The sequence below is a fragment of the Xanthomonas bromi genome (assembly GCF_900092025.1).
GTDB classification, from domain to species: Bacteria; Pseudomonadota; Gammaproteobacteria; order Xanthomonadales; family Xanthomonadaceae; genus Xanthomonas; species Xanthomonas bromi.
Genome location: NZ_FLTX01000037.1, coordinates 55,735 through 110,550, shown reverse-complemented (window position 1 = coordinate 110,550; position 54,816 = coordinate 55,735). Strand labels below are relative to the sequence as shown.

45 protein-coding genes, 1 tRNA gene and 4 pseudogenes (1 of these 50 only partly in view) are annotated in these 54,816 nt (G+C 64.2%); 27 read left to right on the top strand and 23 right to left on the bottom strand.

Going from position 1 to position 54,816, the window contains the following annotated elements:
* Positions 1 to 476: 476 nt before the first annotated feature.
* Positions 477 to 1,757, top strand: a complete 1,281-nt coding sequence (locus XBLMG947_RS12265) for an MFS transporter (protein WP_065468958.1) — start codon at positions 477 to 479, stop codon at positions 1,755 to 1,757.
* A gap of 308 nt (positions 1,758 to 2,065) precedes the next feature.
* Here the strand turns inward: XBLMG947_RS12265 and XBLMG947_RS12260 are convergent, their stop codons facing one another.
* The 3 genes from XBLMG947_RS12260 to XBLMG947_RS12250 form a co-directional block, all read right to left on the bottom strand.
* Positions 2,066 to 3,364, bottom strand: coding sequence for a diguanylate cyclase (locus XBLMG947_RS12260; protein WP_065468957.1), 1,299 nt, complete (start codon positions 3,362 to 3,364; stop codon positions 2,066 to 2,068).
* A gap of 84 nt (positions 3,365 to 3,448) precedes the next feature.
* Positions 3,449 to 4,768, bottom strand: coding sequence for an NAD(P)/FAD-dependent oxidoreductase (locus XBLMG947_RS12255; protein ID WP_181093237.1), 1,320 nt, complete (start codon positions 4,766 to 4,768; stop codon positions 3,449 to 3,451).
* Positions 4,765 to 6,144, bottom strand: a complete 1,380-nt coding sequence (locus tag XBLMG947_RS12250) for a glutamine synthetase family protein (RefSeq protein ID WP_065468955.1) — start codon at positions 6,142 to 6,144, stop codon at positions 4,765 to 4,767. Before XBLMG947_RS12250 ends, XBLMG947_RS12255 begins: the two co-directional genes overlap by 4 nt.
* Before the next feature lie 142 nt (positions 6,145 to 6,286).
* Between XBLMG947_RS12250 and XBLMG947_RS12245 the strand changes: the two genes are divergently transcribed.
* From XBLMG947_RS12245 to XBLMG947_RS12200, 10 genes are all read left to right on the top strand, one after another.
* Positions 6,287 to 7,042, top strand: a complete 756-nt coding sequence (locus XBLMG947_RS12245) for a gamma-glutamyl-gamma-aminobutyrate hydrolase family protein (RefSeq protein WP_065468967.1) — start codon at positions 6,287 to 6,289, stop codon at positions 7,040 to 7,042.
* Between the two features lie 6 nt (positions 7,043 to 7,048).
* Positions 7,049 to 8,434: a glutamine synthetase family protein gene (locus tag XBLMG947_RS12240; protein ID WP_065468954.1), complete on the top strand. Its 1,386-nt coding sequence runs from the start codon at positions 7,049 to 7,051 to the stop codon at positions 8,432 to 8,434.
* Positions 8,435 to 8,648: 214 nt separating this feature from the next.
* A complete protein-coding gene (locus XBLMG947_RS12235; protein ID WP_065468953.1) occupies positions 8,649 to 10,016 on the top strand; it encodes an aspartate aminotransferase family protein in 1,368 nt (455 codons plus the stop codon).
* 214 nt (positions 10,017 to 10,230) lie between these two features.
* Positions 10,231 to 11,346, top strand: a complete 1,116-nt coding sequence (locus tag XBLMG947_RS12230) for a polyamine ABC transporter substrate-binding protein (protein ID WP_065468952.1) — start codon at positions 10,231 to 10,233, stop codon at positions 11,344 to 11,346.
* Positions 11,347 to 11,785: 439 nt separating this feature from the next.
* Entirely contained in the window at positions 11,786 to 12,979 is a 1,194-nt protein-coding gene (locus tag XBLMG947_RS12225) for an HlyD family secretion protein (protein WP_065468951.1), read from the top strand.
* Complete coding sequence (locus XBLMG947_RS12220) at positions 12,976 to 14,562, top strand: MDR family MFS transporter (protein ID WP_065468950.1); 1,587 nt, start codon at positions 12,976 to 12,978, stop codon at positions 14,560 to 14,562. The genes XBLMG947_RS12225 and XBLMG947_RS12220 overlap by 4 nt, the downstream gene beginning before the upstream one ends.
* A 4-nt stretch (positions 14,563 to 14,566) precedes the next feature.
* A complete protein-coding gene (locus XBLMG947_RS12215; RefSeq protein WP_065468949.1) occupies positions 14,567 to 16,057 on the top strand; it encodes an efflux transporter outer membrane subunit in 1,491 nt (496 codons plus the stop codon).
* A gap of 145 nt (positions 16,058 to 16,202) precedes the next feature.
* Entirely contained in the window at positions 16,203 to 17,336 is a 1,134-nt protein-coding gene (locus XBLMG947_RS12210) for an ABC transporter ATP-binding protein (protein ID WP_065468948.1), read from the top strand.
* Complete coding sequence (locus tag XBLMG947_RS12205; RefSeq protein WP_065468966.1) at positions 17,336 to 18,247, top strand: ABC transporter permease subunit; 912 nt, start codon at positions 17,336 to 17,338, stop codon at positions 18,245 to 18,247. The genes XBLMG947_RS12210 and XBLMG947_RS12205 overlap by 1 nt, the downstream gene beginning before the upstream one ends.
* Entirely contained in the window at positions 18,244 to 19,092 is an 849-nt protein-coding gene (locus tag XBLMG947_RS12200; RefSeq protein WP_065468947.1) for an ABC transporter permease subunit, read from the top strand. Before XBLMG947_RS12205 ends, XBLMG947_RS12200 begins: the two co-directional genes overlap by 4 nt.
* A gap of 152 nt (positions 19,093 to 19,244) precedes the next feature.
* Here XBLMG947_RS12200 and XBLMG947_RS12195 read toward each other — a convergent pair whose 3' ends face one another.
* Positions 19,245 to 19,655, bottom strand: coding sequence for a hypothetical protein (locus XBLMG947_RS12195; protein WP_065468946.1), 411 nt, complete (start codon positions 19,653 to 19,655; stop codon positions 19,245 to 19,247).
* A gap of 267 nt (positions 19,656 to 19,922) precedes the next feature.
* On the opposite strand from XBLMG947_RS12195, the gene XBLMG947_RS12190 reads away from it, so the two are divergent.
* Entirely contained in the window at positions 19,923 to 21,287 is a 1,365-nt protein-coding gene (locus XBLMG947_RS12190; protein WP_065468965.1) for an NAD-dependent succinate-semialdehyde dehydrogenase, read from the top strand.
* A gap of 182 nt (positions 21,288 to 21,469) precedes the next feature.
* On the opposite strand, the gene XBLMG947_RS12185 is transcribed toward XBLMG947_RS12190, so the two are convergent.
* The 9 genes from XBLMG947_RS12185 to XBLMG947_RS12145 form a co-directional block, all read right to left on the bottom strand.
* Positions 21,470 to 22,471, bottom strand: a complete 1,002-nt coding sequence (locus XBLMG947_RS12185; RefSeq protein WP_065468945.1) for a magnesium and cobalt transport protein CorA — start codon at positions 22,469 to 22,471, stop codon at positions 21,470 to 21,472.
* A gap of 15 nt (positions 22,472 to 22,486) precedes the next feature.
* Entirely contained in the window at positions 22,487 to 23,740 is a 1,254-nt protein-coding gene (locus XBLMG947_RS12180) for a lipoprotein N-acyltransferase Lnb domain-containing protein (RefSeq protein ID WP_083993062.1), read from the bottom strand.
* A gap of 14 nt (positions 23,741 to 23,754) precedes the next feature.
* The gene (locus XBLMG947_RS12175; RefSeq protein ID WP_065468943.1) at positions 23,755 to 24,633 is read right to left on the bottom strand and encodes a CorC family transporter; all 879 of its coding nucleotides are present in this window, start codon (positions 24,631 to 24,633) and stop codon (positions 23,755 to 23,757) included.
* Between the two features lie 93 nt (positions 24,634 to 24,726).
* Positions 24,727 to 25,245 carry a hypothetical protein gene (locus XBLMG947_RS12170; protein WP_065468942.1) on the bottom strand — a complete coding sequence of 173 codons (519 nt, stop codon included), beginning with the start codon at positions 25,243 to 25,245 and terminating at the stop codon, positions 24,727 to 24,729.
* Positions 25,245 to 25,730, bottom strand: a complete 486-nt coding sequence (gene ybeY / locus XBLMG947_RS12165) for an rRNA maturation RNase YbeY (RefSeq protein ID WP_065468941.1) — start codon at positions 25,728 to 25,730, stop codon at positions 25,245 to 25,247. The genes XBLMG947_RS12170 and ybeY overlap by 1 nt, the downstream gene beginning before the upstream one ends.
* A 100-nt stretch (positions 25,731 to 25,830) precedes the next feature.
* Positions 25,831 to 26,379, bottom strand: coding sequence for a hypothetical protein (locus XBLMG947_RS12160; RefSeq protein WP_065468940.1), 549 nt, complete (start codon positions 26,377 to 26,379; stop codon positions 25,831 to 25,833).
* Between the two features lie 2 nt (positions 26,380 to 26,381).
* Entirely contained in the window at positions 26,382 to 27,365 is a 984-nt protein-coding gene (locus XBLMG947_RS12155; protein ID WP_065468939.1) for a PhoH family protein, read from the bottom strand.
* Between the two features lie 423 nt (positions 27,366 to 27,788).
* The gene (gene miaB / locus XBLMG947_RS12150) at positions 27,789 to 29,243 is read right to left on the bottom strand and encodes a tRNA (N6-isopentenyl adenosine(37)-C2)-methylthiotransferase MiaB (protein WP_065468938.1); all 1,455 of its coding nucleotides are present in this window, start codon (positions 29,241 to 29,243) and stop codon (positions 27,789 to 27,791) included.
* Positions 29,244 to 29,280: 37 nt separating this feature from the next.
* Positions 29,281 to 29,925, bottom strand: coding sequence for a glutathione S-transferase family protein (locus XBLMG947_RS12145; protein ID WP_065468964.1), 645 nt, complete (start codon positions 29,923 to 29,925; stop codon positions 29,281 to 29,283).
* A 104-nt stretch (positions 29,926 to 30,029) separates the two neighbouring features.
* Between XBLMG947_RS12145 and XBLMG947_RS12140 the strand changes: the two are divergent.
* The 8 genes and pseudogenes from XBLMG947_RS12140 to XBLMG947_RS23650 all read left to right on the top strand — a co-directional run.
* Positions 30,030 to 30,976: pseudogene (locus XBLMG947_RS12140) on the top strand (helix-turn-helix transcriptional regulator).
* 49 nt (positions 30,977 to 31,025) lie between these two features.
* Positions 31,026 to 32,009 carry a lytic transglycosylase domain-containing protein gene (locus XBLMG947_RS12135; protein WP_065468937.1) on the top strand — a complete coding sequence of 328 codons (984 nt, stop codon included), beginning with the start codon at positions 31,026 to 31,028 and terminating at the stop codon, positions 32,007 to 32,009.
* Between the two features lie 509 nt (positions 32,010 to 32,518).
* Entirely contained in the window at positions 32,519 to 33,163 is a 645-nt protein-coding gene (gene petA, locus XBLMG947_RS12130) for a ubiquinol-cytochrome c reductase iron-sulfur subunit (protein ID WP_065468936.1), read from the top strand.
* Positions 33,163 to 34,422 carry a cytochrome b gene (locus XBLMG947_RS12125; RefSeq protein WP_065468935.1) on the top strand — a complete coding sequence of 420 codons (1,260 nt, stop codon included), beginning with the start codon at positions 33,163 to 33,165 and terminating at the stop codon, positions 34,420 to 34,422. The genes petA and XBLMG947_RS12125 overlap by 1 nt, the downstream gene beginning before the upstream one ends.
* Positions 34,415 to 35,173, top strand: a complete 759-nt coding sequence (locus XBLMG947_RS12120) for a cytochrome c1 (protein ID WP_065468934.1) — start codon at positions 34,415 to 34,417, stop codon at positions 35,171 to 35,173. Before XBLMG947_RS12125 ends, XBLMG947_RS12120 begins: the two co-directional genes overlap by 8 nt.
* Before the next feature lie 397 nt (positions 35,174 to 35,570).
* A complete protein-coding gene (locus XBLMG947_RS12115) occupies positions 35,571 to 36,206 on the top strand; it encodes a glutathione S-transferase N-terminal domain-containing protein (protein ID WP_065468933.1) in 636 nt (211 codons plus the stop codon).
* 78 nt (positions 36,207 to 36,284) lie between these two features.
* Positions 36,285 to 36,725, top strand: a complete 441-nt coding sequence (locus tag XBLMG947_RS12110; RefSeq protein ID WP_065468932.1) for a ClpXP protease specificity-enhancing factor — start codon at positions 36,285 to 36,287, stop codon at positions 36,723 to 36,725.
* 188 nt (positions 36,726 to 36,913) lie between these two features.
* Positions 36,914 to 37,154: pseudogene (locus XBLMG947_RS23650) on the top strand (hypothetical protein); the annotation flags it as partial.
* Between the two features lie 40 nt (positions 37,155 to 37,194).
* Here the strand turns inward: XBLMG947_RS23650 and XBLMG947_RS12105 are convergent.
* Entirely contained in the window at positions 37,195 to 37,575 is a 381-nt protein-coding gene (locus XBLMG947_RS12105; protein WP_065468931.1) for a DUF3301 domain-containing protein, read from the bottom strand.
* A gap of 198 nt (positions 37,576 to 37,773) precedes the next feature.
* Here XBLMG947_RS12105 and XBLMG947_RS12100 point away from each other — a divergent pair, with 198 nt between their 5' ends.
* Entirely contained in the window at positions 37,774 to 42,168 is a 4,395-nt protein-coding gene (locus XBLMG947_RS12100) for a DEAD/DEAH box helicase (protein WP_065468930.1), read from the top strand.
* On the opposite strand, the pseudogene XBLMG947_RS12095 reads toward XBLMG947_RS12100, so the two are convergent.
* Positions 42,108 to 42,720, bottom strand: a pseudogene (locus tag XBLMG947_RS12095) (DNA-3-methyladenine glycosylase). The gene XBLMG947_RS12100 and the pseudogene XBLMG947_RS12095 sit on opposite strands and share 61 nt — an antisense overlap.
* 305 nt (positions 42,721 to 43,025) lie before the next feature.
* Here XBLMG947_RS12095 and XBLMG947_RS12090 point away from each other — a divergent pair.
* Together XBLMG947_RS12090 and XBLMG947_RS12085 are read left to right on the top strand one after the other, a co-directional pair.
* Positions 43,026 to 44,684, top strand: a complete 1,659-nt coding sequence (locus XBLMG947_RS12090; RefSeq protein WP_065468929.1) for a methyl-accepting chemotaxis protein — start codon at positions 43,026 to 43,028, stop codon at positions 44,682 to 44,684.
* Between the two features lie 11 nt (positions 44,685 to 44,695).
* Positions 44,696 to 45,205 carry a chemotaxis protein CheW gene (locus XBLMG947_RS12085; protein WP_065468928.1) on the top strand — a complete coding sequence of 170 codons (510 nt, stop codon included), beginning with the start codon at positions 44,696 to 44,698 and terminating at the stop codon, positions 45,203 to 45,205.
* Between the two features lie 42 nt (positions 45,206 to 45,247).
* Here the strand turns inward: XBLMG947_RS12085 and XBLMG947_RS12080 are convergent, their stop codons facing one another.
* The 5 genes from XBLMG947_RS12080 to XBLMG947_RS12060 form a co-directional block, all read right to left on the bottom strand.
* Complete coding sequence (locus XBLMG947_RS12080) at positions 45,248 to 46,333, bottom strand: sensor domain-containing diguanylate cyclase (RefSeq protein WP_065468963.1); 1,086 nt, start codon at positions 46,331 to 46,333, stop codon at positions 45,248 to 45,250.
* A 333-nt stretch (positions 46,334 to 46,666) separates the two neighbouring features.
* A complete protein-coding gene (locus XBLMG947_RS12075) occupies positions 46,667 to 46,846 on the bottom strand; it encodes a hypothetical protein (RefSeq protein ID WP_065468927.1) in 180 nt (59 codons plus the stop codon).
* Between the two features lie 268 nt (positions 46,847 to 47,114).
* Positions 47,115 to 47,450 (bottom strand): helix-turn-helix transcriptional regulator, encoded by a 336-nt coding sequence (locus tag XBLMG947_RS23645; protein ID WP_245228170.1) that lies wholly within the window; start codon positions 47,448 to 47,450, stop codon positions 47,115 to 47,117.
* A gap of 105 nt (positions 47,451 to 47,555) precedes the next feature.
* On the bottom strand, positions 47,556 to 48,464 hold the full coding sequence (locus tag XBLMG947_RS12065; protein ID WP_245228165.1) for a ParB/RepB/Spo0J family partition protein: 909 nt from the start codon (positions 48,462 to 48,464) through the stop codon (positions 47,556 to 47,558).
* A gap of 194 nt (positions 48,465 to 48,658) precedes the next feature.
* On the bottom strand, positions 48,659 to 48,898 hold the full coding sequence (locus tag XBLMG947_RS12060; RefSeq protein WP_065468962.1) for a helix-turn-helix domain-containing protein: 240 nt from the start codon (positions 48,896 to 48,898) through the stop codon (positions 48,659 to 48,661).
* A 177-nt stretch (positions 48,899 to 49,075) separates the two neighbouring features.
* Between XBLMG947_RS12060 and yecR the strand changes: the two genes are divergently transcribed.
* Positions 49,076 to 49,402, top strand: coding sequence for a YecR family lipoprotein (gene yecR, locus XBLMG947_RS21565; RefSeq protein ID WP_012438125.1), 327 nt, complete (start codon positions 49,076 to 49,078; stop codon positions 49,400 to 49,402).
* 40 nt (positions 49,403 to 49,442) lie between these two features.
* A complete protein-coding gene (locus XBLMG947_RS12055) occupies positions 49,443 to 49,865 on the top strand; it encodes a hypothetical protein (RefSeq protein ID WP_065468924.1) in 423 nt (140 codons plus the stop codon).
* A gap of 66 nt (positions 49,866 to 49,931) precedes the next feature.
* On the opposite strand, the gene XBLMG947_RS12050 is transcribed toward XBLMG947_RS12055, so the two are convergent.
* The 3 genes from XBLMG947_RS12050 to XBLMG947_RS12040 all read right to left on the bottom strand — a co-directional run bounded on the left by XBLMG947_RS12050 (position 49,932) and on the right by XBLMG947_RS12040 (position 51,906).
* A complete protein-coding gene (locus tag XBLMG947_RS12050) occupies positions 49,932 to 51,161 on the bottom strand; it encodes a tyrosine-type recombinase/integrase (protein WP_065468923.1) in 1,230 nt (409 codons plus the stop codon).
* A gap of 175 nt (positions 51,162 to 51,336) precedes the next feature.
* Positions 51,337 to 51,412 (bottom strand) — tRNA-Ala (locus XBLMG947_RS12045).
* Positions 51,413 to 51,504: 92 nt separating this feature from the next.
* On the bottom strand, positions 51,505 to 51,906 hold the full coding sequence (locus tag XBLMG947_RS12040; RefSeq protein ID WP_065468922.1) for an H-NS histone family protein: 402 nt from the start codon (positions 51,904 to 51,906) through the stop codon (positions 51,505 to 51,507).
* Positions 51,907 to 52,125: 219 nt separating this feature from the next.
* Here XBLMG947_RS12040 and XBLMG947_RS12035 point away from each other — a divergent pair.
* Positions 52,126 to 52,307 (top strand): annotated as a pseudogene (locus tag XBLMG947_RS12035) (DUF3606 domain-containing protein).
* 15 nt (positions 52,308 to 52,322) lie between these two features.
* A protein-coding gene (ligD, locus tag XBLMG947_RS12030; protein WP_065468921.1) for a DNA ligase D crosses the window boundary here: on the top strand, positions 52,323 to 54,816 show its 5' portion. The gene runs 134 nt beyond the window's last position; only the first 2,494 of its 2,628 coding nucleotides appear in the window; its start codon is at positions 52,323 to 52,325; its stop codon lies beyond the right edge, outside the window.

The following is a 54,816-nucleotide window of genomic DNA, read 5'->3' as shown; positions in this document are numbered from 1 at the left end:
GGCCGCTCTAAATCCATCGCTGGAGCTCGATGGCGGCATCCAAGCCGCCAACGGTCCAGCAATCGGTGAGCACACCGCACCAGACATGCTGCCGATAACTTTTTTGAAGAACCAAGGCAGCGCATCAGATCGTTGATGATGGTTCTGTGGAGAGTTCTGTGTACCGACTTTCCCAACTGATCCTTGCTCGCTCACCGTCGCGAGACCCCAAGCGGCAGTGATGCCGCGTAAAAGCTCCAGCGCTACTTGCCGCGTGTCCTGCGATGTGGGCGGTCAAGCGATCCGCAGCGAAGCCAAACGACAGCGGGTTACGCGTCGTCGGACACGCGTGCGAATGCATCTGCTTCAAAGCGAAGAGGACGTGTCCCGCATCGGTGTCGGTCACGTGTGTAACTTTTTGTAGACTGGCTAGCCTGCGCAAAGCGTCGCCGCGATCTGCCAGAATCGGACGTCTTGTTCCTGGATGCCGATCAACGATGACTGCCGCCGCGCCGCTCGCCACGCCCACCAATTCACCCGCGCGCGTGCTGTTCGCCAGCCTGATCGGCACCACCATCGAGTTCTTCGACTTTTACATCTATGCCACTGCTGCAGTGCTGGTGTTTCCGACGCTGTTCTTTCCCGCCGGCGATGGCAGTGCGGCGATGCTGCAATCGTTGGCCACCTTTGCAGTGGCGTTTGTGGCGCGGCCGGTGGGCTCGGCAGTGTTCGGGCACTTCGGCGACCGGGTTGGGCGCAAGGCCACGCTGGTGGCCGCGCTGTTGACGATGGGCCTGTCCACGGTGGCGATCGGGCTGTTGCCCAGCTACGCGCAGATTGGCGTGTTTGCGCCTGCGTTGCTGGCGTTATGTCGCTTCGGCCAGGGGCTCGGCCTGGGCGGCGAATGGGGCGGGGCGGTGCTGCTGGCTACCGAGAATGCGCCGCCCGGCAAGCGCGTCTGGTACGGCATGTTTCCGCAGCTGGGTGCGCCGCTGGGTTTCCTCTTGTCCACCGGCACCTTTTTGGGCATGGGTGCAGTGCTGGACGATGCGCAGTTCATGCAGTGGGGATGGCGTGTGCCGTTTCTGGCCAGTGCGTTGCTGGTGCTGACGGGCTTGTGGGTGCGCCTGAGCATTACCGAGACGCCGGATTTCCAGAACACGCTGGACCGCAAGGCGCGCGTCAAGCTACCGCTGGGCACGGTGGTCTCGCAGCATTGGCCGGCACTGCTCATCGGTACGTTCGGCGCATTCGCCACCTTCGTGCTGTTTTATTTGATGACGGTGTTTGCGCTCGGCTACGGCACCAAGACGCTGGGCTACGACAAGGAACAATTCCTCTTGTTGCAGATGGCCGGCATCGTGTTTTTCGCGCTGGGCATTCCGCTGTCGGCCAAGTTCGGCGACCGCCACGGCGCGCCGCTGGCGATGATGCTGGCCAGCATCGCCATCGTGGCCTTCGGCCTGGCATTCGCGCCGTTGTTTCAGGCCAGCCACCTCTTGCAGGTGCTGGCATTTCTGTCGCTGGGATTTTTCTTAATAGGGCTGACCTACGGCCCCTGCGGCACGCTGCTGGCCGAGTTGTATCCCACCGAGGTGCGCTACACCGGCGCATCGCTGTCATTCAATCTGGCCGGCATTCTGGGCGCGGCACCGGCGCCCTACGTGGCCACGCAACTGGCGGCCAGCTACGGCGTGCAATCGGTGGGGTATTACCTGGGCGGTGCCGCGGTGCTGAGCCTGGTCGCGCTGGCGGTGGCGCGGCGGTGGCGCCGTTGATCGCAGATCGCCGCAGGTCTGATTGATCGTGCGGATCGTGCAGCGACGCCTCGGCGCGCAATGAGGCCAGGCCGATCGCGCATGCGGGTGCGGCTGCAGGGCGGTGATCATGTCCACGATGCGCCGGTGTCGATGGTCTGACCTTCGAGGTCGTCCCCCCCAGACCGGCAGTGCCAGCGAACCAGCGTGTTCACTGCGATGGGCATACGGTGAGTCGCGCGCGTCGTGTGCGCGTTGATCTGGATCAGTGTGCGTTGTGAAAACGCGTCATCTGCGAGGGGCCGCCCGGGCCAGCAGAGGATGCAGGATCAGCTTGCCAGACGCACCTGGTTACGGCCGCCGGCCTTGGCCAGATACAGGTACTTGTCTGCTTCGTTCAACAGATGATGCAGCGATTGCTCGCCTTCGCTGGCGATGCACACGCCGATGCTCACCGTCATGCTCAGCGTCTCTTCGCCTATACGGACCCGCAGGGCGCTGATGCGTTCGCGCAGGGTTTCGAAATAGCTGCTTGCGTTGGCGAGATCCAGCCCCGGCACCAACAGGCAGAATTCTTCGCCGCCGAAACGCGCGACCAGATCCTGCGGCCGCGCATGGCCGGACACCGACGCGGCCACCGCACGCAGCGCCTGGTCGCCGGCTTCGTGGCCCCAGGTGTCGTTGATGTGTTTGAAGTGGTCGATATCCACCATCGCCGCGGTCACCGTCTGGTCCTGTGACAACAGTGTGGGAATGACCCGCTGGCTCTGTTCCAGGAAATAGCGTCGATTGGGCAGGCCGGTGAGGAAGTCGCGGGTCGCCAGATCCTGCAGCGTGCCGATCAGTTCCAGCTGGTCCACGTTTTGCGAAACGCGACAGAAGAATTCTTCGCGCGAGAAGGGCTTGCGCAGGAAATCGTTGGCGCCGTTCTTCAGGAAACGCGGGATCAGCGACGAATCGCTGTTACCGGAAATGCCGATCACCGCCACCTTGTCGCGCGAGCGGATCGCACGCAGCCGGCGGGTGAATTCCACGCCATCGATCCCAGGCATTTCCTGGTCGACGATGGTCAGGCGGATGCCCGGGTCGCGTTCGATCGCTTCCAGCCCGGCAGCGCCGTCGGCGGCCAGCACCACGCGGTAGCCGTACATCGACAACAGCGCGCCAGCATAGGTGCGTGCCGACAGCGAATCGTCCACGACCAGGGCGGCGATCCGGCGATTGCGCTCCAGGCGCTGCACCAGCCATGCCAGGTATTCGATGCTGCCCGGCGCATTTTTCAACACGTAATCGATGATCTGCTGCTGCAGCACGCGCTGGCGCAGATCTTCGTCGTACACGCCGCTGACCACCACGGTGGGCAATTTGCGCGAGAGAAAGAATTCCACCACCTTGTCGCGGTCGCCGTCGACCAGTACCAGTCCGGTCAGGACCAGAAACCAGCCGTCCTCTTCGTCCAGCACGCGTGCGGCTTCGGCCAGGGTCGAGACGACCGTGACCGCAAGTTCCACGCGTTGCTCGATGGCTTCGCGCAGCATGCTGGTGAACGTGCGCGAGTTCTCCACCAACAGCACGCGCTGTGGCAGGACTGCGCTTTCACTATTGCGATGTAGGGTACCTGGAGACATCGGCTGGCCGTCTGGATCGAACCGTCAGGTCAACTAACGGCCCTGCGCGTCAAAACTTGAGCACGTGGCTCCGAAGCGTGCCGTTTACCACAGCGCATCGCGCAGCCGATACCAGCTCATCGCCGCCACCAACAGTGGGGTGCGCAGCCGTTGCCCGCCCGGAAACGGACGATGCGGGATGCGTTCGAACACGTCCAGGCGCTGGCTCTGGCCGGTGATGGCCTCGGCGATGATTTGGCCGGCCATGCCGGTGGCAGCCACGCCGTGCCCGGAGAAGCCCTGCGCGAAGTAGAGGTTGGGCGCCAGCCGGCCCCAGTGCGGCGCACGATTGCGCGAAATGTCCACGTAGCCGCCCCACAGTGTTTCCAGCGGTACATCGTGCAGTTGCGGAAACACCGTGTGCATGCGCCGGGTCATCAGCGCCTGCAGGCCGGCGGGCGGACGCGAGGAGTAACTGGCACGCCCGCCGAACAGCAGGCGGTGGTCGGCACTGAGCCGGTAGTAATCCAGTGCCCAGTTGGTATCGGCTACCGCCATGTCGTTGGCGATCAGGGCGCGTGCGCGCGCTCCGCCCAGCGGCGGCGTGGCGCCGACATAAGTGCCCACCGGCATGATGCGCTGCTCTAGCGGCGCGGCGATGCCGTGCAGCAGGGCATTGCCGGCGATCACGCCGAAGTCGGCGCTGACGCTGCCATGGGCGGTGTGCATGACCACGCGCGTGCCGGGTTGCTGCTTCGTCACGCCCGAGTCTTCGTAGATGCGTACCCCGGCCGCCAGCGCGGCACGTGCCAGGCCCAGTGCATAAGCCAGCGGATGCAGATGACCGCTGGCGGGGTCGAACATGGCGCCCAGATACAGCGGGCTGTCCAGCACCTGGCGGGTGCGTGCGCGGTCCCACCATTCCAGCGGGTAGTCGTAGCGTTCGGCCATGCGCACGATGCCGTGCTGCAGCGCGCGTACCTGACGTGGCTTCAGCGGGACATGCGCATGGCCGTCGCGCCAGTCGCAGGCGATGGCATGGCGTGCGATGCGTGCGCGTAGCAAACGCATGCCCTCGCGCGAGAAGTCGAACAGCAGGCGCGCATCGTCGTTGCCGACCAGCGCTTCCAGCGTGTCCTGCTCGCAGCCGTAACCGACGATGGCCTGGCCGCCGTTGCGCCCCGACGCGCCCCAGCCCACGCGCCGGGCTTCCAGCACGATGACCGTGTATCCGGCTTCGGCCAGGGCCAGCGCGGCGGTCAGGCCGGTGTAGCCGCCGCCGAGGATGCAGACATCGGCATGCTCGGCGCCTTGCAGGCGCGGCTGCTGGGGCAGGGCCGGCGTGCTGCGTGCGTACCAGCTGTCCGGATAGCCAGTGTCCGGCGAATCGCGTTGCGGCAGGGACGTATGCGGGTTGGCCATCACACGGTGCGCAGGTACCGCGTGTAATCCAGGTCGGGCACCAGCGCCTGGTAGTCGAGCAGCTCGCGTTGTTTTTGCTGGCCGAACACATGCTGGAATTGCGTGCCGAACTGCTCGCCGACGAAGTCGCTGCCAACAAACGCATCCACCGCGCCTTGCCAGGTGCGCGGCGTGAACACCGACTGCGCATACGCGTTGCCGGTGATCGGCGCCGTGGGTTCGGCCGGCGTGCGCAGGCCGTCCAGCATGGCAGCCAGCACGGCTGCGGCGGCCAGATACGGGTTGGCATCGGCGCCGGCAATGCGGTGCTCGATGCGGGTGTTGTGCGTATCGCTGTGCGGGATGCGCAGCGCCACGGTGCGGTTGTTGAAGCCCCAGCTCGCATCCAGTGGAACGAAGGCATTGCTGACAAAGCGCCGATAGCTGTTGGCGTGCGGGGCAAACAGCAACAGCGAGGCATCCGCATGCCGCTGCAGCCCGGCGATGGCGTGGCGTAGCGGGTCTGCAGGCGCGTCGGCAACGCTGGCCAGTACGTTGTGGCCGGCGCCATCGAGCAGGCTCACATGCAGATGCAGCCCGCTACCGGCCTGGCCGGGGAACGGCTTGGCCATGAAACTGGCAAGCTTGCCCTGTTGTTGCGCAATGGCTTTGATGGTCCGCTTGAGCAGGATCGCCTCATCGCAGGCCGCCACCGCATCGGCGCGATGCTGCAGATTGATTTCAAACTGGCCGGGCGCGTATTCGGCCACGGCGGTGTCGGCCGGAATCCCTTGCTTCTTGCACGCTGCGGTGACGGCATCGGTAAAGCCGCGCTGGTCGTCCAGGTCCTGTAGCGAATACACCTGGGTGCTGTCGCTGCGTTCGCCGGTGAGCGGGTCGCGTGGGGTCTGCGGCCGCCCCTGCGCATCGGCCACCGCGTCGAACAAATAGAACTCAAGCTCCACTGCGATGACCGGGGTCAGGCCGAGCGCGCGAAATCCCTGCAGCACGCGCTGCAACACCGCGCGTGGGGCGACTTCGAACAGACCGCCTTCGGGAGTATGCATCGCCAGCAGCAACTGCGCCATCGGCCGGGGTGCCCAGGGCACCGGGCGCAATGAGCCTTCGATCGGCCGACAGATGCGGTCGGCATCGCCGATGGCGTAGCCAAGCCCGGTTTCTTCCACGGTGTTGCCGGTGATGTCGGTGGCGATCAGCGACATCGGCAGGCACACGCCATCGCGATAGACCTTGCGCAGCGCGTCGGCGGTCACGCGCTTGCCGCGCAGCACGCCGTTGGTGTCGGGCAATAACAGATCGACGGACTCGCAACCTGCGATGCGAGACAGGGTGTCGGCATCGGAAGCGGGCAGGGACGCGATCGAGTGTTCGGAAGCCATGGGCAACACCTGCGGAGTCGGTGCGCAGAGTAGCAAAGCGCACGTGAGCAATCGCAAGCGCAGCGGCGCGCTTGGCAATGCCGGCGATGGCGCGGTAAGTTCGTCCGTATGGCCGTTCAACCCAACGCATCGGATTCTGCGCATGGCTGTCGTTCCGCTGGTCGGCCTGCCGACCGATCGCATCCTGCACGGGGCGCACCCGTTCCTGGCCGCCGGCGAGAAGTACGTCCGCGCGGTGGCAGAGGCTGCCGGTGCGATGCCGGTGCTGTTGCCCAGCCTGCAGCCTCCACTGGATGCAGGCGTGTGGCTGGAGCGCCTGGACGGGCTATTGCTGACCGGTGCGGTCAGCAATGTCGAGCCGCATCACTACAGCGATGAGCCCAGCTGGGAAGGCAATCCACACGACCCGGCGCGCGATGCCACCACCCTGGGGCTGATTCCGCAGGCGCTTGCGCGTGGCCTGCCGGTGCTGGCGATCTGCCGCGGCTTGCAGGAGGTCAATGTGGCGCTGGGCGGGCGTCTGCATCAACGGGTGCATGAGGTGCCGCGCCTGGCCGACCACCGCGAAGACCGCAGCGCTCCGTTGGACACGCAGTACGGCCCGGCGCACATGGTGCAGTTGCATCCTGGTGGCTGGCTGGCCGGGATGAGCGACAGCGCGCAGGTCTGGGTGAATTCGCTGCATGGGCAAGGCATCGCCACGCTGGCCGAAGGACTGTTGATCGAAGCCACCGCGCCGGATGGTGTGATCGAAGCGTTCCGCGGCCCCGGTCCAGGGTTTCTGCTGGCGGTGCAGTGGCATCCGGAGTGGCGTGTCACACAGCATCCGTTCTACCGTGCCATCTTTCAGGCCTTCGGCGAGGCCTGTCGCCAATACGCCGCACAACGCGGCAAGTGAGGTTGCATGTCCATCCGCACACGTTCGCGCAAAACCACGCCCAAGCAGCCGGAGAGTGCGCTGCGCCGCTGGCTCAAGGAGCGCAGCATCACCGAGGTGGAATGCCTGGTGCCGGATATCACCGGCAATGCGCGCGGCAAGATCATTCCTGCCGACAAGTTTTCGCACGATTACGGCACGCGCCTGCCCGAAGGCATCTTCGCCACCACCGTGACCGGCGATTTCCCTGATGACTATTACGAACTGACCTCGCCCTCGGACTCGGACATGCATCTGCGCCCGGATGCCAGCACCGTGCGCATGGTGCCGTGGGCGGCAGACCCCACCGCGCAGGTCATCCACGATTGCTATACCAAGGATGGCCAGCCGCACGAACTTGCCCCGCGCAACGTGCTGCGCCGCGTGCTGGAGGCCTATGCGCAGGTCAAGCTGCAACCGGTGGTGGCGCCGGAACTGGAATTCTTTCTGGTACAGAAGAACACCGACCCGGATTTCCCGTTATTGCCGCCGGCCGGGCGCTCCGGACGCCCGGAAACCGCGCGGCAGTCGTATTCGATCGATGCGGTCAACGAATTCGACCCGATCCTGGATCTGATGTACGACTACTGCGATGCGATGGAGCTGGACGTGGATACGTTGATCCACGAATCCGGCGCCGCGCAGCTGGAAGTCAACTTCACCCATGCCGATCCGCTGTCGCGTGCGGACCAGGTCTTCCTGTTCAAGCGCACGATGCGCGAGGCCGCGCTGCGGCATGGCGTGTACGCTACATTTCTGGCAAAGCCAATGGAAACCGAGCCCGGCAGTGCGATGCATATCCATCAGAGCCTGCTGCATGCCGGTACCGACAAAAACGTATTCAGCGGTAAGCGCCAGGGTGGCTTCAGCGATACCTTCGCGCATTACTTGGGCGGCCTGCAGAAGTACATTCCGATGGCGATGGGGCTGCTGGCGCCCAACGTCAATTCGTACCGGCGGCTGATGTTCGGCGAGGTGTCGCCAAGCAATGTGCTGTGGGGTTTCGACAACCGCACCTGCGGGCTGCGGGTGCCCATCGATGCGCCGCAGAACATGCGGGTGGAAAGCCGCTTCGCCGGCTCCGACGCCAACCCATATCTGGCGATGGCCGCGACGCTGGCGTGCGGATTATTGGGTATTCGCGAAAAGCTCGAACCGACCGCGCCGATCAGCAGCAACGGCAAGGAGCAGGGCTACGATTTACCGCGCTCGCTGGGGGAGGCGCTTGATGAACTCGAAGGCTGCGATGCGTTGCAGGAGATGTTGGGGCGGCGTTTCGTGCGCGCCTATATCTCGGTGAAGCGGAAGGAGTACGAGACGTTCTTTCGGGTGATCAGTTCGTGGGAGCGCGAGTTTTTATTGCTGAATGTGTGAGGTGTTTTCGCACCTTGCCGCGCGCTGCATTCCTTCTCCCATCGGGAGAAGGTGCCCGCAGGGCGGATGAGGGCGAGATCGGTGGCAAGGCTGGCTTCTTGCACATTACCCGCGGGTCGGGAGCGCAGCGAATCACGGTGTCACGCGTCATGCCATCCACGAAGCGGCAACACGGCCCGGGTATGCTGTCGGTTCATCATGCGCGGAGCAGGTCGTGGATCCTTCTATGCTCAAGTCGTTGCAGCAGCTGGATGCGGCGCATCATCTGCATCCGTTCAACGACAACGCGGCGTTGGCGCAGAAGGGCACCCGCATTCTGACGCGCGGTGAGGGCGTGTATGTGTGGGATGCCGATGGCAACCAGTTACTCGATGCGTTCGGCGGGTTGTGGTGCGTCAATGTGGGCTATGGACGCAAGGAACTGGCGCAGGCGGCAGCGCGGCAGATGGAGCAGTTGGCCTACTACAACAGCTTTTTCCAGTGCACCACCGAGCCCACCATCCAACTGGCGGCCAAGTTGGCGGAGTTGGCGCCCGGCGATTTGAACCATGCCTTCTTCGCCAACTCCGGATCGGAGGCCAACGACACCATTCTGCGCTTGGTGCGGCATTTCTGGGCGGTGCAGGGGCAGCCGCAAAAACGCGTCTTCATCGGCCGCCACGATGGCTATCATGGCACCACCATGGCCGGGGCCAGCCTGGGTGGCATGAAGGGCATGCACAAGCAGGGTGGGTTGCCGATTGCCGATATCCACCACATCGCGCCGCCGTATCACTTTGGCGACGGCGGTGAGATGGATCTGAAGGAATACGGGTTGCTTGCGGCGCGTCGTCTGGAGGACAAGATTCTTGAACTCGGGCCGGGAAACGTCGCTGCATTCATCGGGGAGCCGATCATGGGCGCGATCGGGGTGTACATCCCGCCGCGCAGCTATTGGCCGGAAATCCAGCGCATTTGCCGGCACTACGATGTGCTGCTGGTGGCCGACGAAGTGATCTGCGGGTTCGGACGCACGGGCGAATGGTTCGGCGCGGAGTATTTCGGTTTCCAGCCCGACGTGATGACGTTGGCCAAAGGCATCACCTCCGGTTACATCCCGCTGGCGGCAGCGATGTTCAACGATCGCGTGGCCGGTGTGCTCAAAACGCAGGGTGGCGAACTGGCGCACGGTGGCACCTATTCCGGGCACCCGGTGTGTGCGGCGGTGGCGTTGGAGAACCTGCGCCTGCTGCAGGACGAAGGCATTGTCGAGACCGCATGCACGCAGATTGCGCCGTATCTGGCGCAGCGCTGGGCCGCGCTCGGCGAGCATCGGTTGATAGGCGAGGCACGCATTGCCGGGCTGGTGGGGGCCTTGGAGCTGGTGCCGGACAAGCAGCGTCGCGGGGCCTATTTCCCGGGGCGCGGGCGGGTGGGGGCACTGTGCCGCGATTTCGCACTGCGGCGCGGGCTGATCCTGCGCGCGACCTACGACGCCATGCTGCTGTCGCCACCGTTGATCATCACCCGCGAGCAGGTAGACGAGTTGTTCGACAAGGCTTGGGCTGCGCTCGAGGACACCGCGCAAGCACTGGGCAGGTAGCCCCGTACCCAACCACAACCCACCCGCTGCACGGCGGCAGGCAGAGAAGGCGTTGCTGACGATTGCCATCCCGGTGCCTGCCGCGCTCGCAAACTGGTGATGTCCACCTGTGCGCAAGCCCCGCTGCGCTGGGCAAACCCGGGCGCGGTGCGTAGGCTGGGGGCCAGACCGGGCGTCGACTCCGGCCCCCCATCGCGTTGCCCTGGAGACCCACATGACGCTGCGCCTGCTCGCCCTGACGCTGTCCATCACCCTGTTGTCCGGCTGTGGCGGTGCTGGCGCGCCCGGCAAGACCGATGCGCAGGCCAAGGTGCTCAACGTCTACAACTATTCCGATTACATCGCCGAAGACACCATTCCCGCGTTCGAAAAGAGCACCGGCATCAAGGTCACCTACGATGTGTTCGACAGCGACGAGATGGTGGAAACCAAGCTGCTGGCCGGCGGCAGCGATTACGACGTGGTGGTGCCCACGCTGAACTTCTTCGGCCGGCAGATTCAGGCCGGCGTGTTCCTGCCGCTGGACAAGAGCAAGATCCCCAACCTGGTCAATCTGGATCCGGACGTGATGCGCCGCATCGCCGCGCAAGATCCCAACAACGCCTATGGCGTGCCGTACATGATCGGCACCACCGGCATCGGCTACAACGTCGACAAGCTCAAGGCGATCTTCGGCAGCACCGAGGTGGCCAACAGTTGGGATCTGGTGTTCAAGCCGGAGAACCTGTCCAAGCTCAAGGACTGCGGCGTGACCATTCTGGACACGCCGTCGGACATGATTCCGATCGCGCTGAATTATCTCGGGCTGGATCCGCACAGCACCGCGCCGGCCGAGATCGAAAAGGCCGCCGCGCTGATCAAGACCATTCGCCCGTACGTGCAGAACTTCCATTCCAGCCAGTACGTGACCTCGCTGGCCAACGGCACTACCTGCCTGGCGGTGGGCTGGTCGGGCGACATCATCCAGGCGCGCGACCGTGCATTGGAAGCCGCCAACAACATCAAGGTGGCCTACGCGATTCCGAAGGAAGGCGCGCCGCAGTGGTTCGACATGCTGGCCATTCCGAAGGACGCCAAGCATCCGGACAACGCCTATGCCTTCATCAACTACCTGTTGAAGCCCGAGGTGGCCGCGGCCAATACCAACTTCATCCATTACGCCAACCCGGTGCGTACCGCCACGCCATTGGTGGCTGCGGCGATCCGCAACGATCCCACCATCTATCCGCCGCCGGAGGTGACCGCCAAGATGTTCACCTATGCGATCAATCCGCCGGAGGTGGACCGCCTGTACACGCGGCTGTGGACCGAGATCAAGACTGGGCGCTGACAGCAGCTCATACCTGTGCGGCGGCCGAGCGGGCGAGGCCGCTGTTCGGGCGCCTTGGCCAGGTTGTTGCGCGCCGTCCACATTCACCTGACCGCCGCTCGCGACGGGTTGCTGGCCGCTCACAGGTGCACGCGCAGGTATCGACACGGCACAGGCCGCCACGTCCTCATAAAAACCGGCGTGGTCGCGAACACTGCAACCCTGATCGCAGATGTGTGTGGCTGGTATGTGGACGTCTCGTGGTCGCAAGTCCGCCGGGGCGTCGCGCGTAGCCAACCGGCTCGGCGCCAAGGTCTGCGCACACCCGGCGGTACTCGACCAGGCTCATCACGCAATCTGTACTGATGGGTTTAAATAATTGTATGGTGTTGCGGCGTTCGCTGGCGCCACTGTGGCAGCACGCCGTCGCACGCTTTGCCCACGACACAGGACGCCTCCTTTGAGCAACCAAGACCACCCGTCCAATGATGGCCGCGGCTCGTCCGCCGATGCACACGGCGCTGAGGCCCAAGAGCCGCCCAAGCCGTCGCCGCTGAAGAATCCCAAGGTCAAGTGGGCCCTGCTCCTGGTGGGCGTGCTGGTGCTGATCCTGCTCGTGGTGTGGCTGGCCTATTACCTGATCAAGGGCCGCTATATGCAGAACACCAATAACGCCTATCTGCAGGCCGATTCGGTGGCCGTGGCGCCGCGTGTCAGCGGTTACGTGACCAAGGTGCTGGTAAGCGACAACCAGATCGTGGAGGCCGGCCAGCCGCTGCTGCAGATCGACGACCGTACCTATCAGGCCACCCTGCAGCAGGCCGAAGCCGCCATTGCCGCACGCCAGGCCGATATCGTCGCTGCCACCGCCAATGTCTCCGCGCAGGAATCGGCGCTGTTGCAGGCGCGCACCCAGGTGACCGCCGCCGCCGCCAGCCTGAAGTTCGCCCAGGCCGAAGTGAAACGCTTCGCGCCGTTGGCCGCCTCCGGCGCCGACACCCACGAACATCAGGAAAGCCTGCAGCACGACCTGGCCCGCGCACGTGCCCAGTACGATGCCGCGCAGGCGCAGGCCAAGGCCGGCCAGAGCCAGATCCAGGCCAGCCGTGCACAGCTGGAACAGGCGCAGGCCGGCGTCAAGCAGGCCACCGCCGATGCCGACCAGGCGCGCGTGGCGGTGGAGGACACCGGGTTGACCAGCCGCATCCACGGCCGTGTCGGCGACAAGACCGTGCAGGTCGGCCAGTTCCTCGGTGCCGGCACCCGCACCATGACCATCGTGCCGCAGGAATCGCTGTACCTGGTCGCCAACTTCAAGGAAACCCAGGTCGGCCTGATGCGTCCCGGCCAGCCGGCCGAGATCGAGGTCGATGCGCTGTCCGGAGTGAAGCTGCACGGCAAGGTGGAAAGCCTGTCGCCGGGCACCGGCTCGCAGTTCGCGTTGCTGCCGCCGGAAAACGCCACCGGCAACTTCACCAAGGTGGTCCAGCGCGTTCCTGTGCGCATCCGCGTGCTGGCCGGTGACGAGGCGCGCAAGGTGCTGGTGCCGGGCATGTCGGTGGAAGTCACCGTGGATACCCGCTCGGCCAAGGACGCCAAGCAGCGTGCCGAAGAAGAATCCGACCGCGTGCAGGAGCAGGAGCGCGCGCGATGAGTGCAGCGGCCGCCACCGGCCCGCGTGCCGGCGGTAGCGCCCAGCGCGAGAAGGCCGAGCCGGGCGCGTGGTTGGCGGTGCTGGCCGGCACCATCGGCTCGTTCATGGCGACGCTGGATATTTCCATCGTCAACGCCGCATTGCCCACCATCCAGGGCGAAGTCGGCGCCAGCGGCACCGAAGGCACCTGGATCTCCACCGCCTACCTGGTGGCCGAGATCATCATGATCCCGCTGACCGGCTGGTTCGTGCGGACGCTGGGCTTGCGCAACTTCCTGCTGATCTGCGCGGTGATGTTCACCGCGTTCTCGGTGGTGTGCGGGCTGTCGACGTCGCTCACGATGATGATCATCGGCCGCGTCGGCCAGGGTCTGGCCGGCGGCGCCTTGATCCCGACCGCGCTGACCATCGTGGCCACGCGGCTGCCGCCCAGCCAGCAGACCATGGGCACCGCCCTGTTCGGCATGACCGTGATCATGGGCCCGGTGATCGGCCCGCTACTCGGCGGCTGGCTGACCGAAAACGTCAGCTGGCACTACGCGTTTTTCATCAACGTGCCGATCTGCGTCGGATTGGTGGCGCTGCTGCTGCTCGGCCTCAAGCATGAAAAAGGCGACTGGGCGGGCCTGCTCAACGCCGACTGGCTGGGCATCTACGGGCTGACTGCCGGCCTGGGCGGGCTGACCGTGGTGCTGGAAGAAGGTCAGCGCGAGCGCTGGTTCGAATCCAGCGAGATCAACACGCTGAGCCTGATCGCATTGAGCGGATTCATCGCCTTGGTGATCAGCCAGTTCCGGCGCCGCCCGCCGGTGATTCGTCTGTCGCTGCTCGTGCACCGCAGCTTCGGCGCGGTCTTCATCATGGTGATGGCGGTGGGCATGATCCTGTTCGGTGTCATGTACATGATTCCGCAGTTCCTGGCGGTGATCTCTGGCTACAACACCGAGCAGGCCGGGTATGTGCTGCTGCTGTCCGGGCTACCGACCGTGCTGCTGATGCCGATGATGCCCAAGCTGCTGGAAACGGTGGACGTGCGCATTCTGGTGATTGCCGGGCTGATCTGTTTTGCCGCTGCCTGCTTCGTCAATCTGTCGCTGACCGCCGACACCGTGGGCACGCATTTCGTCGCCGGGCAGTTGCTGCAGGGCTGTGGCCTGGCGCTGGCGATGATGTCGCTCAACCAGGCGGCGATTTCGTCGGTGCCGCCGGAACTGGCAGGCGATGCCTCGGGGCTGTTCAACGCCGGCCGCAACCTGGGCGGCTCGGTCGGTCTGGCGCTGATCTCCACCTTTCAGGAGCGCCGCATGACCTTCCACACCGAAACCATCGGCAGCGCCGTCACGGCCAATTCGTCGCGTGCGCAGGATTTTCTGGCTGGGCTTAGTGCGCAACTGCAGGCTAGCGCCGGCGGCGAGGCCGCGATGCGCTCGGTCGCGCAGCTGGCCCGGCTGGTGCAGCAGCAGGCTCTGGTGATGACCTATAGCGACCTGTTCTGGATCTTCGGCGTGATCGTGGTCTGCACGATTCCGCTGGCCTTTTTGCTCAAGCCGTTACCCAAGGGGGCACACCTTGCAATGCACTGATTCCATGCGCCTGCTCCGCACGCCCCTGGCCGCGGCGTTGAGCACGTTGATGCTCGGTGGCTGCATGCTCGGCCCCAACTACACCAAGCCGCCGGCCGTGGCCGATGCGGCGATGCAGGCGCCGGCCTTGCATCGCGCCAGTGGGGCGGATGTCGTGGCCGCCGCCCCGTTGAACCACTGGTGGGAGGAACTGCACGACCCGACCCTCACCCAGCTGGTCACCCAGGCATTGGCCGACAGTCCCAACCTGCGCGCCGCGCAGGCGCGGTTGCGCGCCAACCGCGCGCTGGCACAGCAACGCCGCGCCGAGCGCCTGCCCAAGCTCAATGCCAGCGCGCTGTATGCCTACGCCGAGCCGCCGCAGACCATCGTCGATACGCTGGGCGGGCTGCGGCAGGGCCAGCCCGGTCAACCGCCGGCCACAGGCGATCAGGCGCTGGACCTGGACAAGACCCAGATCTACAGCGCCGGCTTCGATGCTAGTTGGGAGCTGGATTTCTTCGGCCGCCGCCGTCGCGCCGCCGAAGGCGCATTGGCACAGGCACAGGCCTCCGAGGCCGAGCTGGCCGATGCGCAGGTGCAGCTGGCCGCCGAAGTCGGGCAGGTCTACCTCAATTACCGCGGCTTGCAGGCGCGCCTGGGCATCGCCGATGCCAACTTGGACAAGATCCGCCAGAAATTGCAGTTGGTACAGCAACGTCGTGGGCAGGGCGCCGCGTCGGACCTGCAGGTCGAGCAGATCGCCACCCAGGTGCAGCAGCAGCAAGCACAGCGCCTGCCGTTGGACATGCAGTCGCAGGAAGCGCTGGACCAGCTGGCGCTGATGGTTGGACGCGAGCCCGGCGCGCTGGATGCGCAGCTGAGCACGCCGCAGCCGTTGCCGATGCTGCCGACGCAAGTGCGCGTGGACGATGCGGGTGCGTTGATCCGCCGACGCCCGGACGTGCGTAAGGCCGAGCGCGAGCTGGCCGCGTCCAGTGCGCAGATCGGCGAGGCGCTGAACGGTTATTTCCCGCAGGTGAGTCTGCTGGGCGGGTTGAGTTGGGTCGCCGGCTCGCCGAGCGATTTCAACTCCGATGCGCTGACGAAATTGGCCGTGCCGATGCTGCGCTGGTCGATCTTCGATTTCGGCAAGACCCGCGCACAGGTGGAACAGGCACGCGCCGGCAACGCCGGTCGCGAGGCGGCGTACGAAGGGACGGTGTTGGCTGCGTTGCAGGACGCCAACTCGGCATTGGCGCGCTTCGGCTCGGCGCGCAAGCAACTGGTGGTCGCGCGCCAGGCCGAAGCCTCGGCCACGCGCTCGGCCGGGCTGATGCAGCGACGTCGCGATGCCGGCGTCACCTCATCCATCGATCTGCTGGATGTGCAGCGTCAGCAGCTGTCGGCGCAGGACGCCGCCGCACAGGCGCAGGTGCAATTGCTGGTGAACTACGTCGCGCTGCAGAAGAGCCTGGGGCTGGGGTGGAGCGAACAGGCGCAGGACGCGCGCTGAGCGCGGTCGCCAACGCGACTGCGCAGCGGCCAGGCGGGCATGGCGCGGGCGCTGCGGCGGCAAACGCGCCCCAGCGCGCAGGTTTTGCCATCATGGTCAGCCGTCGCCGTTGTGGCGGCAGGTACTGGGAACAGTGAGAGGGTCCATGGCATCCCCCGAGACCACGCCGCAGCCGCATGCTGTCCCTGACCACAGCGGCTACCTGAGCATCAACGAGGTCCGCAAGGAGTTCGACGGCGTTGTCGCGGTCGACGATGTCAGCCTGCAGATCCGCAAGGGCGAAATCTTTGCCCTGCTGGGTGGCTCGGGCAGCGGCAAATCCACCTTGCTGCGCTGTCTGGCCGGTTTCGAGCGGCCCACCAAGGGGCGCATCGTGCTGGATGCTCAACCCATCGACGCGCTGCCGCCGTACGAGCGTCCGATCAACATGATGTTCCAGTCCTACGCGTTGTTTCCGCATATGAGCGTGGAGCAGAACATCGCCTTCGGTCTGAAGCAGGAAGGCTTGTCCAAGGCCGCCATCGCCGCCCGCGTCGGCGAGATGCTGGAGCTGGTGCAGCTGGGTGCGTTGGCCAAGCGCAAGCCGCATCAGCTCTCCGGCGGGCAGCAGCAGCGTGTTGCGCTGGCGCGCTCGTTGGCCAAGCGGCCCAAGCTGCTGTTGCTGGACGAGCCGATGGGCGCGCTGGACAAGAAGCTGCGTTCGCAGATGCAGCTGGAACTGGTCAACATCATCAAAACCTCCGGCGTCACCTGCGTGATGGTCACCCACGATCAGGAAGAGGCGATGACCATGGCCACGCGCATCGCGCTGATGGACCAGGGATGGATCCAGCAGGTCGGCACACCCGACGAAATATACGAACAACCGGCGAACCGCTTTGCGGCCGAGTTCATCGGCTCGGTCAATTTGATCGATGCGGTCATCGCCGACGACGCGCCCGATTACGTCACCTTGAAGACGCCTGCCTTCGACACGCCGATCCGTATCGGCCACCGCATCACCGGCTTCGCAGGGCAGGCGGTGGCGTTTGCGTTGCGACCGGAAACGCTCGCTATCGGCAAGGACGAGCCGGCGCAGGCCTGCAACAAGGCGCAAGGGGTCATCGAAGACATCGCCTATTTCGGCAGCCACTCTGTGTATCACGTGCGCTTGCCCAGCGGGGTCAAGCTGATGGCCAACTTCGCCAATCGCCAGCGCTGGGCCAGCGACGCGCTGACCTGGGGCGACACCGTGTGGGTGGGCTGGGGCGAAGACGACGGCGTGGTGCTCACCGCATGATGCGGCGGCTGCTCCGTGCGGGAGTGCCGGGCGCGCGCTGGGGCGTGATTGCCGCGCCGTACCTATGGCTGCTGGTGTTCTTCGCGATTCCGTTTTTGATCGTGCTGAAGATTTCCTTCGCCGAACGCGCCACCGCGATGCCGCCTTATACGCCGCTGTTCGCGGTTGCCGCCGACGGTGCGCTGAGCGTCAAGCTGCATCTGGGCAATTATCTGGTGCTGTTGCGCGACAGCCAGTACGTGGCTGCGTACCTGAGTTCGATCAAAATCGCGGCCATTTCCACCGCACTGGCGTTGTTGATCGGTTACCCGATGGCGTATGTGATCGCACGCTTGCCGTTGGCGACCCGCAACGTGGCGATGATGCTGGTGGTGCTGCCGTCGTGGACCTCGTTCCTGATCCGCGTCTACGCGTGGATCGGCATTCTCGACGGCAACGGCCTGCTCAATCAGGCGCTGCTGGCGATCGGTGTGATCCGGCAGCCGCTGCAGTTGCTTTACACGCCGATCGCCGCCTACATCGGCATCGTCTACTGCTATCTGCCTTTCATGGTATTGCCGCTGTACGCCAACCTGGTCAAGCACGACCAGCGCTTGCTTGAGGCGGCCTACGATCTGGGGGCGCGTCCGTGGCAAGCGTTTGTGCGCATCACCTTGCCGCTGTCGCGCAATGGCATCGTGGCAGGCTGCATGCTGGTGATGATTCCGGCGGTGGGCGAATTCGTCATCCCGGAAATGTTGGGCGGCCCGAACACCTTGATGATCGGCCGCGTGCTGTGGGGTGAGTTCTTCAATAATCGCGATTGGCCGGTGGCCGCTGCGGTCGCCACCGTCATGCTGGTGTTGCTGCTGGTGCCCATCGTGATCTTCCACCGTTACCAGCAGCGCGAGCTGGAAGGGCGGCTGACATGATGCGCGCCTCGCGCGCTGTGCGCTTGCTGGGCGGCAGTGTGCTCGCGCTGGGGTTCGGGTTTTTGTATCTGCCGATCCTGTTGCTGATGGTGTACTCGTTCAACGCCTCGCGTCTTGCCACGGTGTGGGGCGGGTTTTCGACGCGCTGGTATGGCGAATTGCTGCGCGACCGGCAATTGCTGGCGGCGGCCTGGGTCAGCCTGGAAGTCGCGTTCTGGACCGCCTGCGCATCGACGGTGCTGGGCACGATGGCCGCCATGGCAATGGTGCGCATGCGGCGTTTCCCCGGTAAAACGCTGTTCGGCGCACTGATCACCGCACCGTTGGTGATGCCCGAGGTGATCATCGGCTTGTCGATCCTGCTGTTGCTGGTCTCGATGGGCGGCGCGCTCGGCATCGCACCACGCGGGGCAGTGGCCATCTGGGTCGCGCATGTCACCTTCACCGTGTCGTTTGTGACCGTGGTGATCTCTTCGCGCCTGCAGGAGCTGGACCGCTCGCTGGAAGAAGCCGCGATGGATCTCGGTGCCACGCCGTTGAAGGTGTTTTTTCTGATCACCTTGCCGATCATCGCGCCGGCCTTGGCATCAGGCTGGCTGCTGGCTCTTACGCTCTCGCTGGACGATGTGGTGATCGCCAGTTTCCTGGCTGGGCCCAGTTCCACCACCTTGCCGATCAAGGTGTTTTCCTCGGTGCGCCTGGGCATCAGCCCGAAGATCAACGCCCTGGCGACGGTGCTGGTGCTGACGGTCTCAATGGCAGCGGTAATCGGCTGGTGGTTGCTGGCGCGCAGCGAAAAACGTCGGCAGCGCGATGCGCAACCTGCATTGCAAGCTGCTCCCTGATGCGCCATCGCTGAGGTGGCCAATGAACCGCAGCGGCTGGCCTCCAGACAGGCGTAGCGCTTGAGCCACCGACGAGTGAGAAGACTGCACGTCGAGTCAGACTGCTCGATGTGCCTGCTGGCCGATGCGCGCAGCCATTCGACCGGCGGCTCTTACCGGGCTGGTGGCGTGTAACCGTTGTCCCAGGGTTCCGGCTTGGTCAGGTAGCACTGGTATTCGGCCCTGATGTCGTAGCCATGTTGCTCGACTCTGGGTTGCTCGTCGGCGCGGTCCTTGCGGTTGTTCTTGTCGTCGTCCTTGGACTTTCGCTTCTCGGGAAAGATCTTGACCATGTTCGGCGACGACTGCGCGGTGATGAGTTGGCGGATGGCGGTGTCCGCGCAGGCACGCTGTGCCTCTTCCTCGCAGGGTTGCGCGGTATCAGGCATCAGACTGTTGCAACTCACAGTGACAAACCCGGCCGGGCCGGGCCGCGGGCCACGCAAGAGGTCCTGGAAGGCGGCGCATCCAGGCAGGCACACGCTGGTGCCAAGAACAAGCAGAACAACGAGATCCCGGCGCATCGTAGTGGTCTTCCATGGATGGATGAATCTGCCAAGTGCCGCATGCTAAAGCACATTGTGCGGCGGAAATAGTGTGACAAGGCACCGCGCCCGGTGACGTTGTTCTGGCAGTGTGACTTCGGATGCCATGATTTCGATCGATGTGCAGCGGTATGCGGCATGGCGTCGCAGCGCGGGTAAACACAGCGTTGCAGTGATTTGCAGCGCTTGTAACGCGGCTACCACTTTCCGACGATTAGCATGAGCGCCTTGCTACTGGAGAACGCCATGTCTTATGACACCGTCAACCCGGCCAATGGCCAGGTCGAGCATACCCAGCACACCTTGGACGCCGCGGCCATCGAAGCGCGTCTGGCCGCTTCGGCCAAGGCATTCCCGGCCTGGGCCGCGTTGCCGCTGGCCGAACGTGGTGCATTGCTGCGCCGCGTTGGCGACGAGTTGACTAAGCGACGCGAGGACCTGCAACGCATCATGACCGCCGAGATGGGCAAGCTGCGCCGTGAGGCGCTGGCCGAGATCGACAAGTGCGCACAGGCCTGCACGTATTACGCCGAACATGCAGCCGACTATCTGGCGCCGCGCGACATTCCCACCGAGGCGCAATCGAGCTATGTGCGCTACGAGCCGCTGGGCTGCGTGTTCGCAGTGATGCCGTGGAATTTCCCGTTGTGGCAGGCCTTCCGGTTTCTCGCGCCGGGCCTGATGGCTGGCAACGTGTCGCTGCTCAAGCATGCCAGCAATGTGCCGCGCTGCGCCGACGCCATGAAGGAGGTGCTGGACGCCGCCGGCATTCCACCGGGCGTGTTCGATGTGCTGCATATCGATAACGACCAGGCCGCCGATGTATTGCGCGACGACCGCGTCGCCGCGGTAACGCTGACCGGCAGCGAACGCGCCGGCCGCTCGCTGGCCGCAAATGCAGGCGATCAGCTGAAGAAGTGCGTGATGGAGTTGGGTGGTAGCGACGCCTTCGTGGTGCTGGAAGACGCCGATCTGGAGCACACCGTGCAATCGGCAGTGCAGTCGCGCTTCGACAACAGCGGGCAGACGTGTATCGCAGCCAAGCGTTTCATCGTGGTTGATGCGATTGCCGACAAGTTCGTCGAGCGCTTTGTCGCGGCGGCATCAACGCGCGTCGTCGGCGACCCGCAGCAGGACAGCACCACACTGGCGCCGATGGCACGCGCCGATCTGCGCGACGAACTGCATAAGCAGGTGCAGGCCAGCGTCGCGAAGGGTGCCAAGGTCTTGTTGGGCGGCGAACCGGTAGCCGGCTCGCATGCCGGTTATCCGGCAACCATCCTCGACCAGGTGGCACCAGGCATGCCAGCATACGACGAAGAATTCTTCGGCCCGGTCGCTTCGATCATCCGGGTTGCCGACGAAGCAGAAGCGGTGCGCGTCGCCAACGACACCACCTTCGGCCTGGGCGGCAGCGTATGGACGGCAGACGTCAAACGCGGCGAGCGCGTGGCACAGCAGTTGCAATGCGGCGCTGCATTCGTCAATTCGGTGGTCAAAAGCGACGTGCGCTTGCCCTTCGGCGGCATCAAACGTTCCGGCTTCGGCCGCGAGCTGGCCGAGCATGGCATCCATGAGTTCATGAACATCAAGACGATTTATGTGGCTTGACCGCTGGGAATCGGGATTGGGGAATCGCAAGAGCGCTATTGCGATTTTTCCGGTGGCAAGAGCCTTGCGAGGTGCATTCGCTGCAGGAAATACGCACACCTCAAAGGTTCGAGAAAGGTTCGAGAAGCCCGCTCTACCGATTCCCCATTCCCAACTCCCCATTCCCGAGCCGCGACGCGGCTCTAAAGCCACCGAGCGCGCTTGAACAGGCGATACAACACCAGGCACGAGCCCACCACGCCGGCGACCAGCAGGGGATAGGCGTAGCGGGCGTCGAGCTCGGGCATGTGGGCGAAGTTCATGCCGTACCAACTGGTGATCAGGGTCGGGGCGGCGAGCAGGGCGGCCCAGGCGCCGAGGCGCTTGACAGTTTCGCCCTGGGCGAGCGTGACCATGGAAAGATTGACGCTCAGCGCGGTGCCCAGCATTTCACGCAAGGTGTCGATCGCATCGTTGATGCGCACGGCATGATCGAGCACGTCGCGCAGGTAGATGCCTGCTTCTTCGTGGATCAACGAGCCGGGGTTGCGCTTGAGGTGCGAGAGCACGTCCTGCAGCGGCGCGACCACCAGCCGCATCTTGTTGAGTTCACGCTTGAGCTCGTACAGGCGCACCACTGTCTCGCGCTTGTAGTCGTCGGCAAAGATGTCCTTCTCCAGGCGCTCCAGCGTGTCGCGGAACTCGTCCATGATCGGCAGGTAATTGTCGACCACGAAATCGAGCACGCCGTACAGGCAGAACGAGGCGCCCATGCGCAGCATCACCGGCTCGCGTTCGACGCGATGACGCACCGGTGCGTACGACAGCGATGCGCCGTGGCGCACGGTCAGCAAAAAGCGCTGGCCCAGGAATGCATGCGTTTCGCCATAGCGGATGCGTTCGTTGACCAGCTGCGCCGTATTGACCACCACGAACAAGGAATTGCCGTAGCTTTCGGCCTTCGGTCGCTGATGCGCCTTGAGTGCGTCTTCGATCGCCAGATCGTGCAGGCCGAATTCGTCCTGCAACTTGTGCAGCACCGATTCCTGCGGCTCGTACAGGCCCACCCAGACGAAGCCGTCCGGGCGCAGCAGCACGTCGCTGATCCGTTCCAGGCTGATGTCGTGACGCTTGCCCTCGCCGTCGTAGTAGGCGCAGGTGATGACGCAGGACGGGTTATCGGGATGATGGCCGTGGCTGTTCATGGGCGCATCCTTAGGTCAGCGCGTACGGACGGGCAAGTCACGCGGTCGCAGGGCAATGGCGAGCGCGGTGTGGATCGGCAACAGCAGCATCACCCATTGCAGGTTGTCCTGCGCCTGGAACGACAGCCAGTGGATCAGTAGCGCCAGCAGTGCACATGCAGCGACCACCCAGGACAGCACGTTGAACCAGCGGCCCGGCCGATGGCCGAGCTGCAGCCGGATGCCACCGAAGCACAGCAAGACACATAGCGGATTGACCAGCAGCAGGTTGCGGTTGGCCCAGGCGGATTGATGTGCGGTAAAGCCCCACAGATACACCAGCAGGCCGCCACCAATGGCGCAGAACAACCATAGCGGCAACGCAAGTCCTGCCAGCAAGCGCTGTCTGCGGCCCAAGGCCGGCACACCGGCCGCAACAATCAGGCCGGTCAACAGCCACGTCCACCAATGCCGTTGTTGTTCGGCAGGTTCTGGCGCGATGCGATGCGGCAACACCACCTGCGTGGATTGCACGAGCGGGCGACCAGCGCTGTTGTGTACCTGGGTCAGGCTGTCGGCCAGGCGCATCGGTACGAAGGCTTCTTCCCAACGCGACAGTGGGCGGTCTGCGTATGGCCCCAGCCCCAGGTCGAAGCCCAGCCACATCCAGGGGGCGGGGGAGGCCAGGCGCACCGCCTCGCTGCGGAAGGTGTTGCCGCGCGAACGGCCGGCCAGCTGCGATTTGAGCGCGCCGCCCATCGCACGGTCCAGCGTGTCGCGGACCATGGTGGCGCAGTTGGCCATGAAATAATCGTAGCGATAGCGCGCGTTTTCCGGTTGGCTCCGCACGGCCAGACCGTCGGCCAGCGCGCGCGCCTGGTCTGGCGGCAGATCCAGCCACTGGATGCTGACACCACGGCCAGCGTCCCGATATTGCGACAGGTCTTCTTCCAGAGGCAGCGCGACCAGGTAATACATCATTTCGCCGCGGGCAAAACGCGGCACGAAGTCGGGCTCGCCCGGATCGAAGAAGCCGAAGTTGTAGGAGGTGGCCTGTTGCGTGCGCGGGTCGACCACCACGATGGCATCGTGGCCGAAGCGTTCGAAAAACACTTCGCCCGGCTGCATGGTCACCACGCCGATCCGCGGTGTCGGCATGGACGCCGCGGCGACTTCCGCAGCGGGCGCTTGCGCCAAAGCAGTCGGCATTACCAAGAGCGCCAGCAACGCCAGCAGCCAGCATGCGGTCCAACGCCGGGCGCTGCAGCGAACCTGCGCCGCAGCGGTCATGCCATGCGACAGCTTCAAGCGTCGTCCTGCGGGTCGGGCGGCAGAATGGTGACGTGGAAAGCGTGCACGCGCCGCGCATCGGCCTTGGCCACCCGGAACGCAAACCGCCCCAGCGTCAGTTCCTCACCGGTTTCCGGCAGATGCCCGATCGCATCGGTGACCAGGCCACCGACGGTGTCGTACTCGTCGTCGGGGAACTCGGCGCCGAAGCGTTCGTTGAAGTCTTCGATCGGCGTCAGCGCATCGACCACATAGCGTCCATCGGCCTGGATCGCGATCAGCGAATTCTCTTCTTCGGCATCGTCGTGCTCGTCGTCGATCTCGCCGACGATCTGCTCCAGCACGTCCTCGATGGTGACCAGGCCAGCGACGCCGCCGTACTCGTCCACCACGATCGCCATGTGGTTGCGCGAGAGGCGGAATTCCTTGAGCAGCACGTTGAGTTTCTTGGACTCGGGGATCAACACGGCCGGGCGCAGCAACTCGCGCACGTTGCCGGGCCCGTTGTCGGCAACGACGCCGCGCAGCAAGTCCTTTGCAAGCAAGATGCCGAGGACTTCGTCCTTGTTCTCGCCGTGGACCGGGAAGCGCGAATGACCGGATTCGACCACCTGCTTCATCAGGTCGATGAAGCGCGCTTCCACGGGCAGCGAGACCATCTGCGAGCGCGAAATCATCACATCGCCCACGGTGAGTTCGGACACGGAAATCGCGCCTTCCATCATGCGCAAGGTGTCGGCGGCGATGAGACCGTCGTGTTCGGCGGTCCGCAGCAAGGCGACGAGTTCGTCGCGGGTATGGGGTTCGCCAGAGAAGGCGGCGCTCAGGCGCTCGAGCCAGCTGCGGCGTTTTTCCGGTGCTTCTAGAGATTGGCTACTGTCGTCTTCGGACATCGTGACGGGGAAGGGCACCCGGCAAACCAGGCGTTAGCCATCAGTCTAGCAGGAAGACGGCAACGCGCTGTGGATGCGCCGTTGCCTGCCGGCTCAGGGCAGATCCAGGCTATAACCGCATCCAACCACGGTCTTACCAGGGTGCGATTTGACGTTGGTCACGCTCAGCACGACCGATTCGATCATCGCCTCGCCGGTCTTGGGGTTGGTCGTGTCTTCGCTGACCATCTCACGCCCGTACATCACCTTCTCGGCGTTATCCACGCCCAGTTCCAGGTTCAACTGCTTGGCGAGCGGGCGCGGGTCGGGCAGATCGAGGATCGCCATGATGCTGGCGCCGGAAAACGCAATGTGGTTGGTGCGGTGGCCGAACACGCTGATCGGCGTGTTGAGCGTGTACTCGGTCATGAACAGGTTGGATTGATCCAGCGGCGTCCAGCCCAGCGCGACTGCCTTGAGCGGGTCGGCCAGCACCGGCGCCAGCGCGCTGAAATCGCCGATACGCTGGCGGCATTCGATCAACGCCGGCAGGTCCGGGCGCACTGGCGTGGTCTGCGCCCACGCGCCGGTCGCACTTGCCATCAGTAGGACACCGGCAATGCAAAAACGCATCAGTGTTCTCCTGCATAGGGGTCGTCGATGCCCAGATCGGCCAGGATTTCGCGCTCCAGTTGCTCCATCGCGTCGGCTTCCTTGTCGTCTTCGTGATCCCAGCCCAGCAGATGCAAGGTGCCGTGCACGGTCAGGTGCGCGTAATGCGCGGCCAGCGACTTGCCCTGTTCGGCCGCCTCGCGCGCCACCACCGGTGCGCAGATCACCAGATCGCCCAGCAGCGGCATCTTGATGCCCTCTGGCAGACCTTCCGGCAACTCGGCGGGGAAGCTCAGCACGTTGGTGGCGTAATCCTTGCCGCGATAATGGTGATTGAGCGAGCAGCCTTCCTTCTCGTCGACCACGCGTACCGCCAGATCCGCCTCGCGAATGCGTCCCTTCAGGGCCGCAGCCACCCACTTGCGAAAACTCAGCGCCGACGGCAAGCCGGCGCGCGGCAACGCGTAACTGACGGCAACGTCGAGACGGACAGGGCCCTTGGTCATGGGAACACCAGCACTTCAGATCAGGCAGAGCTGACAGTATCGCGCGAGTGGCGTCTTGCCGCGACGCCTGCGCGCAGGCCCGTGAACGACTGGACGGGCACTAGCGGACGCACTCCACCAGTACCAGCACCAGCGCACCACCGCCGGCGATGCGATAAAAGGCACTGCCCATCGGCCCCTTCTGGCAGTGCGGATCGACCCGCCTGACCTCAAGAGCCGGCGCGAAACCTGGTGGCGATTGCGTCCAGATTGCGGCCTGGCCGCGCTCCAGCAGGCGACCGAGCAGATAGCGCGTGTCGGCGCTTTCCTTATCATCTTGAGCCACTGCGCAACCGAAGCGGTCGTGCGCCTTGCCGGTAGAGGCAAGTAGCGCCTGCGCCCGTGTGCCCGCCAGCCGCGCCTGCCGCTGTTCATCGTCGTCAGCAGCCGCAACTGATGGTGCAGGCTTCATCGACGCAAGTCGTTCAAGCTCGGTCCGGTCCAGCAGGATGGTCGCTGGTGCAGCGGCCAACGAGACACAGGACGCGGCAAGTTGCTGTCGTAACATGACGCGCTTCGTCGTGTCGGTCTGTTGGGATGCTTGCGCTTGCGCCCATCCGTGGCAAGCCAGCATCAACCAGATCCCCAACAGGAGACCGCTGCCACGCATGGTCAGTCGGCCGCGAGCGGGAGCAGGGCGCTATCGCGCTTGTCGTAGGCAGTCACAATGCGCTGCACCAGCGGGTGACGCACCACGTCGCGCGCTTCGAAGAACGTGAAACTGGTGCCCTCCACATCGCGCAGCACTTCGATCGCATCGCGCAGTCCGGATTTGACGTGCTTGGGCAGATCGATCTGGGTGAGGTCGCCGGTGACCACCGCCGTGGAACCGAAGCCCAGGCGGGTCAGGAACATTTTCATCTGCTCGATGGTGGTGTTCTGCGCTTCGTCCAGAATCACGTACGCATCGTTGAGCGTGCGGCCGCGCATATAGGCCAGCGGCGCGATTTCGATGACGTTGCGCTCCAGCAGCTTGACCACTTTTTCCACGCCCAGCATTTCATACAGCGCGTCGTACAGCGGGCGCAGGTATGGGTCGACTTTCTGGCTGAGATCGCCGGGCAGAAAGCCCAGCTTTTCGCCGGCTTCCACGGCTGGGCGCACCAGAATCAAGCGTTGTACGCGCGACTCGTTGAGCGCCTCCACCGCGCATGCGACCGCCAGGAAGGTCTTGCCGGTACCGGCCGGGCCGATGCCGAAATTGATGTTGTGCGTGGCGATCGCATGCAGGTATTTGGCCTGGTTGGCGCCACGCCCACGCACAGTGCCGCGCTTGACCTTGATCGCCACATCCTGGGCCTGATACGCGCGCTCGGCGACATGCTCGAGGTTGGCATCGTTGAGCCGCAGATGGATGCCGTGGGGATCGAACGTGGTGGTTGCAGCCTCTTCGTATAACGCAGCCAGCAGCGACTGCGTGGCGGTGATGGCCGACTCTGGTCCAGTGACCCGGAAGATGTTGCCGCGGTTGGCGATCTCGACGCCAAGCTTGAGTTCGATCTGGCGCAGATGCGCATCGAACGGGCCGGCCAGATTGGCCAGACGCTCGGTGTCGGCGGGTTCCAGGGTGAAATCGCGATGTGCTGATGCGTTCATGATCGGATCGGACAGCGCATGCAGGTGCGCGTCGGTAGGACGGGAGCGAAAGGGTAGCGCGCGGCATGTGATCCCACCAACACCCCGGACGGCGCGGCTTCTCAGCAATGCGGCTGTCCGCAGGTGCGTGCAGGTTTTCCACAACCGCTGTGGAGTCACGCATCACTAACCTGTGGATAAACGTTGTCGCGCTTACTGGCATAAGGTCTGCAGGACTGGTGGTGAAAAAATCACCAGTATCGGCGGGGTTGTCCACACAGGATGTGGATCGAATTCGGCAAAGCCTGTGGGTAAGTCTGGCGAAGCCTTGCGCTGCAAGACGCTACAGATGTGTGGTGAAATTTTGATCACCGCGCGCGAAACGCTTCGACGCAACGTTGCGCTGCTGGAAGGGGCGCCGCAGTGCGCGGCGCCCACACGCCATCAGTGCGCGCTGTCGTCCAGTTGAATGCGACCACGCAGCGAATTGCTCATCGCCTCGGTGATCAACACATCGACGAATTGTCCGATCAAGCGCGGATTGCCCGGAAAATTCACCGGGCGCATGTTCTCGCTCTTGCCGGTCAGCTCGTTCGGATCGCGCCGCGAGGGGCCTTCCACCAATACGCGCTGCACACTGCCCACCATCGATTGCGAAATGCTCGCTGCATGCGCGCTGATGTGCGACTGCAGACGCGCAAGCCGCGCCTGCTTGACTGCCTCTGGCGTATCGTCCTGCAGATCCGATGCCGGGGTGCCGGGGCGACGCGAATACACGAACGAAAAGCTCTGGTCAAAGCCCACGTCTTCGATCAGTTTCATGGTCTTTTCGAAGTCGGCTTCTGTTTCGCCGGGGAAGCCGACGATGAAATCCGAACTGATCGAAATATCCGGGCGCACTGCGCGCAGCTTGCGGATCTTGGATTTGAATTCCAGCGCGGTGTAACCACGCTTCATCGCCGACAGAATGCGGTCGCTGCCGGCCTGCACCGGCAAATGCAGGTAGTTGGCCAGCTGCGGCACATCGCGGTACGCATCCACCAGCGAATCGGAAAACTCCAGCGGGTGCGAGGTGGTGAAACGGATCCGGCCAATGCCTTCGATCTGCGCGATGGTGCGGATCAGCAGACCCAGATCGGCGTATTGCGCGACGTCGCCTGCATCGGCGCCGTACGCGCCGCGATACGCATTGACGTTCTGGCCGAGCAGGTTGATCTCGCGCACGCCTTGCGCGGCGAGCTGCGCCACTTCCACCAGCACGTCTTCGAACGGACGGCTGACTTCCTCGCCACGGGTATAGGGCACCACACAGAACGAGCAGTACTTGGAGCAGCCCTCCATGATCGACACGAACGCCGACGGACCCTCGGCACGTGGCTCGGGCAGGCGGTCGAACTTCTCGATTTCCGGAAAGCTGATGTCCACCTGCGACTTGCCCGATTCGCGCCGTGCGCGGATCAGCTCCGGTAGCCGGTGCAGCGTCTGCGGGCCGAACACCAGGTCGACGTATGGCGCACGCTTGACGATCGCTTCGCCTTCCTGCGAAGCCACGCAGCCGCCGACACCGATGATCACCGGCTTGCCGCCGGCCTTGAGCGCCTTCCAGCGCCCCAGTTGGCTGAACACCTTCTCCTGGGCCTTTTCGCGGATGGAGCAGGTGTTGACCAGCACCACATCTGCTTCTTCCGGGTTGTCGGTCAGCTCCAGGCCCTCGGAGGCGGCGAGCACGTCGGCCATCTTGGCCGAGTCGTACTCGTTCATCTGACACCCGTGGGTCTTGATGTAGAGCTTGCCGCGCACCACGGCAGGCGCTGCCGGGCGGGCGACCGGCAACGGCACAAGGGCGGGAGCGTCCACGGCAGTGGCCGCAGACAGGTCGGAAACGGATGTCCCGGGCATGGCGCTTATTCCAGGCGGGTAGAGAGAGCCGCGCAGTTTACCCGCTTGTGCTTGCGCCGTCCGCGGGCGCGAGCCCGGCATTGATCGCCTCGGCGCGGGCAAATGCCGGGCGCTCGCACATCCGGGCGATATAGGCACGGGTGGGGGCGGGCGGGTCGATCAAGCCGAATCCCACCATCCACGCCAGTGCGCCACCCCACAGCACATCGGCCGCGCTGCAGCGCGCGCCCAGCAAGTAATCGCCCTTTGCCAGTTGCGCATCGAGCACCTGCAGCACGGTGTCGGCGCTGGCGTAGGGCGACAGCGAGCGCGGTGGGGCTTCACGCTTGAGCGCAAGATCCATGATCGCCGGCTCGAACGCCGAGCCATAGAACGCCAACCAGCGCAGGTAGGCGCCACGGTCAGGCTCGCCCGGCGCCGGCGACAGGCCGGCTTCGGGATACAGCTCGGCCAGATACTGGTAGATGGCGCCCTGTTCGGTGACAACGCTGGTGCCATGAACAATGGTCGGAATCTTGCCCATCGGGTTGATGGCAAGGAATTCTGGCGTGCGCTGCTGCTCCTTTTCCAGATCGATGCCCTGCAGGCTGTAGCTTGCGCCCAGTTCTTCCAGCAACACCAGCACGCCACGCGAGCGGGAGCGGGGATTGTGGAAGAGGGTGATGTGGCGGTCGTCGGACATTGCGGTCTCCAGGGTGGCTGCGGTGGCGAGGCAGCTGGTCATGGCTGCTATGCAGATCTTACGGAGCGCGTGCGGACAGTTTCTGTCCGCAATAGGGTGATGCGATGGCGTCCACTGCTGCCCGTCTGTTGCGTCTGCTCTCTCTGCTGCAGGGCGGCCGGAGTTGGTCCGGCGCGGTGCTGGCAGAGCGCTTGGAGATCCATCCGCGCAGCCTGCGGCGCGATATCGAGCGCTTGCGCGAATTGGGTTACCCGGTGCACGCCGTGCCCGGTAGCGGCGGCGGTTACCGCTTGGGGCAGGGCGCTGCAGCGTATTCGAAGAGGACGAAGCGCTGACCGTGGCAGTCGCGTTGCGTGCCGCCGCGCCAGCGGTGCGCGGGATGGACGCTGCGGCTGCACGGGTGATGGCCAAACTCGACCCGTTACTGCCGCGACGTAGCGGACAGCGCGCCCATGCCGCCATGGCCAGCCTGCCGGCCGCCGAAGCGGACGCGCTGGTCGATGCAGCCTTGCTCGCGCAGCTGGCCGCCGCCTGCCGCGACCGGGTCACGTTGCGGCTGGACTATCGGCGCGATTCCGGCGCGGCGCTCACTCGCAACGTCTAGCCGGCGTTGCTGGTGAACTACGGACGGCGCTGGTATCTGCTGGTCTGGGATTGCGAACGCCAGTACTGGCGCAACCTGCGCGCGGACCGGATCGACCAGGCACTCGCCACCGGCGCCCACTTCGCCCCGCGCGCATTGCCCGAAGAACCGTTACAACTGGTGCGCAGAGCCATCGGCGAAGCGCCGTTCCCGTGCCGGGCGCGGGTCCGCCTGGCCGGTACCGTGGAGGCGTTGGCAGCGCACATCCCGCCCTGGCTTGGGGCACTGGAGGCGGACGGCCCCGCGCATTGCTGGCTGGGCCTTGGTGCGCCTAGCATGCCCGCGTTGACGGCCAACCTGTTGTTGCTGGACCTTCCGTTCGATGCGATTGCGCCTGCCGAAGCGCGCACCGCGCTGATGCAGGCGCTGAACGCGTTGCACGCGCAACTGGACCGGCTGCCGCAGTAAGGCTTGTCGACACTTGGCAAGCCCTGGGCAAGCTGGGACACTCCGCGACATGAAGGGGATGTCAAGATTGCTGGGACTCATGCTCGTCACGTTGTCGGCTGCGCCGGTCAGCGCCGGCACGCTGTACAAATGTGTCAGCGCCGATGGCATCACCAGCTATCTGAGCAAGCGCCAGAGCGGCGCCACCTGCAGTGTCATCAGCAGCTATACCCCTGATCGGTCGGCCCGTCGTCTGCCGTCGCCTGCATCCACCGCGCGCGTGCCTGCCAGCCCCGCGCCCCGCATGGCCACGATCGACAACGGCGCGCCGGCAACGATCATCAGCCAGCCGGTCAGTCAGTCGCCACGGCGCGCTGCCGAGATCGCTTCAACGTTGCTGCCGCGTGCGCTGCCGGTGTCGTCCACTTCGGTGGTGCCCCCGCCAGCGGCAGCAGCGGTCAACCCGCGCCGGGTCGTCAGCGGGCAGGTGTACTCCTATATGAAGGACGGTGTGCGGCATTACACCAGCGCCCGTCCGCGCCAGGTTGCCAGCATCGAAGGCCTGCGCACCATCCATTACAGCTTTATCGAAACCTGCTACGCCTGCGGCGCCAGGCCGGGCGTCAACTTCGGTGCGATCCGGCTCAACACCAATGCGTATCAACAGGAAATCGGAGCGGCGGCGCGCGAGTTCGGGGTGGAAGAATCGATCGTGCGCGCGATCATCCACGCCGAATCGGCCTATAACCCGCTCGCCCTCAGTCGCGCCGGCGCGCAAGGACTGATGCAGTTGATGCCGGGCACCGCACGACGCTTCGGCGTCAGCGATGCCTATGATGCAACGCAAAATATTCGTGGCGGCGTGCAATACCTGTCCTGGCTGCTGAAACGCTTCAACGGTGACCTCACCCTGGCCGCTGCCGGCTACAACGCAGGCGAGGGTGCGGTAGACCGTTACGGTGGCGTGCCGCCGTATAGCGAGACCCAGCGTTACGTGCAACGTGTGGGTCTGTTGGCCGGCCGCTACCGTGGCCAGGCGACGGCAGCCAACTAGAGTGGCCCACAGCGCGACGGTGTAACCGCCAGGCGAGCGCAGCTGTGGCTCGGGCCGGCATATGCCATGCCCGCTGCGGCTCCTGCGGTCCACGGCCCTAGACGATGATTAGAAAGAGTTGGTGGCCGCTCTTGGTGATGTTCGCCACGGCGCTGCGCGGAGTACGGCAGCGCTGCTGTCGCAGCGGACGCACGTGGCAGCTGTCCGCAGCAAATCGCATGCAATCGTGGTTGCTGCGCCTGCATCATCCCTGCCAACCGCCGCACGCGTGCATTGCTGCCGCTGCAGGCAAGGCACAGGCTGCGTCACAGCCATACGCCCTTCACGCAGTTTGCGATCCACATGATCGGCGCCTGTCTGCACGGGCCGTTGCATCGCATAGGTCCGACTGCGTACATTGCATTGTCTGTGCATTAAGCGTTCCGCTACACTGCGGTCGATTCATCGCGGCTGGACCCCCCGCCAGCCGTTGGCAGCCTCACGCTACCTAATCAAGATCGGAGAGCCGGATGGCCAACGATGGGGTTAACGCACCTGCTGATCTCGGGCGTCGCCGGTTTTTGACCGCGACAACTGCCGTGGTCGGTGCGGTCGGAGCAGGATTCGTCGCAGTTCCGTTCGTGAAGTCGTGGAATCCCAGTGCACGTGCCAAGTTGGCCGGCGCACCGGTAACCGCCGACATCAGCGCCTTGCAGGAAGGCCAGCGCATGGTCCTGGAATGGCGCGGTCAGCCAATCTGGATCGTCAAGCGCTCCAAAGCCATGCTCGACGCACTCCCGTCGCTGGACGACCGGCTCAAGGACCCCAAGTCCGAGAACAAGGACCAGCAGCCCGAGTACGTGCTGAAGAACCCCGAGTACCGTTCGATCAAGTCCGATATCTCGGTGCTGGTCGGGTTGTGTACGCATCTGGGTTGCTCGCCGGAGATGGTGGCCGAAATCCGCCCCGAGCCTTACGACCCGCAATGGAAGGGCGGTTACTTTTGCCCCTGCCACAAGTCGCGCTTCGACATGTCCGGCCGCGTCTTCGACGGCGTGCCGGCACCGATCAATCTGCTGGTGCCCCCACACCACTATGTAGACGACAACACCTTGGTAATCGGCGTCGATCCTGACAGTGCCGGTGCGTCGGCCAAAAGCACGGGGGCTGCCTGATGAGCAATGTTCTGGTCCGTACCGCCAACGGCGTGTTCGATTGGGTCAACGAACGCGCGCCCGGGCTGATGCCCATGTACCGCAAGCACATCAGCGAGTACTACGCACCGAAAAACTTCAACCTCTGGTACTACTTCGGTTCGCTGGCCATCGTGGTGCTGGTGAATCAGATCGTCACCGGCATCTTCCTGACGATGCATTACAAAACCAGCGCCGCCGATGCATTCGCCTCGATCGAATACATCATGCGCGACGTGGAGTGGGGCTGGCTGATCCGCTACATGCACAGCACCGGCGCTTCGCTGTTCTTCATCGTGGTGTACCTGCACATGTTCCGCGGGTTGATGTACGGCAGTTACCAGAAGCCGCGCGAACTGGTGTGGATTCTCGGCATGTTGATCTATCTGGTGCTGATGGCCGAAGCCTTCATGGGTTACGTGCTGCCCTGGGGACAGATGTCGTTCTGGGGCGCGAAGGTCATCATCTCGCTGTTCGGCGCCATTCCGGTGATCGGCAATGGCTTGACCGAATGGATCATGGGCGACTACCTGCCCGGCGATGCCACGCTCAATCGCTTCTTCGCCTTGCACGTGATCGCGCTGCCGTTGGTGCTGCTGCTGCTGATCGTGCTGCACATCGGCGCGCTGCACGAAGTGGGGTCGAATAACCCGGACGGCGTGGACATCAAGAAGGGTCCCAAGGGTAATCGTTGGGATGCGCATAAGCCGGCCGATGGCATTCCGTTCCATCCGTACTACACGGTCAAGGATCTGGTCGGCGTCGGCTTCCTGCTGTTGATCGCGGCCTTCATCATCTTTTTCGCACCGGCCTTCGGCGGCCTGTTCCTGGAGCATGACAACTTCACCGAGGCCAACCGGCTGGTCACGCCGGAACACATCAAACCGGTGTGGTACTACACGCCGTACTACGCGATGTTGCGGGTGGTGCCGAACAAGCTCGGTGGCGTGCTGGTGATGTTCTCGGCCATCGCCATCCTGTTCCTGGTGCCGTGGCTGGATCGCGCCAGGGTGCGCTCGGTGCGCTATCGCGGCTGGATCTCGAAGGCGGCGTTGGGCGTGCTGGTGGTGTGCTTCGTGTGGCTGGGCGTGATCGGTTCCGGCCCCGGCACCGACGCGCACGAAACCTATGTCGGGCGGGTGCTGACCTTTCTGTATTTCGCCTTCTTCATCACCATGCCGGTGTGGACGCGGCTGGACAAGACCAAGCCGGTTCCGGAGCGGGTGACCACCCATGACTAACTCCAATGTGACGTCATGGAAGTCGCGCGTGGTTGCGCTGCTATGCGGCCTGCTGGTTGCTGGCGGTGTGGTCGCTGCCGAGGGCGGGGCAGTACAGCATGCGGGCAACGACCTGGGCGACCGCGCTTCGCTGCAACGCGGCGCGCAGTTGTTCATGAACTACTGCTCCGGCTGCCATTCGCTGAAATACCTGCGTTACTCGCGCATGGCCAGCGATTTGGGCTTGAGCGAAGCGGAGGTCATGAGCAACCTCAACTTCACCGGCGCCAAAGTCGGCGAACACATCGAAGGCACCATGCCGCATGATGCGGCGACCAAGTGGTTCGGCAAGGCGCCGCCGGATCTGACGCTGATTGCGCGGGTGCGCGGCACCGACTGGGTCTATACCTACCTCAAGTCGTTCTATCTGGATCAGACCCGCCCGCTGGGCTGGAACAACAAGCTGTTCCCGAACGCATCCATGCCCAATCCGCTGTGGGAGTTGCAAGGCCTGCAGCAGGCGCAGTTCGGCCCGCCCGACAAGGCCACTGGCGACAAGCCGGTGGAAGCGTTGAAGCTGGGACAGCCGGGTCGCCAAACGCCGGTGGAGTTCGACCAGACCGTGCGCGATATCGCCAACTTCCTGGAGTACGTCGGCGAGCCGGCCGCACTGAAGCGTCAGAGCATGGGCGTGTGGGTGGTCCTGTTCCTGGCGCTGCTCACCTTCATTGCCTACCTGCTGAAGAAGGAGTACTGGAAGGACGTGCATTGAGCGCTGCGTAAGCCGTCATCGGCTGCAAGGCAAACAGATGCAGTGCCGGGCGGGCATCGGCAGGTGTCTGGAATACCGCCGGTAGCGCCAACCGTCTTAAGCCTCTCTGCACGTGGGAGATGATGCAGCCCCTCTCCCTCCGTGAGAAGGGTTTGGGTGCGCGTCGGGGTCTATTGAGGCCCCCAGCATCCAGCCCTGCGACAGTGCTGCGGCAGCTAGTTGTCACCCAGTTTTTCCGCCTAGAAGCGCAACAACCGCCTTATCGGGACGTTAATAAGCCGTATCACTCTTGGCTTTTGCGTGACGTGATTGCACACTCGATAGACCGTGGTGACTGTCGGCGTTGGGCCGGCCGCGCCGATGCGGCCGGCGGATTCCGGTCGTCGGAGAGCCTTGAATGGCGACGAGTGTGCGTATGCGGAATACCTTGACTTTGTTTTCGTCCAACGACGACGTGTTGTGCCACCGGGTCCGTCTGGTCCTGGCGGCGAAAGGGGTGACCTACGACTTGGTGCCGGTCGACCCGCAAAATCCCCCCGAAGATCTGATCGATCTCAATCCCTATCATTCGGTGCCGACCCTGGTCGAGCGCGACCTGGTGCTGTACGCCGCGTCGGTGGTCAGCGAATACCTGGACGAGCGCTACCCGCACCCACCGTTGATGCCGGTCGACCCGTTATCGCGCGCGCGTCTGCGGCTGGCGATGCTGCGCATCGAGCATGACTGGGTGCCGCAGGTGCAGGCGGTCCAGTTAGGCAACAAGACCCAGGCCGAGGCCGGCCGCAAGCGCCTGAAAGAACTGCTCACCGCATCGGTGCCCTTGTTCAAGGCCAGCAAATTCTTCCTCAATCCGGAAATGAGTCTGGCCGACTGCGCGATGGCGCCGATCATCTGGCGACTGGATGCACTGGAAATCGGTCTGCCCAAGGACGGCAAGGCGATCGAGGATTACGGCAACCGCATCTTCCGCAATCCGGGTTTCATCCGCAGCCTGACCGATCAGGAAAAGAAGCTGCGCGATCTGCCGGGCTGATGCGACGGCTGTATGCCAACAGACCGACGTCCGATCGCGTGGCCGCCGGGACGGGCCGTGTGCGGGTAAAATGACACAATGACCGAAGATTTCCCCCGCATGACTAGCCATCGCCCGTACCTGTTGCGGGCCTTGGTCGAATGGATCAACGACAACGGCATGACGCCGCACGTTTTGGTGGATGCAGGCCTGCCCGGTGTGCAGGTGCCTGCCAGTGCCGTCAAGGACGGTCGCGTCGTCTTGAATATCGCCGAGCGCGCCGTGGTCGGCTTGCAGGTCGATAACGAAAGCGTGAGCTTCACCGCGCGCTTTGGTGGCGTGAGCCACCCGGTGATGGTGCCGATGGCGGCCGTGCTGGCGGTGTACGCGCGCGAAACCGGGCAGGGCATGGCGCTGCCGGACGACATTCCTGGCACCAGCAGCGAGCCACCGGATCCGGGGGCGCCGCCGCCCAGCGCTCCGACGCCGGACGAACCATCCAGCGGTGGCAAGCGCCCGCATCTTCGCGTGGTGAAGTAGGCGTCGCTAAACCACACGACTGTGCAGCCGTCAGCTGGGCGCTGTCGGTGCTTGGAGTTCGCAATGGCACGCGTGCACTGCGCGTCCTGCGCGTCGTCCACGGCCGCTTGGCGACTGCGCACTGCGTTAGCCGCTTCCATCGCAGCGCCAGTCGCGGGCAGCCTGTACGCGGCGTGGGTGGGTCTCAGCTGCGGGTGAAGCGCAGCCATCATCTAGATTGCAGTGCGCCGGATGCGTCCGGCGCGGTCGACTACAAGCACGACATCGTATTGCGTCGTGGATAGTGCGCGCTGTCTGTTAGCGCGCAGCTACAGCGACACGCCGACTGAGGCGCATTTTCTCTGCCTCGGAGTGGGCGACAAGGCGCGCTTGTTGCAGGATGACGACCTGCTGCGTCCGTCGTGCGTGTTTGCGCAGGGGCACCAGCGCGCGACGTCCCCTGCAAATCACCCGCGCTGCAAATCATCCGTCACTCCAGCCGCTGTTGCTCCGGATGCAATGCCCGCACGGTGGCGACTTGCGGGCCGGTGAACGCAATCAGTTGATCGCCACGCAGGACCAATTTACCGCTATGACGATCCGCACCGTCGTAGGAATATTCGAAACGGAAGGTGCGCTCGAAGCCCAGCCAGCCGTTGGGCATCCGGCAGACGCGGATGTTGGTGGAATGCACGCTCTGGTCCAGCCACTGCACATCGGCGGCGCGGCAGGCATTACGGCCGAGGATGTCGGCCCGTTCGGCGGCAGCGCGCGAGGAGTTCCAGAACCCGAACAGCGCGGCGCCGGCGATCATGAAAACAATAAGACTGGGCATGTCGTCAATGTGCCATGGCATGCGGCCGGTGGACAATCGCCGTGCAGGCGCCGCAGCGCTGCGAGGGCGTCGCCTTGTCGACGGCAGAGGCCGGCACCAGCGCGCTAAATGGTTCACCGCCGGCGTGGCGTGCGGCTTGTCTGGGCCGCTGCGCAACCCCATTCATTGCACTCCCACCGAGTTACATCCGCGCGCCGTCCCGTCAAGATGAGGGTCAGGTGTCGGGCATCGCCAATGCATCCTGTCCTGCAACAGTTCCATCCTGTGGTCGCTGCGTGGTTTGCGCAGGCCTTCGCGGCGCCAACGCCGGCGCAGGTCGCGGCGTGGCCAGCGATCCAGGACGGGCGCCACACCCTGGTGGCCGCGCCGACCGGCTCGGGCAAGACGTTGACCGCGTTCTTCGCCGCCATCGATGCATTGATCTGCGACGGGCTGGCCAACGGTGGTGCGTTGCCCGACGAAACCCGCGTGGTCTACGTGTCGCCGCTGAAGGCCTTGTCCAACGACATCCACCTCAACCTGGACGCGCCATTGCAGGGCATCCGTGCGGCGTTGCTGGCCAGCGGACTGCCGGATGTGCCGGTCCGCACGGCAGTGCGCACCGGCGACACGCCGCCACGCGAGCGCGCGCAGGCGCGCCGCACGCCGCCGCATATTCTGGTGACCACGCCGGAGTCGTTGTACGTCCTGTTGGGCTCGGCATCCGGCCGCACCGCGCTGCGGCACGTGCGCACCGTCATCATCGATGAAATCCATGCGGTGGCTTCGGACAAGCGCGGTAGCCATCTGAGCCTGACGCTGGAGCGCCTGCAGCGGCTGGCCGCGCAGCCGATCACGCGGGTGGGGCTGTCGGCAACGCAGAAGCCGATCGAAACAGTGGCGCAGTTTCTGGTCGGTGTCGGTGCAGATGGCCTGCCGCCGCCGTGCGAAATCGTCGATATCGGCTACACCCGCACGCGCGATCTGGCCTTGGCGCTGCCGCCCACGCCGCTGAGCGTGGTGATGTCCAACGACCAGTGGCTGCAGGTCTATGCAGATGTGGCTGCGCTGGCGCAGCAGCATCGCACCACGCTGGTGTTCGTCAATACGCGGCGCATGGCCGAGCGCGCGGCGCGGCATCTGGGCGATCTGCTCGGCAAGCAGCGCGTGGCGGCGCATCACGGCAGTCTGTCGCGCGAGACGCGCCTGTTGGCCGAGCAACGGCTCAAGGCTGGCGAGCTCACCGTGCTGGTGGCGACCGCATCGCTGGAGCTGGGGCTGGATATCGGCGATGTCGATCTGGTCTGCCAGCTCGGTTCGCCGCGGTCGATCGCGACGTTCCTGCAACGCGCCGGGCGTTCCGGGCACAAGGTCGGCGGCACGCCGAAGGCGCGACTGTTTCCGCAGACCCGCGACGAGTTGGTCGAATGCGCCGCGCTGCTGGACAGCATCCGCCGCGGCGAACTGGATGCCTTGCGCATCCCGCTGGCGCCGGTGGACGTGCTGGCGCAGCAGATCGTGGCCGAGGCCGCATGCGAAGACTGGGACGAAGACGCGCTGTTCGCGCTGGTGCGGCGGGCGTGGCCATTCGCCGCGTTGAGCCGCGCGAGGTTCGACAGCGTGGTGCGCATGCTCTGCGAGGGCTTCAGCACGCGGCTTGGCCCGCGCGCAGGGTATCTGCATCGCGATGCGGTGCATCGGCGCCTGCATGCACGGCGCGGCGCACGCATGACCGCGCTGACTTCCGGTGGCACCATTCCCGAAACCGGCGACTACAGCGTGGTGCTGGAGCCGCAGGCCGAGAAGATCGGCACGGTCAACGAGGATTTCGCCATCGAAAGCCTCACCGGCGATGTGTTCCAGCTCGGCAACGCCAGCTACCGCATCCTGCGCGTGGAGGCCGGGCGCGTGCGCGTGGAAGATGCCAAAGGCGCGCCGCCGAACATTCCCTTCTGGCTGGGCGAAGCGCCGGGCCGTAGCGACGAACTGTCGGCGGCGGTGTCGCGCCTGCGTGGCGAGATTGCCGCGCGGCTGGACACCGCGCCACATGAAGCGGCCTGCAACTGGCTGCAGAGCGAGCTGGAGCTGTCGTCCGAAGCGGCGCGGCAACTGGTGGACTATCTGGCCAACGCATGCACCGCACTGGGCGCGATGCCTACCCAGCAGTGCCTGGTGATGGAGCGCTTTTTCGATGCCAGTGGCGGTACCCAGCTGGTGATCCATTCGCCCTACGGCAGCCGCATCAATCGTGCGTGGGGGCTGGCGTTGCGCAAGCGCTTCTGCCGCACCTTCAACTTCGAATTGCAGGCTGCGGCCACCGAAGATGCGATCGTGTTGTCGCTGTCCACCAGTCATAGCTTTGCGCTGGAAGACGTTGGCCGTTACCTGCATTCGTCATCGGCCGAGCATGTGTTGATCCAGGCATTGCTGGATGCGCCGCTGTTCGGTGTGCGTTGGCGCTGGAATGCGACCAATGCGATGGCGCTGCCGCGCTTCAGTGGCGGCAACAAGGTGGCGCCGCAGTTGCAACGGATGAAGTCGGAAGATCTGCTGGCAACGGTATTCCCGGATCAGGTGGCCTGCGCAGAGAATCTGGTCGGCGAACGCGAGGTGCCCGATCACCCGTTGGTGACGCAGGCGCTGGACGATTGCCTGCATCACTCCATGGACAGCGATGGCTGGCTACAAGTGTTGCGCGGTCTGGAGTCGGGTGAAGTCATGCTGATTGCGCGCGATCTGGCCGCACCGTCGCCGCTGGCCGCCGAAGCCTTGAATGCGCGTCCCTATGCATTTCTCGACGATGCGCCATTGGAAGAACGGCGTACCCAGGCCGTGCAAAGTCGCCGCTACACGCCGCAGACCAGCGACGACCTGGGCCGGCTCGATCCGCAGGCCATCGAGGCAGTGCGCGAAGAGGCCTGGCCACAGCCGCGCGATGCCGAAGAAATGCACGAGGCGCTGGTGGGGCTTGGCGTGCTGCCGGTCCAAGAAGCCACCGATGCGCAGTGGCAGGGTTGGTTGTCCGCGCTGGCTGCGGCTGGTCGCGCCACCTGCGTGGCCTTGCACGGCAGTCCGACGCTGTGGATCAGTGCCGAGCGCATCGACTGGTTTCTGCCGTTGTATCCCAAGGCCGTTGCCCGGCCGCCCTTGCAGGCGCCGGCCGATTGCCGCGTTGCCGACTGGGAGCGCGACTGGGCGGTGGGCGAACTGCTGCGCGGGCGCTTGTCCGCGGTAGGCCCGTCCCAGGTGCCGGCCTTGTCCAAGGCATTGCAGGTGCCGGAAACAGACATCGTGCTGGCGCTGGCGGCCCTGCAGCGCGAGGGCTACGTCATGGCTGGGCAGTTCAGTGCGCACGCGCAGGCCGAAGAGTGGTGCGAGCGCCATCTGTTGGCACGCATCCATCGCTACACGCTGGGGCGGTTGCGCCGCGAAATCGAACCGGTATCGCAGCGCGATTACGCGCGCTTTCTGTTCGAGTGGCAGCACGTGGACAGCAGCGGCCGCGTGTCAGGGCCGGATGCGTTGGCCGGCGTGGTGGGGCAGCTCGAAGGCTTTGAGGCGCCTGCGGTGGTGTGGGAGAGCGAACTGTTACCGGCGCGCGTGCGCGACTATCAACCGGCCTGGCTTGACGAGTTGTGCACCGCCGGGCGCACGCTGTGGGCACGCTTGCGACCCGGTGGTGGTCGCAGCGGCGCTGCGCTGCGCAGCACGCCGATCGTGCTGCTGCCACGGCGCGAAGCGCAGCGCTGGAGTGCAATGGCGCGCGCTGCAGACGACGCACCGTTGGGTTCCCGCGCCGAACGTGTCATGCAGGTGTTGCAGCAGCAAGGCGCGCTGTTCTTCGACGAAATCGCCGATGAAGCGCATCTGATGAACACCGAGCTGGAAGATGCCTTGAGCGAGTTGGTCATGCGCGGCCGTGCACACTGCGACAGCTATGCCGGGCTGCGCGCGTTGTTGGTGCCGGCGTCCAAGCGGCCGTCGGCGTTGTCGCGTCACCGCCGACGTGCAAGTGCGCTGGGCATTCGCGATGCGGGCCGCTGGGCGCCGGTGCGCGCGCTGCCCGAGGTGCCGCTTGCCGAAGCCGGCGAGCGCCATCAAGACATGCTCGAACACGTGGCGCGTACGCTGCTGCGTCGTTATGGCGTGGTGTGCTGGCGGCTGCTCGAACGCGAGGCCGCATGGCTGCCGCCGTGGCGCGAATTGCTGCGCATGTATCAACGGCTGGAAGCGCGCGGCGAAATCCGTGGCGGGCGTTTTATCGCCGGGCTGTCCGGCGAGCAGTTCGCGTTGCCGGATGCGATTGCGGCATTGCGCCGCGTGCGCGCGCAGGCATTGCCGCAGCAGTGGGTTTGCGTGAGTGCGAGCGACCCGAGCAATCTGCTTGGCAGTCTGCTGCCGGGCGAGCGTGTCGCGCGTGTGCCGGGCAATCGTGTCGCGTTTCTGGATGGGCTGCCGATCGCGGTGTGGGCGGCAGACCGCTTCCACGCCTTGCAGGAACTTACACCCGAGCAGGCCGAGCAGGCGCTGCGCCTGCTGCAGCGTGGGCCGGGCGCGGCCGAGCAATCGCCGATGGAGCGCTGGCTGGCTCAGTCGCCCGGCAGCGTCGCGGCGTTTCCAGCCACGCGCGGAAGCGGGCGCGACACATAGCGGCTATCTGCAACGACCCAGCGCCATGGCGCATCCATCGCCTTGCGGATGCCGATGCGTGGGGGCGCCTGTGGGTTGGCGGGTGGTGGCACGCCGTCGTCTTCGATCCAGAGGCGCGCAACGCCAGTAGTGAGGTCCAGTCCGTTGTCGACGGCAGTCACTGCGAATGCCTGTGCCAGGCGGCCTGGGTCGGTAGTCGATCGTTTGACCGGCGCAGCGCCGCGTGCGGCCTGCATGCGGTCGATTCCGTCTAGAGGCTCCAGTGCGCGGATCAACACCGCATGCCCGGGGCGCACCGCCGCACACGGCGTTGATCGCCCAGTGCATGCCATAGATGAAATACACATAAAGATGTCCTGGCGCACCGAACATCACCCGCGTGCGCGGGGTCATGCCGCGGACCGAGTGCGCGGCCGGGTCTTCGCTGCCGCAATAGGCTTCCACTTCGGTAATGCGTCCACGGTGTCCGTCAGCGCTGACCAGAACCTTGTTGAGCAAGTGCGGCGCAACCTGACGCGCATCGTGTGCATAAAACGTGCGAGGCAGCGGCATGCGCGACATGGTCAAAGCATCGCCCTGCGCGCGTGATGTCCTGCGGACCGGCCTGGACAGTTCAGAGGATGGGTAGGGTTTTTCCGAATACAGGGCGTCAAGAACGCGTGATGTGTCACAAAAGCGCAGATCGGATTACCTGAATGCGCATTCAGGCTATGCGCGTCTCTCAAGCGTGTTTGGTCGTCGCCGATAGCCATTAGCGATTGGTTAGATGAGCTGTGCCGCAGTGTGCGGTACGCGCAGCGCCGTCGCCGTCCCGCAGCGCATGCCGCCCACGCATCATTCTCGAGAGAACTCCCCAAATGTTAGGCAATTTCAGAATCGGAACCAGACTGATCGTGGCATTCCTGATCGTCTCGGCGATCGGCGCATGCATCGGGTGGGTGGGCTATTCCAACTCCGGCCGCATCAACGCGCTGTCGAGTTCGTTGTACGAGCGCGAATTGCTCGGCATGTCCAACGTCAAGGAAGCCAATATCAACCTCATCTATGCGGGCCGCGCACGCGCCAATCTGCTATTGGCCAGCAGCGCAGAAGAGCGCCAGTCGCATGTGCAGAGCATCGACAAATACACCGCCAAGGTGGTCGATTACATGACCCGTGCGCGTGCGAGCTTCCAAAGCGAAGAGGGCAAGAACAAGTTGGCGCAATTCGATCGCGCCTGGCAGAAATATCTGGACGAGCGCGGTCGCTTTCTCGAAGCCGCCAACCGCGAGGCGCTGCGCGAGGCCAATCCGGAACTGGCCTCGCTATCGCGTGCGGTCCGCGCCAGTTCGGACGAAGTGGATAACCTGATGACCGACCTGAGCGGTCTGCGCGAGCGCAGCGCTGCGGCGGCCAACGCGGAAGCCGCTGCGATTCATGCGCGCAGTTCCAGGCTGCTGGTCGCCATCATCTGCGGCGGTGTGTTGCTCGGTGCCATTCTCGGCGTGGTGATCAGCCGCAGCGTCACCGGGCCGATCCGCCGTGCGGTGGCGGTGGCCAACGGCTTGTCCGAAGGCGATCTCACCATGCGCATTGATGTGCATGGCCGCGACGAAACCGCGCAATTGCTCGAAGCGATGCGTACGATGGTGCAGAAGCTCTCGCAGGTCGTCGGCGAGGTCAACACCAGCGCCGAAACGCTCGCCAGTGCGTCCGAAGAAGTCAGCGCCACCGCGCAGTCGTTGTCGCAGGCGGCCAGCGAACAGGCCGCCGGTGTGGAAGAAACCAGCGCCTCGCTGGAGCAGATGACCGCATCGATCAGCCAGAACACCGAAAACGCGCGCGTCACCGACGGCATGGCCACCCAGGCCGCGAAAGAAACCGTGGAAGGCGGCGAAGCGGTGGTTGCCACCACCCAGGCGATGAAGCAGATCGCACAGAAGATCGGCATCATCGACGACATTGCGTATCAGACCAATCTGCTCGCGCTCAATGCCGCGATCGAGGCGGCGCGGGCTGGTGAACATGGCAAGGGGTTTGCCGTGGTCGCCGCCGAGGTGCGCAAGCTGGCCGAACGCAGCCAGGTCGCCGCGCAGGAGATCGGCGAGGTGGCCAGCTCCAGCGTGGAATTGGCCGATCGTGCCGGCCGTTTGCTGGATTCGATCGTGCCCAGCATCAAGCGCACCTCCGATCTGGTGCAGGAGATTTCCGCCGCCTCCGAAGAGCAATCCTCCGGCGTCAGCCAGATCAATTCGGCAGTCGTGCAGTTGAGCCAGACCACCCAGCAGAACGCCAGCGCTTCCGAAGAGCTGGCCGCCACTGCCGAGGAAATGAGCGCGCAGGCCGAACAGCTGCAACAGAGCATGGCGTTCTTCCGGCTGGGGGGGCAGGGTGCGACGACTGCGCCGCCCAAGCGCGGTAGGCAGGTTGCCGCACGCACGGCGCGTGCCGCAGGAACCCGTGGCTGGCGCAGTCATGCAGCCCCGGCCTATGCGATGTCCGAGGGCCCCGACGAAGGCCAGTTCGCGCGTTTTTGAGGGATCGACCAATGACCGCACCGACGCTTGATGTGATGCCCGGCGACGCTGATGCCGCTGCGCAATATCTGACCTTTCAACTGGATGGCGAAACCTTCGCCACCAGCATTCTCGGCATTCGTGAAATCATTCAATACCGCACGCCTACGCCGGTGCCCTCGATGCCGGATTGCGTGCGCGGAGTGATCAATTTGCGCGGCGCGGTGGTGCCGGTGGTGGATCTGCATGCGCGGCTGGGACGCGCGGACAGCGCGATCGGCAAGCGCAGCTGCATCGTGATTCTGGCCACCGAGCAGGCGCAGGGCACGCAGGTGATCGGCGTGCTGGTGGATGCGGTCAATGCCGTGATCGAACTGGCCGATCACGACATCGAAGCGGCGCCCTCGTTCGGCACGCACATCCGCCGCGATCTGCTGCGCGGCATGGGCAAGGTCGGCGAGCGCTTCGTGGTCGTGCTGGACATGGAGCAGGTGCTGCAGGTGAACGAGATCGCCGGAAACACCGACGCACTGGCGGCCTGAGCTGCAGCAGTGTGCTGGGACGATCAGCGCTGATTGCGCCGATCAGTCCTGCAGATGCCAACCGTGGAAGCGGTGCACCCGGTTACGGCCATCGCGACGCGCCTGCTGCAGCGCGTGCCGAGCGCGTGCCAGCAAGGTATTGCTGTCGAACGCAGCGTGCGCGGCAACATCCACCAGCCCGGCGCTGAGAGTCAACGGGCCGGTGGGCCAGGACGCGTCTTCCACCGCCTTGCGCAAGCCGTCGGCCGCAGCGAGCGCCGCAGAGGCAGAGGTGGTCGGCAGCGCCACGCAGAATTGATCGCAGGCCAGGCGCGCGACGATTGCGGCCGGCGGCAGCTGCGTTTCGAGCACGCTAGCGACCTGGAGCACGCTGGCATCGGCCGCCGCCGCACCGGCCTGCAATTTTTGCCGCTTGAAGCCATCCAGTTCGATCAGCATGAAACCCAGCCTAGCGTCAGAGGCGGTGCTGGGCGCGTCCGCAAGCGCGTGCAATGCATGCTCCAGCCCGGCGCGATTCCATAGCCCGGTGAGCGCGTCGCGCAAGGCATCCAGCTCCACCAGCCGAGCGGCCTGCTGCAGTTCGATGGTGCTGACAACTTGTTTGGCCAATGCCTGCAGCGCGTCGCGTTCGGCCACCGACAGGCGCCGCGGTGTGCGATCCAGTACGCACAGCGTACCCAGCGCGATGCCGTCGGAGGTCAGCAACGGCGCGCCCGCATAGAAACGAATCTGCGGCTCCCCCGTGACCAAGGCATTGTTCGTGAAGCGTGGGTCCAGATGGGTATCGCCGACTTCCATCACCTGATCGGGTTCGAGAATGGCGTGCGCGCAGAACGACAGCTCGCGCGGTGTCTCGGTCGGCTGCATGCCGATCTTGGATTTGAACCATTGCCGATGGGTATCGACCAGCGAAATCAGCGCCATCGGCATGCGGCAGACCGTGGCTGCAATGGAGGTGAACGCGTCGTAGCTCGGCTCCGGTGCGGTGTCCAGCAAGCGGTACGCATGCAGCGCGTTTACACGCTCATCCTCGTTGGCCGGTAGACGCGCACCAAAATTGGCGTTGACGCCGCCGGGTAGCAGCGTTGCGTGGATGAGGTTCAACGCGGGTGCGTCGGGTATCTGCATGCAAAACACCACCGGAACAAGGCGCCATCAAGGCGATGAAGGGAGAAAGCGACGAGGCGCCCGCCGATGCGATCGCAGTGCTGCCAGCGCACTACGTCTCTGGACAAGTGCTGCCAGCGCACTACGTCTCTGGACATCGGCAGACCGGCGGTCACTATCACAGATCTTGCCACAGGAGCGGGGGCGCATACCGGCGCCCGATTCCAGTCCTGCAGACCCCGCATTATCCGTTGCGTGATACGGAGCAAGACGTGCAGGCGACGGAGCATGCAGGTTTGCCGCATCCGCGCAGCGGTGGCACTGGCTGGCCGCCAGGACGAGGATTCGGCCAGCTCACTCTGGCTGACCAACCTTGCCGGTCGGGCGACGGCTGTGCTCGTCGTGCACCTTCAGATCTTCCTGGCCAGGGCGCTGCTTGGCGGCGTCGTCGTGCTTGCGGTCCTGCTGGCTCTCAGTCACGCCGTGCGCATCGTCGGCGACAGTGTCGGGTTGCTGCTGCTCTTTATTGCTCATGGTGTGGGTCCGCTATGGAGTGAAGCCGGACGTTAGCGCGCGCCATGTGATCCCTGCGCCATGGCGCCCGGTTGCCCGGTTGCCCGGCACAGCGATTGCGCCCCGCAACGCCCCTCATAACGCACAAGCCCCGGAAACATGACGTTTCCAGGGCTTGTGCGTTTGATTCGGTGGGCGGAAGGCTCCCGAATAATACCTGCAAGTGACTGTAATGCAATAGGTATTTCCGATGCAGTGAATGTTGTTACCGCCATAGTTACCGCCAAGCTCATGTGGCTAGGCGATGCGTACCATTGCGTGCGTCTACCGCTGCACTCATCCATGCGGCCACTTCGGTGGAGACCCAAGCCGCAATATTGTCACCGGGGAATTGTACTGGCTTCGGGAACTTGCCCGCAGCGGCCCAGGCATAGAGCGTGGACTTGCTGACGCCGACGGTCGCGATGACTTCGGGCAAGCGCATGAAGTGATACGGCAGTGTCGTCTGTGGTTGAGTCGTCATGGCTTCCTTGAAATGAGAAAGGCCCGCTGCATAAGTTTGCAGCGAGCCTTTGGGTTGGTGTCGTGCCTGCCGTTGGGCAGCTTTCCCGGGAGGGGGCGGCATGGGGGCGGCTGGGTCTTGGATGGTTGAAGTGACTGCCGCGTAATTTCGCAGCGAAAATCTTGTTCCTTCTCCCGCCGGCATAGCGGTCAAATCAGGCTGAGGCTGTTAGTTGTCCAGATGTGCCGGTTGCGCTGGGACAGCGGGTGTCCCAATTGGGACAGGGCCGCGTGGTGGGCTGAAGGGAGCAAGAAGCTCCACCGATGCGAGTTGATCTGTGGCACTCACCTCGTCGTTCGCCAGCATCTCAAGCGCTCTGGCGCGCACGGCTGGGGATGAGCTGTCCACGAGCTTGACTATGTGGCGCGCAACCCTTTCTGCATCCCGGTCTAGCTGCTGCTGGTCCGAGCTAGGCAGGCTTGTTTGCCAAGGGTTCTTTGCTTCGCGTACATGTCGCCACCTCGGCCAACCCGTGCCGGGGTCTATCGCCAGCGCGTGGAACTCTGTAGCGATGACGTGCGGCATATTGGTGAGCATGCTGCTTACCGTGCTCTTGCTGATGCCAAATCGAGCGGCGACAGAACGTAAAGACTCCCGCACACTGGGAAGCTCGACAGCTCCTCGATGCGTTAGATCTGCAAGGTACTGCCAAGCCGCGTCCCGGCGCTGCTCGTTGTGAAGGGCGAGCGATCTGCCAGTGCAGTTGACCAGTTTGGAAACAACCAGGGCAGTTCGCCAATCTAACGCCAGAACAAATGCCGGGACTTGCTGTCTGTTTGCTTGTCGGTATGCCTTCAGGCGGTGATGACCATCCACCAGATACAAGCCAGTTTCTACCGGCTCGGCGCTACCAATGTCGGCGAGCCAAACCGGATCAAGCTGCTTATCCTCCGTCGCTTCCAATACTAAGCGAAGCGTTGCGACGTGTTGCTCGCTGCTTTCCTCGGCTCGCCCTTTGTCCTTAAACGGCAAGCGGGCAACACGTGGTTGCAAAGCGTCGTGGGTTCGTATGTCGCCGACTGGGATCAGGCGAGTGGAAGCATGTTTGAACTGCTCCATTACCGCGTCATATCTCATGGCTGTCTCCTTGTAAGTGGTCATAGGAGACGCGCGCAGCTTGCTGGGATTGCTTCGACCCAACGGAAAGCTGCTATTTCTTAGTGCTGAAGGTACGCGCCGACAGAAGATGTCTTCTTCTGCTGGATGTGTACCAAAATGATGCGGCCTTCAAGATCAATGACTTGCAACGCAGACTGTCGCGGCGGATATGACTAGGGCTCCCCAGGGCTAGAGGCCGATGGGGGTTCTAGCAACAAGGTTGGATGCACGCCCAGCGCCTCGGCGAGACGGTAGATGTTCAACAGAGCAATGTTGCGCTGCCCACGCTCGACGCCGCCCAGGTAGCTGCGCGCCAACCCGCTCTCCAAGGCAAGACGTTCCTGGGAGAGTCCCTTGCCCTTACGGACCTCGGCAAGTCGCAGCCCAAACAGGACACGGGGATCGGTTGGCATCGCTTTCTCTGGCATGTGAGAACGATGCGGTGGCAACCTCTATCAGGCCACGCCCTATGAGGACACCCTCTATGAGTGACATAGGTGCCTGGCTCTTCTATCATTCCTTGGTGGAGCGCTCGGACAGCTCTGCGACTGCCCTGTACAACTAAGGTCCGAATGCCAAGGGAGTTCACCATGAAATTGAAGTTTTGCGGTGCGGCGGCCGTCGTGCTGCTTGTCGGCGCATGTGCCACTCACGCCGACTGGCTGCCAACCAAAATGAGCCGCGCAGATGGTGTGATTGCGCTTTCGTATGAGCGCAATGAATTCCAGCGCACTGATCTAAGCGAGCAGCAGGCAATCCATCTAGCCGAGCAGAAGTGCCGGAACTGGGGTTATAAAGGGGCCGAACCTTTCGGCTCGCAGAGTACCGAATGCCTGTCGCGCCGAGGGTTCGGAAACTGCGGATCAAGACGAGTGACCGTTGAATTCCAGTGCACAGGTTCGCCTAGTCAGCAGTAGCCACCGAAACGATACAGATGCTGTTACCGCAGGAGGCGCAATGCTTGAGTTCATAGGAATGGTCGCGGTATGTGCAGCGGGTCTTTGGCTTGCGCGGTACCTGTGGAGTTTCTGGCGGTTCCGCCAAAGTATCAATGCTGTGGAGGCGCTTGCTTTAGCAGTGAAAGCCAAAGCGGATTTCGTCGCAGCGGAAGCGGGAGCCGATGCCGCAGAGAAAACCTACTTTATGGCAATCTGTCTCAAAAGCCTTGCAGATTCCCTGAGTTACGGCAAGTTGGCGAACCCACTCATTGCGGGGACTCAGCTTGAGGTGCTGGAAGGCATGATCGGATCGCCTGACGATGTGGCCTTCTACATGTGTCAGTCCGTGGAATCCATTACCGAAGTAAGGCTGGGGCTTGTGCGTGCTCGCGACTCGTTTGTCTTACTGCACCGAGCAATGGGTAGCAGGCCAATCGGTTGATGATTCTAGTGGCGTAGGCGAAGGGTGGGGCGCTCGGAAAAGATGCCCCCGTCCACAGCTTATAGCTTACCCACGCGCCACTCTGTGCTTGAAGGGAACAACCTTGTTCGCAGCGTCAGCTTTCAATGTGTCGAGGTTGTCCGCCCAAGCCTGCATCATCTTGCGGCGTTCGTCCAAATACTGTGCTTGATTGTAGATGCCTCGTACTCCGGGCATCTTATGGGTTAGGGCGGACTCGATTGCATCGGGGTTCCAGTGGCCCATTTCGTTAAGTAGCGTGCTTGCCATGTGTCGGAAGCCGTGGATGGTGCTCTCGTCTTTCTCGATGCCGCAACGTCGCGCTGCTACTAAAATGGTGTTGCCAGACATGTGCTTGCGAGGGTCGCGCCCACCAGGGAAAACGAACTCGCCGCGTCCGGTAAGAGGGTGTAGGTCGCGCAGGATTTCCACTGCCTGAGTCGAAAGGGCGGCGATATGCGTGCGCTTGGTCTTGGTCACGAAGTAGCGCCATTGGCCCGCATCCAAGTCCAACTCGGTCCACCTCATGCTGACAAGTTCGCCGGGGCGGGCGAAGAGTAATGGGGCTAGGCGCAGCGCGCTCCCAACAATCGGTCTGCTGGTGCTGCTGTCGATCTTCCTTAGCAGGGCGGTCGCCGCTGCCGGAGTCGTCGCGGCGGCGAATGGCATGGGGCGCCAGGGCGTCAGCGCGCCCTTTAGGGCTCCGGTCGGGTCGCCGTCGGCTCGTCCAGTCCTCACGGCGTAACGGAAGACCGCTCCGCAGGTCTGCAGGGCGCGATGAGCGGTCTCGATGGCTCCGCGCTGCTCGATCCGCTCCAGATGCTTCAGTAGCTCTGGCGCAGTGATGGTCCCGACTGGGCGGCTGCCGATCCACGGGAAGATGTCGCTCTCCAGGCGGCGGATGATCTTGTCCGCGTATTGGGTGCTCCATTCTTTCTGTTGCTTGGCGAACCATTCGCGGGCGACGACCTCGAAACTGTTGGCGACTGCGGCCTCGCCAGCGGCCTTGACGGCTTTCCGCTGCTCGCCGGGGTCGATCTTGGCCGCAAGCTGGCGGCGCGATTCTGCAAGCTTCTCGCGCGCGTCGGCAAGGCTTACTTCCGGGTAGGTGCCGAATGAAAGCGTGTTGCGCTTGCCAGTGATGGGGCGGCGGTAGTCATAGCGCCACCAGCGCGCGCCATCCGGTTGTAGCAGCAGATACAGGCCGTTGCCGTCGCGCAGCTTCTGGGGCGTGGCGGTGGGTTTCGCTTTGCGGATGGCGGTATCGGTGAGAGGCATTGGGCGGCTCCTTGGCGGTAACAGGGTAGGTGATGCCCTCGCTACCGCCAAAATTACCGCCAGCTACCGTCGGATTTGCGCGGTCTCGGCTAGACTGCCCTGGAAACAAAAAAGGCCGTAAAGCCTTATTTCGCAGGGCTTTCTGGCCTCGTCTGCACCGTCTAGGACGGAAACATGGTGGAGCGGAAGGGGATCGAACCCTCGACCTTCGCGATGCGAACGCGACGCTCTCCCAGCTGAGCTACCGCCCCACGTGCTTCGATTCTACCCACAAGCTGCGCGGTTCGCCAAGCGAAGGACGCGGCCGACCGTGCAACGCGGCACGGTCATATGGCTCTTGGCCTTACTCGCGAACCAACGGGAACTTGAGGTCGGGGTTCTTGGCCTTCCATTCCTTGTACGACACCGAACCTTCCCAGGCAGCGAAGGCCTTCGGGGTACGGCCACGGCCGGACCAGGTTTCACCGGTGTGCGGCAGTTCGTACTTGGGCTTCACTTCGCTGCGTCCGCTCTTGACCACGTCCTTGCGCGCGGCATTGGTGCCCAGGTAGGCGGCAATGTCGTTGCGTTGCTTGGTGTTGAAGTGACCGGCGAACTGTTCGAGCAGCGAGACGATGGTGGCATGCGCCGAGGATGCCTCGCTGGCGCGCTCGGTTTTCTCCTGTTCTTCCAACTTCTGCAGTTCGTCCAGCAGCTTGGCTTTGGCTTGTGCGATGGAATCCAGTTTCGAAGAGGTATTGCTCACAGAGGTAAGGCCTCGGGATAAGAGTGGAGACGCCGCCCTAGGGCGCGCGCCATTATGACATGCGGCCCGGGGTAGGCCGTTATGGAACAGATGCTTGCACACTGCGTGAACAGGCCTTTCACGATGCCTGCTCTAACGCTTTCGCATTGTCGCCATGAGCACTGCACGACCCAAGGGCGCAACTTAGCAAACCCGACCATGACGATACAGCAGCATGCAATGAGTGACGATAAACGCAACGGCGGCTCGCCGGACCGCATCGGACAAACGTCAACGTCAACGAAGCTTACGAGTTGCGCTATTGGAGCATGACCCTGGGCAGCACTGCCGACGCGCTGCGCGCAGCGGTGCAGAAGTTCGTGCGCGTGACTGTCAGCGTGCGTCAACACCTGGACAAATAAGCGGAACGATCTGCCATGAGCCTGAGCGAGTACCGCCGCAAGCGCAGTTTCGATAAGACGCGCGAGCCCGAGCCAGGCAAGGCCTTGCCGGAAGGGCAGCGCGCGATCTTTGTGGTGCAGCTGCATCACGCCAGCCGCCGCCACTACGACTTCCGCCTGCAGGTGGGCGATGCGCTCAAGAGCTGGGCGGTGCCGAAAGGGCCGAGCTACGACCCCAAGGTCAAGCGCATGGCAGTGGAGGTGGAAGACCACCCGGTCGATTACGCCAGCTTCGAGGGTGAGATTCCCAAGGGCGAATACGGCGGCGGACATGTGGCGCAGTTCGACCATGGCGTATGGGCCACCACGGGCGACCCGGAATCGCAGTTGGCCAAGGGGCATCTGCGCTTCGAGCTGTTCGGCAACAAGCTCAAGGGCGGCTGGCATTTGGTGCGCTCCAGCAAGCCGGCGCGGCAGCCGCAGTGGCTGCTGTTCAAAGAGGACGATGGCTATGCAGGCACGCTGGAGGCCGACGATCTGTTGGCCGATGTCGCTGCCGCGCCTGCCGATGACGTGCGCCGCGCCGGCGCCGGCAAGGCTCGGCGCAAGTCGCTGACGAGCGTGCCGACGCCGGCCGCAAAAAAGCGAGGCACCTGGGCGAAGCAGGCGCTGGCGCTGACCAACGCACGGCGCGCCGAGATGCAGGACGCCCCATTTGCGCCGCAGCTGGCCAAGCTCGGCCAGGCCCCGCCAGAAGGCGGGCAGTGGCTGCATGAAATCAAATGGGACGGCTACCGCATCCTGGCCACCGTCACCGACGGCAAGGTGCGGCTGTGGTCGCGCAATGCGCTGGAGTGGACCGACAAGACGCCGGAAATTGCCGGCGCGATCCAGGCGCTGGGCCTGCGCAGCGCGCAGATCGATGGCGAATTGATTGCCGGACGTGGCACCAGGGAAGACTTCAACCTGCTGCAGGCCACCTTGTCCGGCGAACGTCAGATGCCGCTGGCGCTGGTGGCGTTCGATCTGCTGCATCTGGATGGCGTGGACATCGCTGACGCACCGCTGCGCGAGCGCAAGCAGTTGTTGCAGCAGGTGCTGGAGGCCGCGCCCAACGCGCAACTGGCCTACAGTTCGCATGTGGAAGGCGATGCTACCGAGGCGTTCCGGGTGGCCGGCGAACAGCACTTCGAAGGCATCATTTCCAAACGTGCAGATCGCCCGTATCGTGGCGGGCGCAGCGACGATTGGCGCAAGACCAAGCAGCTGGCCAGCCAGGAATATGCGGTGGTCGGCTACACCGCGCCCAAGGGCAGCCGCAGCGGCTTCGGCTCGCTGTTGTTGGCCACGCCGGATCCTGTCCATGGCTGGTTGTACGCAGGCCGTGTCGGCTCCGGTTTTTCGGACGCCTTGATGCACGGGGTGAGCCAGCAACTGAAGGGCGGTGGACGCAAACCCACTGCGCATATCCCCACTGCCGACACCGATCTGCGCAGTGCCACCTGGTTTGCGCCGCGCTTCGTGGTGGAGGTGTTCTATCGCGGCATCGGCGGGCAACAGTTGTTGCGCCAGGCTTCGTTCAAGGCGCTGCGCCCGGATAAGCGCATTGCCGATCTTTCCGACAGCGATGCGGCAGATGGCTCAGCCGCAGCGTCTGCCTCCAAGCGTTCGGTCAAGACCCCGGTTGCCAAGACTGCGGGGACTGCAAGCACGCAGGCACCTAAGCGTGCGGCAACGCGTGCAGCGGCGGCCACGCGCAAGTCGGCCGTTGCCGCACCTGGCTCGGCCGTGATCCCGACGCTGTCCAGCCCGACCAAGCTGATCTATCCGGATATCCGCGCCACCAAGGGCGATGTCTGGGACTACTACCAGGCCGTGATGGATCACTTGTTACCGCAGATCGTGGGCCGGCCTTTATCGGTCATCCGCTGCCCAAGTGGCGCAGAGAAACCGTGCTTTTTCCAGAAACACCACACTGCTGGCCTCGAGCGCGTGAGCTCGGTCAAGCTGACCGAAGAGACCGGCACCAATGCGTATTACCTTGTGGTCGAAGATGCGCCCGGTCTGCTGGAACTGGTGCAATTCAACGCGCTGGAATTCCATCCCTGGGGGGCGCATGCCGACCGTCCGGATGTTGCCGACCGCGTGGTATTCGATCTCGATCCGGGCCCGGATGTGCCGTTTGCCGAAGTCAAGCGTGCGGCGAACGATATCCGCACGCTGCTGGCGCAACTGGAGTTGGAGTCGTTCTTGCGCGTCTCCGGCGGCAAGGGTCTGCACGTGGTGGTGCCCTTGAACCCTGGCTGCGATTGGGAGGTGACCAAACGCTTCTCAAAGGGCTTTGCCGATGCCCTGGCGCAGGCCGAGCCGCAGCGGTTCATCGCCACTGCCACCAAGCGCCTGCGCAACAAGCGCATCTTCGTCGACTATCTGCGCAACGGTCGTGGCGCCACTGCGGTCGCATCCTATTCGCTACGCGGCCGCCAGGGTGCGCCGGTCGCGTTGCCCTTGCCGTGGTCGGACCTGTCCA

Bases quoted from the DNA above. Each gene is read 5' to 3' on its own strand.
- XBLMG947_RS12265 (WP_065468958.1), top strand. From the start codon at position 477: ATGACTGCCGCCGCGCCGCTCGCCACGCCCACCAATTCACCCGCGCGC.
- XBLMG947_RS12260 (WP_065468957.1), bottom strand. From the start codon at position 3,364: ATGTCTCCAGGTACCCTACATCGCAATAGTGAAAGCGCAGTCCTGCCA.
- XBLMG947_RS12250 (WP_065468955.1), bottom strand. From the start codon at position 6,144: ATGGCTTCCGAACACTCGATCGCGTCCCTGCCCGCTTCCGATGCCGAC.
- XBLMG947_RS12245 (WP_065468967.1), top strand. From the start codon at position 6,287: ATGGCTGTCGTTCCGCTGGTCGGCCTGCCGACCGATCGCATCCTGCAC.
- XBLMG947_RS12240 (WP_065468954.1), top strand. From the start codon at position 7,049: ATGTCCATCCGCACACGTTCGCGCAAAACCACGCCCAAGCAGCCGGAG.
- XBLMG947_RS12230 (WP_065468952.1), top strand. From the start codon at position 10,231: ATGACGCTGCGCCTGCTCGCCCTGACGCTGTCCATCACCCTGTTGTCC.
- XBLMG947_RS12220 (WP_065468950.1), top strand. From the start codon at position 12,976: ATGAGTGCAGCGGCCGCCACCGGCCCGCGTGCCGGCGGTAGCGCCCAG.
- XBLMG947_RS12215 (WP_065468949.1), top strand. From the start codon at position 14,567: ATGCGCCTGCTCCGCACGCCCCTGGCCGCGGCGTTGAGCACGTTGATG.
- XBLMG947_RS12210 (WP_065468948.1), top strand. From the start codon at position 16,203: ATGGCATCCCCCGAGACCACGCCGCAGCCGCATGCTGTCCCTGACCAC.
- XBLMG947_RS12205 (WP_065468966.1), top strand. From the start codon at position 17,336: ATGCGGCGGCTGCTCCGTGCGGGAGTGCCGGGCGCGCGCTGGGGCGTG.
- XBLMG947_RS12200 (WP_065468947.1), top strand. From the start codon at position 18,244: ATGATGCGCGCCTCGCGCGCTGTGCGCTTGCTGGGCGGCAGTGTGCTC.
- XBLMG947_RS12195 (WP_065468946.1), bottom strand. From the start codon at position 19,655: ATGCGCCGGGATCTCGTTGTTCTGCTTGTTCTTGGCACCAGCGTGTGC.
- XBLMG947_RS12190 (WP_065468965.1), top strand. From the start codon at position 19,923: ATGTCTTATGACACCGTCAACCCGGCCAATGGCCAGGTCGAGCATACC.
- XBLMG947_RS12185 (WP_065468945.1), bottom strand. From the start codon at position 22,471: ATGAACAGCCACGGCCATCATCCCGATAACCCGTCCTGCGTCATCACC.
- XBLMG947_RS12180 (WP_083993062.1), bottom strand. From the start codon at position 23,740: ATGACCGCTGCGGCGCAGGTTCGCTGCAGCGCCCGGCGTTGGACCGCA.
- XBLMG947_RS12175 (WP_065468943.1), bottom strand. From the start codon at position 24,633: ATGTCCGAAGACGACAGTAGCCAATCTCTAGAAGCACCGGAAAAACGC.
- XBLMG947_RS12170 (WP_065468942.1), bottom strand. From the start codon at position 25,245: ATGCGTTTTTGCATTGCCGGTGTCCTACTGATGGCAAGTGCGACCGGC.
- ybeY (WP_065468941.1), bottom strand. From the start codon at position 25,730: ATGACCAAGGGCCCTGTCCGTCTCGACGTTGCCGTCAGTTACGCGTTG.
- XBLMG947_RS12160 (WP_065468940.1), bottom strand. From the start codon at position 26,379: ATGCGTGGCAGCGGTCTCCTGTTGGGGATCTGGTTGATGCTGGCTTGC.
- XBLMG947_RS12155 (WP_065468939.1), bottom strand. From the start codon at position 27,365: ATGAACGCATCAGCACATCGCGATTTCACCCTGGAACCCGCCGACACC.
- miaB (WP_065468938.1), bottom strand. From the start codon at position 29,243: ATGCCCGGGACATCCGTTTCCGACCTGTCTGCGGCCACTGCCGTGGAC.
- XBLMG947_RS12145 (WP_065468964.1), bottom strand. From the start codon at position 29,925: ATGTCCGACGACCGCCACATCACCCTCTTCCACAATCCCCGCTCCCGC.
- XBLMG947_RS12135 (WP_065468937.1), top strand. From the start codon at position 31,026: ATGAAGGGGATGTCAAGATTGCTGGGACTCATGCTCGTCACGTTGTCG.
- petA (WP_065468936.1), top strand. From the start codon at position 32,519: ATGGCCAACGATGGGGTTAACGCACCTGCTGATCTCGGGCGTCGCCGG.
- XBLMG947_RS12125 (WP_065468935.1), top strand. From the start codon at position 33,163: ATGAGCAATGTTCTGGTCCGTACCGCCAACGGCGTGTTCGATTGGGTC.
- XBLMG947_RS12120 (WP_065468934.1), top strand. From the start codon at position 34,415: ATGACTAACTCCAATGTGACGTCATGGAAGTCGCGCGTGGTTGCGCTG.
- XBLMG947_RS12115 (WP_065468933.1), top strand. From the start codon at position 35,571: ATGGCGACGAGTGTGCGTATGCGGAATACCTTGACTTTGTTTTCGTCC.
- XBLMG947_RS12110 (WP_065468932.1), top strand. From the start codon at position 36,285: ATGACCGAAGATTTCCCCCGCATGACTAGCCATCGCCCGTACCTGTTG.
- XBLMG947_RS12100 (WP_065468930.1), top strand. From the start codon at position 37,774: ATGCATCCTGTCCTGCAACAGTTCCATCCTGTGGTCGCTGCGTGGTTT.
- XBLMG947_RS12090 (WP_065468929.1), top strand. From the start codon at position 43,026: ATGTTAGGCAATTTCAGAATCGGAACCAGACTGATCGTGGCATTCCTG.
- XBLMG947_RS12085 (WP_065468928.1), top strand. From the start codon at position 44,696: ATGACCGCACCGACGCTTGATGTGATGCCCGGCGACGCTGATGCCGCT.
- XBLMG947_RS12080 (WP_065468963.1), bottom strand. From the start codon at position 46,333: ATGCAGATACCCGACGCACCCGCGTTGAACCTCATCCACGCAACGCTG.
- XBLMG947_RS12075 (WP_065468927.1), bottom strand. From the start codon at position 46,846: ATGAGCAATAAAGAGCAGCAGCAACCCGACACTGTCGCCGACGATGCG.
- XBLMG947_RS23645 (WP_245228170.1), bottom strand. From the start codon at position 47,450: ATGCCGCCCCCTCCCGGGAAAGCTGCCCAACGGCAGGCACGACACCAA.
- XBLMG947_RS12065 (WP_245228165.1), bottom strand. From the start codon at position 48,464: ATGAGATATGACGCGGTAATGGAGCAGTTCAAACATGCTTCCACTCGC.
- XBLMG947_RS12060 (WP_065468962.1), bottom strand. From the start codon at position 48,898: ATGCCAACCGATCCCCGTGTCCTGTTTGGGCTGCGACTTGCCGAGGTC.
- yecR (WP_012438125.1), top strand. From the start codon at position 49,076: ATGAAATTGAAGTTTTGCGGTGCGGCGGCCGTCGTGCTGCTTGTCGGC.
- XBLMG947_RS12055 (WP_065468924.1), top strand. From the start codon at position 49,443: ATGCTTGAGTTCATAGGAATGGTCGCGGTATGTGCAGCGGGTCTTTGG.
- XBLMG947_RS12050 (WP_065468923.1), bottom strand. From the start codon at position 51,161: ATGCCTCTCACCGATACCGCCATCCGCAAAGCGAAACCCACCGCCACG.